The organism is Rubrivirga litoralis, from assembly GCF_031846415.1.
Lineage (GTDB): Bacteria > Bacteroidota > Rhodothermia > Rhodothermales > Rubricoccaceae > Rubrivirga > Rubrivirga litoralis.
Genome location: NZ_JAVRHT010000030.1, coordinates 1 through 41772 on the forward strand (window position 1 = coordinate 1; position 41772 = coordinate 41772).

A 41772-nucleotide genomic window follows, 5' to 3' on the forward strand; every position below is an offset into this window, starting at 1 on the left:
CTACTCCGCTACCTCGCCCTCGGCGGCCACCTCGGCGGGCTCGCCGCTGAGGAGCGCGTCGAGGTGGAACTCGTCGGGGACGAGCACTTCGCGGGCCTTCGAGCCCTCGAACGGGCCGACGATGCCGGCGTCTTCGAGCTGGTCCACGAGCCGCGCCGCGCGCGTGTAGCCGACCGACAGCTTCCGCTGCAAGAGCGACACCGAACCCTGCTGGCTGCGCACGATGACCTTGGCGGCGTCCTCGAACAGGTCATCCACGTCGTCGGAGATGTTGCCGGCCGCGCCGTCGGGGGCGTCGCCGGCCGGGTCCATCGGCGGGAGGAGGTAGGGGCCGGCGCCCTCCTGGCCCGAGATGAACCCGGACACGGCCTCGACCTCGTCGACCGATACGAACGGCCCCTGGAGGCGCGTCAGGCGCGACCCGTTCATGTACAGCAGGTCGCCGTTGCCGACCAGCTGCTGCGCCCCGCCCCCGTCGATGATCGTCCGGCTGTCGATCTTCGACGACGTCTGGTAGGCCATCCGCGACGGGAAGTTGGCCTTGATCAGTCCGGTGATGACGTCGACCGACGGGCGCTGCGTGGCGAGGACGAGGTGGATGCCGACGGCCCGGGCCATCTGCGCGAGCCGTGCAATCGGCGCCTCGACTTCCTTGGCGCTCGTCATCATGAGGTCGGCCAGCTCGTCGACGACCACGACGACGTAGGGGAGCCGCTTGTGCTTCGGGCCGAGGTCGGCCAGCTTGCCGGCCGCGTGCTTCTTGTTGTACTCCTCGATCCCGCGCACGCCGGCCTCGGCGAGCAGGTCGTAGCGGATCTCCATCTCGCGCTCGCACGACCGGAGCGCGGCGGCGGCTTGCGCGAAGTCGGTGATGATCGGGTCCTCGGCGTCCTCGGGCATGGCCGAAAAGTGCCGGAGGAGCTCGGCGTACCCGTTGAGCTCGATCTTCTTGGGGTCGACCATCACGAACTTGAGGTCGGCCGGGCGCTTGGCGTAGAGGAGCCCCACGATGAGCGCGTTGACGCCGACCGACTTGCCCGAGCCCGTGGCCCCGGCGACGAGCAGGTGCGGCATCTTGGCGAGGTCCTCGACGAACACCTTGCCCTCGATCGTCTTCCCGATGGGGACCGGGAGCGCCATCTTGCCGCCGCGCGCGGCGTCGACGAACTCCTTCCGCGTGAGGAGCTGCCGGAGGCGGACCATCTCGCGCGTCCGGTTCGGGATCTCGACGCCGATCGACGACTTGCCCGGGATGGGCGCGATGATGCGGATGCCGGGCGCGGCGAGCGCCATCGCGAGGTCGTCTTCGAGCGCCGTGATGCGGCTGATCTTGACGCCGGCCGCCGGCGTCAGCTCGTAGCGCGTGACGGTGGGGCCGACGACGGCCTCGATGGCGTCGATCTGGATGTTGTACGTCTCGAGCTTGTCGAGGAGCAGCTGCTTGTTCTCCTCGATCTCGTCGAGGTCCACCTCGGGGTCGCCCTCGGACTGCTCCAGGAGCTCGACCGACGGCATCTGGTACGGGAGGTCGGCCTCGTCGGGCACCGGCGCGCGCACGGCGTCGAGGTCGACGGCGGCCTCCTCGACCGGCGCGGTCACGTGGAAGGCCGGCGCCGCGCGCTCGGCGGCCACGATCTCGTCGAGCACCGGGTCGTCCGGGAGCCCGTCGCCCACGGCGGGCGGGGCGGCCGGGAGCGGCTCGGACGGCTCGGGGCGGGGCGGCTCCGGGCGGGGCGGGGCGGCCTCGACGGGCGGCGGGCTCGCGGGGAGCGGGGCGGGGGCCTCGTCCGGCGCCTTCTGGGGCGCCGCCTTTTTCGCGGGCGGGGCGGACGCCTTCTCGGTCTGCTTCGCCGCCTTCTGCTTCTCCTTCTCCGCGCGCCGCGCGTCGCGCTCGGCGGTTGCCTCGTTGCGCGCCTTCTCGCGGAGCACCTTCCGCTCGGTCGCCCCGGTCCGGTACGTCGCCCAGCGCTCGGTCACCGCCCCGCCCAGCGACGTCACAGCGCCCTCGGCCCGGTCCAGCGACGTCTGGATGTCGCGGTCCCACACCAGCAGGACCGTGACGACGACGGCGACGGCCAGCACGATGCCGGCGCCCACGACGCCGCCCAGGCTCACGAGCCACCCCGCCACGCCCAGCCCGAGCGCCCCGCTCCAGCGCGCGAGGTCGGCGTCGATGAGGCCGTCGAGCCAGCCGAAAAAGCAGGCCAGGAACAAGGCGCCCGCGAACGCGAGCCCGGTCAGGAGCGGGAGGAAGACGGGCGTCTTCTGGCGCAGCAGGAGCCAGCCCCACGCGAACAGGCAGGCCACGACGAGGAGCGTCGGGAAGCCGAGGAACTCGGCCACGAGCGCCTTGGCGATCAGCGCGCCGACCGGCCCGAGCAGGTTGTCGACCCGGTTGTCGCCGGGGTCGAAGAGCGCGTCGCGCTCGGCGCCGGCCAGGAGCACGTCGTCGGCCGGCGCGTGCGTCACGACGGCGAGCCCGACGAGCACGGCGAGCGCCATCAGGATGATGCCGAGCACCTCCTGCTTGCGCTGGCGCGAAAAGCCGCCGGCGGATGTCTTCTTTTTGGAGCGGCCCTTTTTGGACCGCGCCGAGCTGCGTGTGCTGCTCACCGGGGTGGGGGGACGGACGGTGGCGTGGGGTGAAGGTACACCGAAGCCGGTGGACCCGTGGGTCGGTGCCGGATCCGTAGGCCCGTGGGTCGGGCCGCCCCGCCCGTGCCGTGCGGGGGCGGGGCGACCCACGGGCGGGGCGGTCCGTTTTGTGGACGAGGCGCGGGCGCGGTGGGCTCGGCGTAGCGGCGTTGCATGCAACGCCGCTACAGGACGGCGCTGCGGTCGGGGCGGGGTGGAAGACCGGCGGGTGACGTGCCACCCCGCCCGGTTGCGCCGCACGGGCGGGGTGGGCGCCCCCGCCTACCGCTTGTCCAGGACGAAGCGGCTGTCGCGGAACACCGGCAGCCCGTCGCTCGCGTCGATCCGGGCCGCGAACGCGACGTCGTCGGCGTGGCCGAGCTCGATGAGCCGCTGCGTGTGGCGGGCGCCGAAGATCGTCCGGGCGAGTCGACTCTCGCTCCCCCGGTACAGGGCGGACGCGATCTGGACGCTGTCCGAGAGCCCGGCCGCCGCCTCGGCGCCCACGACGCGCGTGACCAGGAGCCCGGCGCAGAGCGTGTCTTCGAGCGAGACGCGGCCCTCGGACCCCGCGCACAGGACGGCGGCGGGGCGGCCGGCGTCGAGGGCTCGGCGGAGAAAGGCGGCCGCGGCGTCGGCGTTCGTGAACGCGCCGACGGCGAGGTCCGCCGCCGACCGCGCCCGCGCCATGGCCGCCGTCCCGTTCGTCGTCGTGAGCACGACGGTCCGCCCGGCGACGGCCTCGGGCGTGTACTCGAGCGGCGAGTTGCCAGCCTGGTAGCCCGGGATCCGCTCGCCGCCCCGCTCGCCGCCCAGGAGCGACACGTCGGCGTCGAGCGAGGCCGCGAGGCGTCCGGCCTCGCCCTTGTCGGCGACCGGGATGACGGCGCGCGCGCCGTTCTCGAGCGCCGTCACGATCGTCGTCGACGCCCGGAGCACGTCGACCACGACGACGGCCCGGCCGTAGAGCGCGTCTTCGTCCAGGACGGCCGGCGTGAGGAAGACGTCGAGGGCGGGCGCGCTCACGAGGCGCGGTGGAACGGCGGCTTGGTGACGGTCGCCGGGAGCACGCGGCCCCGCACCGAGACCCCGAGCCGCGTCCCGGGCGCCGTGTACGCCGGCTCGTTGGGGACGAACCCGAGCGCGACGCCGGCCCCCAGCGCCGGCGACTGGCTCCCGCTCGTGACCACGCCGACTTCGGCCCCGCCCTCGTCCACGATCGGGTAGCCCTCGCGCGGCAGGCCGCGGCCCTCGACGACCAGCCCGACGATCCGGCGCGGCACGCCGTCCGCCTTTTGCTGGACGAGCGCGTCGCGGCCCACGAAGTCGCCGGCGTCCGGCTTGACGACCCAGCCCAGGTTCGCCTCGTAGGGCGTCGTGTCGTCGGTGAGCTCGTGGCCGTAGAGGCTGAACCCGGCCTCCAGGCGGAGCGTGTCGCGGGCGCCGAGCCCAGCCGGGACGAGCCCGCGCTCGGCGCCGGCCTCCAGGAGCGCGTCCCACGCCCGCCCCGCCGCCTCGTTCTCGAGGTAGATCTCAAGCCCGGCCTCGCCCGTGTATCCGGTCGTCGAGACGACTGCGCGCTGGGCGCCGAACACGTCGCCGGGGGCGGGGCGGACAAAGCGGTACGAGCCGATGTCCGACACGTCGAGCCCGGTCGCGGCCTCGAAGATCTCGAACGCGCGCGGCCCCTGGAGCGCGAGCAGCGCCGTGTCGGCCGACTCGTCCGTCAGCTCGACGTCCAGCCCGGCCCGCTCGGCGACCGCCGTGACGTGCGCCCAGTCCTTCTCGATGTTCGACGCGTTGACGACGAGCATCACGTCGTCGTGGGCGAGCCGGTACACGAGGAGGTCGTCGACCGCCCCGCCCGCGTCGTGGCAGAGGACGGCGTAGAGGGCCTTCCCGTCGTCGAGCCGCGAGACGTCGTTGGTGACGAGCCGCTGGGCGAGCGCGAGCGCGTCCGGCCCCGTCAGCCTGAACTCGCCCATGTGGCTCACGTCGAACAGCCCGGCCGCCTCGCGGACCGCCCGGTGCTCGTCGAGGATGCCGGAGTACTGGATCGGCATCTCGAAGCCGGCGAACGGGGCCATCTTCGCGCCCGCGGCGAGGTGCCGGTCGTGGAGCGGGGTGGTGCGGAGGTCGGTCTCGGACACGGGGTGGGGCCGGGGTGGAGGAGGGGCCGGAAAGTAGCGCCGCCCCGCCCGCCGAATCCGCCCCGCCCGCTGGCGGCCGCCCCGCCCTAGCCGGCCTCGACCGCGGTCTCTTCGGTGGCGTACGTCTCGGCGTAGCGCTTGACGGCGTCGCGGATCACCTCGACGGCCCGCTCGCGGCCCTGGTAGCCCTGGACCTCGACCGTCTTGTTCTCGAGCATCTTGTAGTCGAGGAAGAACCGCTCGGTCTGGCGGAGCGTGTGCGGGCGGAGGTGGTCGAGGTCGTTGATCGTCGCCACGTCGGGGTCGTCGCAGCAGACGGCGATGATCTTCTCGTCGCCCCGGCCCTCGTCGCGCATCGGGAGCATGCCGATGGCGCGAGCGCGGACGATCGACAGCGGCTGCACGGCCTCGTTCATCAGCACGAGCACGTCGAGCGGGTCGCCGTCGTCGCCGAGCGTCTGGGGCAGGAACCCGTAGTTGGCCGGGTACAGCACGGCGCTGTAGAGGACACGGTCGAGGCGGAGCAGCCCGCTGTCCTTGTCGAGCTCGTACTTGAGCGTGCCCCCCTTGGGGACCTCAATGATGGTCTGGAAGCACCCAGCGGGGTCGCCGGTGGGGAGGTCGTGCCAGGGGTGCATGGATTCGCGGGGGGCGGGGCGGGGGGACACTCGGGTGGGGGGTAGGTTGGCGGGCTCCCAACCCGCCAAGCCCGTGCCTAAGATCCCGCCCGCTGCCGTCGCCGTTGCCCTCGCCGTCGGTTTTCTCGGAGGCTGCGCGGCCACGTCGTCCGATCTCCCCACGCTTGCCGCCGCCCCCACGCCCGCCGTGGCCGGCCCGGCGGCCCCCACCGGCGACGCCGCGCTGGACGCGTTCCTCGCCGACCTCGCCGCCGCCATCGGCCTCCACGACTGGGCGGCCGTGGCCGCCGCGCTGGACCCCGCCGCCACCGCCGAGCTCGGGGCGACGGGCCGCCCCGCCCCGCCCGACGAGGCCGCGCGCGCGCTCGTCGCCGAGGCGCTGGGCCTGAGCGTCCCGCTCGACGCCGTCCGCGTCGTCACGCTCCGCGCCGCCGAGCGCGGGCCGGGCGGGGCGGTGGCCGTCACCGGCGACGTCCGCCGCGACGACGGCGAGCACCGGCCGATCGCGTTCTCGGTGCGCCGCGGCGCGGGCGGGGCGTACTACGTCGAGGTGCCGGGCCGGTAGGGCAACCCCCAGGAGGAGCCAGGGCACCCCGCACCGATTCAGAGCGCGCTGCAGGGCGGGGCGGTGCAACCTTTCAGGACTCTCCCGAGTGGAACGCCCTCCCCTTCACCTGATCCCCCTCCTCCATGTTCGAGATCTTTATCGTGCTCGCGGTCGTCGCGCTCATCGCGGCGCTCCTCGGGTTCCGCGGCGTCGCCGGGCTCTCTGCGGACCTGGCCAAGTGGGCGCTGATCGCCGCCGTCGTGTTGGCCGTCATCGCGTTCCTGGTTTAGCGCTACGCTTCGGGTCTCCGCGGCGCCCGGGCTCGGCTCGGGCGCCGTCTTTCGTTGTCCCCACCCCGCCCCCATGCGCGCGCTCCGCCTCCACAAGACCGACGACGGCATCGACCCCCGCCTCGAAGACGTCCCCGAGGGCGATCTCCCCGACGGCGACGTCCTCCTCGACGTCACGCACTCGAGCCTGAACTACAAGGACGGGCTGGCCGTGAGCGGGCGGGGCAAGATCGTCCGCGGCGCGTTCCCGTTCGTCCCGGGCATCGACCTCGCCGGCACCGTCGTGGACGGCGGCGGGAGCGACTGGGCGCCCGGCGACCGCGTCATCCTTACAGGCTGGGGCACGGGCGAGAACCGCTGGGGCGGCTACGCCGAGCGCGCCCGCGCCGACGCCGACCACCTCGTCCGCCTGCCGGACGGGCTCTCGGCCGAGGACGCCATGTGGATCGGGACGGCCGGGCTCACGGCCATGCTCTCGGTGCTGGCGCTGGAGGACCACAGCGTCGACGCCGGCGACGGGCCGGTGGCCGTCACGGGCGCCTCGGGCGGCGTCGGCTCGACGGCCACGGCGCTCCTGGCCGACGCTGGCTACGCAGTCCACGCCGTGACGGGGACGGCGAGCGCGCACGGCTACCTCCGCGCGCTGGGCGCCGCCGAGGTCGTCGGCCGCGAGGCGCTCGCCACCCCGCCCGAGGCGCCGATGGGGCGGGGCACGTGGGCCGGCGCCGTCGACTCGGTCGGCGGCACGACGCTGGCCTCGCTGCTCGCCACGACGAAGCGCCACGGGTGCGTCGCCGCGTGCGGCCTCGCGGGCGGGGCGGCTCTTGAGACGACGGTCTTCCCGTTCATCCTGCGCGGCGTGACGCTGGCCGGGATCGACTCGAACACCGCCCCGCCCTCGCTCCGCGATGAAGCCTGGGCGCGGCTGGCCGACGCCGTCGGGCGGGGCGCGCTGGGCGCGGTCGAGCGGACGGTGATCTCGCTCGGCGACGTGCCGCCGTGGGCGGGGCGGATCGTCGACGGCGACACGGTCGGGCGCGTGGTCGTGGACGTGCGCGCGTGAGCGGGGCGGTGCTCCCTCGGCGGGCGGCGACGGGTATAATGGCGGGGTGGCCGCTCGTGGGCGGGGCGGCTGAAGCTCTGGTTATGCGCCTCTGCAAGATCTAGCCATGCCTACTAGAGGAATAGTAATCTGTCCTCCCTTCAAGTTTGACAAGGGGTCCGACGGCGGCGGAAGCTTTGCTTTCCAGCAGACAGATCCAGTTGACCTCCGTGAGTATGCCCTTTACTGGGACGTTATTGACCTCCCCAACCAGAATCTGGTGGGCATCACTCCGTCTCCAGAGGATGACTTTGCGCTACTCGAGCAGGAGGGAGTGTTCATCCGAAGCCACGTGGAACTCGGCGGCTTCAGCGGGAGCATTGCGTTAATGGGCGTGTCGTTCATTGTTGCTCAGACGATTGCTGCGGAGCGCCATAACGCTGAGGGAGGCGCTTGGGCCATCGGGCAGAACTCGGCTAACCTTGTGCTCCCCGCCGCGGTCTCACACGAGGCTCGTGTTGCGGAGGTGTCTCTCTACAAATCTGTTCCGGTACCATTGGCAGAGGTGCCAATAGAGCAGGTTCTTGAGTTTAAATCAAGGCGCCGTGACGAGCTGGATCAGTATAGGTTTGTGCTTGATTCTCTGTACCAAGACATAGCGTCATCGGGTGATGTGACGAGAGCTAAGTCCTACGCAGTAGATAAGATCCAGAACAGTATACTCGACCTGAATCGCGTAATGGGCGAGTCGGCGTTGAAGAGGAGACTCAGAAGCGTGAGGGTCGAGCTGAACCTGTCTGATCTTATCAAGGACGCAATTATAGGTGGGGCTGCATCCTTCGCCTTCGGTATTCCACCCGCGGTGGGCACGGGGGTCGCGCTCGCAGCGTCCGCTATTAATATCGGCGTTGGTGTGGCACCCAAGTTGAATTCGGTGCCGGATCATTTGAGGGACTATGCTTATGTCTTCGCAGCGCAAGAGGAGTTCGGCGCATAACCCGCCGCTGTTATTAAGTGAAAGTCAAGGGGTCGGCGTCGATTCCGGTCGGTGAGGGCGGGGTGGGCGTGAGGAGAGAGGCGGGGTGGTCGGCCGCGCTCCACGGGGCCGCCCCGTACGTCCACCCCGCCCGCTCGCCTCTGATCTCGTCCGCCACACGCTCGGAACAACCGGCTCCCCGTGGCTTCTCAAGCCCATGAACTGGCGCGAGCACATCACGGTCGATCCACAGGTTTGTCACGGAAAAGCGTGTGTCCGAGGCACCCGCGTTCCCGTTGCCGTCGTCCTCGATAATCTCGCCGCCGGGCTCTCTTCCGACGAGATTACCCGGAGCTACCCCGCTGTCTCGGCGGAGGCCATCCGGGCTGCACTCGCGTACGCAGCCGATCTCGCAGGAGAGCGCGTGGTTGCCGTCCCAGAGTGAGGTTCAAGCTCGACGAGAACCTCCCGGCCGAGGCGGCTGACGTCTTCCGTAGAGCGGAGCACGATGCGGCAACGGTACTGGAGCAGGAGATGGGCGGGGCGCCTGACCCGAACGTGGCGGCCGTGTGCCAGCGGGAGAGCCGAGCACTCGTCACGCTCGACACAGACTTTGCCGATATCCGCTCGTATCCGCCCAGCGACTACCCGGGCCTCGTTGTCCTCCGGCTCCGGCAGCAGGACAAGCCGCACGTGCTCGGCGTGCTGGAACGGATGCTCCCACTCTTGAACGTCGAGCCGCTGGACCGGCGGCTCTGGATCGTAGGCGAGGAGCGGGTCCGAGTCCGCAGCTAGCAGCCCGGTGTTGGCCGCCCCGTCCTCCGGTCCACTCAGCCACCCCGCTCCCGAGTAGCGGCGAGGGCGGGGTGATCGGCCGTGCCCTGCGAAGCCGCCCCGCCCGCTAGAGCCGGCCCGTGACTTCGTCCGCCACGCGGTAGGCGTTGGCCGCGATCGTCAGCGTCGGGTTCGAGGCGCCCGACGCCGGGAAGACGCTGGCATCGGCCAGGTACAGGTTCTCGACCTCGTGCGCCCGCCCCGCCCGGTCGACCACGCTCGCGGCCGGGTCGTCGCCCATGCGGCACGTCCCGCACTGGTGGTTCACGACCGAGAGCGGCATGGGCACGCGCAGAAAGCGGTCGAACCCGATGGCCTCCAGCTTCTCCTGGAGCACGTCCATCAGCTTGTCCTGGGCGGGGCGGTTCGTCGGCGTGTAGTGGACGCGGATGCCGCCGTCGGTGCCCAGCGTGACGCGGTTGTCCGGCAGCGGGAGGTCCTCGGTCTGGATCCACCAGTCGACCGAGTGGGCCGTAAAGGCCTCGGCCTCCTCGTGCGACAGGGCGCCCGGGGCGAGGTCGTCCAGGAGCTGCCGCGCCAGGTGCTTGCCCATGAGGTGCGCGTGCCCGAGCGGCGTGTGCTCCCACTCCGGGTCGCCCGCGACGCCGAAGTAGAAGTCGTTGATGGCCAGCGTCTTCTGGAACTTCGAGGGGTTGGGCACCGCGCTCGCCGAGGCGTAAAACTTGGACGTCGTGTGGCGCATAAAGTGGCGGCCGACGGCGCCCGACCCGTTCGCCAGCCCGTCCGGGTGCGCGTCCGACGCCGAGCGGAGCAGGAGCGCCGCCGACTGCACGGCCCCAGCGCACAGCACGAAGGTGCCGGCGCGGAACGTCGTCGCCACCCCGCCCACGGTCGCCTCGACGTGCGTCGCGCGGCGGCCGTCGCCGTCGGTCCCGATGCGCGTCACGGTCGCGTCCGTCACCAGGTCCACGTTCTCGTACTGCGTGGCCGGGAGGACCGACGCCGTCTCGGCGTCGCACTTGAGGTGGAGGAGGTCGGGGTAGCCGTCGAACGCCGGCCACCCCAGGAGGTCGAACGCCTCGCGGAGCACGAACGCCCCCGCCCCCGGGTCCTCGTGGCTGTACTTGACGCCCATCGGCAACTCGAACGCCTGGACGCCCTGCGCCCGCAGGCCTTCGGCCACCTCCTGCACGCGCGCCGAGTGAGCGAGGGCGGGGTGGGGGAACGGGCCGCTCGCCGGCGGCTCCGTCGGGTCCGCCCCGCGCCGGCCGTGGACGTGGTAGGCGCGCTCGGCGCGGTCGTAGTACGGGGCGAGGTCGTCGTACGCGATCGGCCACGCCGGCGAGAGGCCGTCGTAGGTGTCGAGCGGCCCAAAGTCGCGGGGGTGCAGGCGCAGCAGGGCCGACCCGTAGACCTTCGTGTTGCCGCCGAGCCAGTAGTACATGCCCGGGCGGAAGGGCTCGCCCGTGTCGCCGTCGGTCCACGTCTCGGGCGACTTGTACCGCTGCTCCGAGAACATGACCTCGGGGTCCCAGTTGCCGGCCTCGCGCGGCAGCGAGCCCTGGCGGTTTAGGAGGAGGATACGAGCGCCGGTCGGGGCGAGGGCGTGGGCCACCGCCCCGCCCCCGACGCCGGCGCCGATAATGCAGATGTCGTACACGAGCAAAGGGTGATGAGTAAAGGGTGACGGGCGGGGCGGAGGGCTCGTCACCCGTCACCCCTCGCTCGTCACCCGCGTTACCCGCTCCACGGCTCCTGGAAGTCGGCGTAGAGGGTGAGGCCGCCGTCGGCGAACAGGGTCTGGCCGGTAACGTAGGCGGCGTCGTCGGAGACCAGGAAGGCGGCGATCCGGGCCATCTCCTCGGGCTCCCCGATCCGCCGCATGGGGATGTGGCTGCGCACGACGTCCGTGGCCGCCTCGTCGTCCAGCCAGCTCTGGATGGGCGTGAGCGTCGCGCCCGGCGCGATGGCGTTTACGCGGACGCCGCGGTCGGCGTACTCCAGCGCCAGCGTCTGCGTCATCCCGTGCAGGCCGTACTTCGAGACCGCGTACGAGAGGTAGTGCGGGCGGGGGATCTTCTGGTGCACGCTCGACACGTTCACGATCACGCCGCGTGCCCCGCCCTCGCGCGGCTCGATGCCGAGGAAGCCGCGGATGGCCTCGCGCGAGCACAGGAACGCCCCGCGGAGGTTGACCGCGAGGACCTGGTCGAAGTGGGCCGCCGTCGTCTCGTGCGAGGCCGGCTCCTCGATCTGGATGCCCGCGTTGTTGACCAGCACGTCGACCGGCCCGCACGCCTCGGCGATCACCTCGAACATGGCCTCGACCTCGACCTCGCGCGACACGTCGGCGCGGACGAGCGTGCACACGGCGCCGTCGTCGGTCGCCACCCCACCCGCCCGGCTGTCGGGCGGGGCGGGGCGGTCGGCGAGCGCGTCCGCGCGGGCGGCCTCGGCGAGGCGGGCCGTCTCCTCGGCGTTGGCGCGCTCGCGCTCGTACGGGTAGTTGACGGCCACGCGCGCGCCGCGCCGGGCGAGCTCGACGGCGACCGCGCGGCCGATCCCGGTGGAGGCGCCGGTGACGAGGGCCGTGCGGCCGGAGAGGTCAGACATAGGGGAGCAGCGTAGGGGAGTCCACCAAACCGCCCTCATTTTCAGTCGTTCCTGAAAACCAGCGTGAAGCGTCCACGCTCAGGACGCTCCTGAGCCGCCCCGCCCGCTCGGCTCGTCGTCCGCCCCGCCCGGCGGCTCCACCGGCGGCGGCTCCCTGGGCGGCTCGTTCTGGGCGCCCCGGACGGCCGCCCCGTCCGGCCCCAGGAGCGGCGTGCCCTCGAACGCCTTCGCCTCGTCGATAAAGAGCTGGAGGTGCGGGAACGGGATCTCGATGTCGGCCGCGCGCAGCGCCTGGAACACGCGCTCGGTGTACTCGAAGCGGACGGGGATCTCGAGCTGCGGGTCGCGGAGGTAGAGCCGGAGCGCCATGTCGACCGACGACGCGCCGAGCCCGGTCACGGCCACGCTCGGGTCGTAGTCCGGGTGGAGCCGGCCGTCGCCGGCCGTCGTCGCGAGCGCCACGCGGCGGGCCTCCTCCGGGTCCTCCTTGTACGCGATCCCGAAGGCGACGACGACGCGGAGCGCCCGGAGCATCGAGTGGTTGATGACCTTGGCCGAGATGACGGTCGCGTTGGGGAGGATGGCCATCTCGTTGTTCAGCGTCCGCACGCGCGTCGTCCGCAGCGTGATCTCCTCGACGGTCCCGAAGGTGTCCTGGAGCTCGATGTTGTCGCCGACGGCGAACGGGCGGTCGAGGAGGATCGTGACGCCGGCGATCAGGTTCTGGACCGTGTCCTGGGCCGCGAACCCGAGCGCGATCCCCGCGATGCCGAGCCCGGCGATAAACGGGGCGATGGCGATGCCGAGCTCGTCGAGGACCGCGATCGTCGCGATGGCCAGGACCGTGAACCGCGTAAAACGGAGGATGAGCTGCTGGACCCCGGCGTCGACCCGGCGCGCGCGCTGGAGCGCCCGGCGGAGCAGCCCCTGCACCACGCGGTACACGACCCAGAACGCGAGCCCGACGAGAACGGCCGGGAGCAGGTTCTCGATGGCGAACCGGAGGACGGCCTGGAGCAGGATGTCCAGCGCCACGCCCACGTCGCCTTCGGCGAGCGCCTCGGTCGCCTGGCCCACGTTGCGGCCGAGCGCGCCGACGCCCTCGCTCGGGTCCACGAGGACCGAGTCGAGGGGCGTTACGGCCGAGTCGACGGCCACGGAGTCGACGGCGGCCGAGTCGGCCGCGACCGAGTCGGCGGGCGCGGCGCCGGCGGGGGGCGGGGCGGCCTGCACGCGGCTAGACCGCCGCGCGGCGCCGCGCGGCCTCGACCGTGTTGGCGAGGAGCATGGCGATCGTCATCGGCCCGACGCCGCCGGGGACGGGCGTGATGGCGCCGGCCACGTCGGCGACCGCGTCGAAGTCGACGTCGCCGACCAGCCGGTAGCCCCGCTCGCGCGAGGCGTCGTCGACCCGGTTGATGCCGACGTCGACGACGGCCGCGCCGGGCTTCACCATGTCGGCCGTCACGAACCCCGCGCGGCCGATCGCGGCGACGAGCACGTCGGCCTGGCGCGCGAGGGCGGGGAGGTCGCGGGTCCGGCTGTGGCAGACGGTGACCGTCGCGTCGAGGCCGCGCCGCAGCAGGAGGCTCGCGAGCGGCTTCCCGACGATGTTGCTCCGCCCGAGCACGACGGCGTGGGCGCCGGACGTCTCGACGCCCGTCCGCCGCAGGAGCTCGACGATGCCGGCCGGCGTGCACGGCTCGAGCGTGGGCTCGCCGAGCACGAGCCGGCCCACGTTCTCGGGGTGGAACCCGTCGACGTCTTTGGCCGGGTCGACGGCCCGGATCACGGCGCCTTCGTCGACGTGGTCCGGCAGCGGGAGCTGGACGAGGATGCCGTCGACGCCGTCGTCGGCGTTGAGGCGGGCGATGAGGGCGAGCAGGTCGCGCTCGCTCAGGTCGGCCGGGCGCGCGAGCGTCTCGGCGTCGATCCCGGCCTCGCCGGCCGCCCGCGCCTTGGCGCGGACGTACGACTGGCTCGCCGCGTGCTCGCCGACGAGCACCACGCGGAGGGCGGGGCGGCGGCCGTGCTCGCGCTGGAACGCGGCGGCGTCCTGGGCCACCTCGGCGCGCACGGCGGCGGCGACTGCGGTTCCGTCGATGATCTCGGCCATGCGGGGCGGGGTGGGGGCCGGCGGCCCGGTGGGCGGGGCGGCCAAGCTACCGAGCCGGGACGGGAGCGGAGGGGGGAGAAGAGGAGGGGAGGAGAAGAGGCGGCAGGCCACCCCGCCCAGGCGCCGCCGGCACCGCGGGCCGGGGGCGGGGCGGTCTTGGCAGGCGCCGCCCCGCCCTTGGCCCGTGCGATGGCCGCCCCGCTCGGCGCGGGCGGGGCGGTGGACCGCGGCCCCGTGCGGGCACCACGCGCGGTGTCCCTGCGGATCGGGGCCGGCGCGTTCCTGCGGGCGGGGCGGCCACGGGCGCCGCCACCCCGCCTGGGCGCCGCGGCTCGACGGCGTTGCATGCAACGCCGCTACGACGGCCGCCCCGCCCTCGCGTTCTGCGGGCGGGGTGGCGCATCTTCTGCCCGCTGCCCGCTGCCCGCTGCCCGCTGCCCGCTGCCCGCTGCCCGCTGCCCGCTGCCCGCTGCCCGCCCGGGTGCGAACTTGGCCGGCCCGCTCCGCCCGCTCCAGGACCGCCCCGCCCATGCCCACCCCGCCCGCCCCCACGCTCCGCGCCGCGATCCTCGGCGCCACCGGCGCCGTGGGGCAGACGTTCGTCCGGCTCCTCGCCGGCCACCCCCAGTTCGAGGTCGTCTCGCTCGTCGCCAGCGAGCGGTCGGCGGGGAAGCCGTACCGCGAGGCGGCCCGGTGGCTCCAGGCCGAGCCGCTCGACGAGCGCATCGGCGGGCTCGTGGTCGAGGGCGTCGACGCGGCGCCCGACGCCGACGTGGTGTTCTCGGGCCTCGACGCGAGCGTGGCCGGCGACGTCGAGGCCGACTGGGCGCGGCGCGGCTACGCCGTCGTCTCGAACGCGCGCAACTGGCGGCTCGACCCGGCGGTCCCGCTCCTCATCCCCGAGGTCAACCCGGACCACCTCGCGCTCGTCGACCGCCAGGACTGGGGCGGGGCGGCCGGTGGGTTCGTCGTCACCAACCCGAACTGCTCGACGGTCGGGCTGGCGCTCGCGCTCAAGCCGCTCCACGACGCGTTCGGCGTCGACGCCGTCCACGTCGTGACGATGCAGGCGCTGAGCGGGGCGGGGTACCCGGGCGTGCCGGCGCTCGACGCGCTGGGCAACGTGGTCCCGTTTATCGCGGGCGAGGAGGAGAAACTGGCCGTCGAGACGCGCAAGATCCTGGGCACGCTGGGCGCGGCGGGCGTGGCCGACGCCGAGATCACGGTCTCGGCCCAGTGCCACCGCGTGCCGGTCGTCGACGGCCACCTCGAAGCGGTCTCGGTCCGCCTGCGCGAGCCCGCGGGCGCGGCCGACGTGGCCGAGGCGCTGCGGTCGTGGCGCGGCCCGCTCGCCGGGCTCGGGCTGCCGACCGCCCCGCCCCGCCCGCTCGCCGTGTTCGACGACGACGCCTCGCCGCAGCCGCGGACGCACGTGAACCTGGGCGGCGGCATGACGGTGTCGGTCGGGCGCGTCCAGGACTGCCCGGTGCTCGGGGTCAAGTTCGTGGTCCTCAGCCACAACACGGTCCGCGGCGCCGCGGGCGGGGCGGTCCTCAACGCCGAGCTCCTCGCGCACGAGGGCCGCCTGGCCGGGGCGGTCGCGTGACGGTCCGCCCCGCCCGCCCGGCCGAGCGCGACGTGGCGGTCGCGCTGTGGACGGCTCTCCACCGCGAGCACGAGGCGCAGGACGCCCGCTACCGCCTCGCCGACGACGCCGTCCAGCGGTGGACGACCGACGTCCGCGACTGGCTGCGGAGCCCGCGCGACGCCGTCTGGCTGGGACTCGACGGCGGCACGCCGGTCGGCCTCCTCACGGCCCACCTCTACGAGACGACGCCGATGTACGCGCCGGTCTCGCTCGTCTACGTCGACGACCTCTACGTCCGCCCGGCGTCGCGGGGCCGGGGCCTCGCCTCGGCGCTCCTCGGCGCCGCCCGCGCCTGGGGCACGGAGCGCAGGGCGACGGAGCTCCGGGCGGGCGTGCTCGCCGCGAACGGGGCGGGGCGGGCGTTCTGGGCGCGCCAGGGCGCCGAGGACTTTTCCGTCACGGTGACGCTGCCGCTCAAGTAAAGGAAGAGAGGAGGTAAGGGCGGGGTGGAAGAGATCCTGTCAACCCGTTGTCGCCCAGCGATATGCGGGCGGGGTGGGCATCTTTCAGTCTCCAGTCCCCTCTACGCCGGCGCCAGCTTCCGGCGCTTCGGGGCGGGGCGGGGGGCGTACCGGCCGACGGCCACGGCGGCGACCGAGAGCGCGAGCGCCAGCCCGAGCGCCCAGCGCCCGAGCCAGTCCCCGTGGCGGACGTAGAACGTCTGGCCCCGGAACAGCGGCACGTCGACCGAGGCCACGTCGGGCTCCATCCACCCCGCCACCTCGGTCACCGCCCCGCCCGGCTGGATCACCGCCGAGCCCCCGCTGACCGTCGAGAGCACGACCGACCGCCGCGACTCGACGGCCCGGAGCCGCGTGAACAGGAGGTGCTGGTCGAGCCCGGCCGAGCGGCCCCAGAGGTCGTGGCGCGCGAGGACCACGACGAGGTCGGCGCCGTCGCGCGTAAACCGGCGGACGTGGTCGCCGAACACGGACTCGAACCCGACCGCCGCCGCGACGCGGGCGCCGCCGGTGTCGAGGAGCGCGCGGCGGTCGCCGGTCACGCCGGCCGCGTCGGCGAACGAGACCCGCCGCATCTGGAGGTACGTGGCCGCCGGGGCGCCGGGGCGGACGAGGACGGCTGCGCTCGCCGCCTCGCCGTCGTCGCCGGCCGGGAGCCGCGCGCCGGCCAGGAGCGACAGGTCCCGCCGCCCCGCCCACCGGTCGAGCGTCTCGAAGAGGGCCGCCGCCTCGGCCGCCGAGCCTGGGCGCGGGAGCGACGCCCGCGGCCACACGAGCAGGCCGTACCCGCTGGCGCGCAGCCCGTCGGGACGCACCGCGTCGGGGTCGGGCGGGGCGGGATCGGGCGGGGCGGCGCTGTCCGGGGCCGCGGCGTCGGCCCGCCACCGGGCGAGAAAGGCGTCGGAGGCGCGGGCCAGGAGCTCGACGCGGTCCTCGGCCGGCGCCTCCGCCCACGCCCGCGGCGACAGCCCGGGCTGCACGACGCCGACGCGCGTGTACCCCGTGGGCACGTCCGACTGCGCCGTCCGCACGGCGCCGTAGACCACGGGCACGGCGACGAGCGTGGCGAAGGCGGCGACCGCGACGCCACGCTCGCCGGCCCGCCCCGCCCGGGGGAGCGCGAGGAACGCGGCCCCGTTGAGGGCGAGCACCCACAGGCTGAGCAGCGAGACGCCGCCCAGGTCCGCGATCTGGATAAACTCGAGGCCCGCGACCTGCGTGTGACCGAGGAGCAGCCACGGGAGCGTGACCGACGTCTGGAGCAGGAGGAACTCGGCCGCGATCACGTACAGCGCGAGCGCCACGAGCCCGGCCCCGAGCCCGTGCCGGTGGCGGACGGCCCCCGACAGCACGAACGCCGCCGTGAGCGGGACGGGCACCAGGAACAGCGTCGCCCCGCCCAGGGCGGCCGTGCCCGGGTCGGGGTTGAACAGGACCCAGAACCCGACGCAGCAGCTCGCGGCCAGGAGCACGGCGTAGAGCTCGCGGGCGTAGGCCCACGACGGCCGCCGCGCGCTCCACCGGACGAGGAGCGGGACGAGGCCGACCCACGCGAGCGGATAGACCCCGAGCGGGGGCAGGCTGAGCGCGAGGGCGAGGGCGCCCGCGAGCGACCACCCGAGCGAGTTCAGCGGCAGGGCGGACGGACGGCGACGTCCCATGGGCAGCGGGGGCAAGGCCTGCGGCGTATCGGCGCGTGCGCGCCGCGGCTTAATACGGGGGCGGAGACTTCGCCCGCCTCGCCCTCGGCGCCCACCCCAACGCCCATCCCCCACCCCGCCCTTTGGGTCCGGCCCGCCCCCGGTGGGGGAGGGAGAACTCCAACCAAACGGTTTCTGAGTCTTGCTACTTGTGTAGCCGCCATAGGACTCGCCAGCCTTACCGTTCACCGAGAGCTGGGGAAGGCGAGGACGCCGGAGCAGCGGTCGAGGGCGGGGCGGCCGAGCCAACACCTCCACCCCGCCCTCCGGGTCTGCTCTGCGAGGACGACGAAGTAGGCAGCGCCGCCGCTAGAGGCGGGCGGGGCGGTGCCGCTCTGCCCTACGCCGCCCCGCCCGGCCCCGACCGTATGTTCGGGGCCTCACTGGCCCCCGGCTCACCCCGTGCCTGTCCTCACCGTCTGCAACCACAAGGGAGGGACTGGAAAGACGACCTCGTCGATCCACCTCGCCGCCGCGTTCGGCCACGCGGGCGGCCGCGTCCTGGTCATCGACTTCGACCCCCAGGGGTTCCTCACGCGCATGCTCGGGGCCAGCGAGCCGCCGCCGGAGCACTCGGCGCTCGGGCTCCTCGACGCCTCGGCCGACCTCGCCTCGTTCCCGGTCCAGACCGTGAGCGGGTTCGACCTGATCGGCTCGTCGATGGCGCTCACGAAGGCGCTCCGCAGGATGACCCGGCCGACCGACGTCCTGTGGCTGCGCGAGACGCTCCAGACGGCCCACGACTACGACATCGTCCTGATCGACACGGCCGCGGCGCTCTCGCCGTTCACCATGAACGCGCTCGTGGCGTCCGACCTCGTCGTGATCCCGGTGACGCCCGAGTACCAGCCGGTCGTGGGTGCCGAGCAGACGTGGCAGACGTGCGGGCTCGTCCAGGACAAGCTGAACCCGCGCCTCTCGGTCCCCCGGTTCCTGCTCACCCAGGTCGACGGCCGCCTCAACCGGCACGCGAAGTACGCTGAGTACCTCCGGGGCAAGTACGGCGAGGCCGTGCTCGAGACGCCGATCCGCACCAGCTCGTCGCTGGCCGCGGCCAGCCGCGACGGGCGGACCGTCTTCGACGCCGGCGTCACGACGCGCGGGGCCGTCGACTACCGGAACGCGGCCAAGGAGATCGCCCGGCACCTCTACGCCGCCGCCACCGCCCCGCCCGCGGACAGCGCGGCGGAGAGCGCCCCGGCCGCCCCGCCAGAGGCTCAGGACGTGCCCGCCCCGCCCCCGCCAACGGCGCAGGCGGCGCCGACCGCGCCGGCGTCCGGCTCGCCCGCCCCGCCCGCGGAGCGGGGGGGCGACGGCGCCCTGAACGGCCACCGAGTGTCCGGCGGCCTGCCCGCCGCGCCCGCCGCGCCCGACGGCGGCGAGGCGCCCCGGGGCGGGGCGGAGCGCCCGGGCGGGGTGGCGTCGGGCTCGGACGCGACGCCGTAAGAGCACCCTTCAGGTTGGTACGGGGTACCGGGTACGAGGTACGGCCCGATCTGGCCTCGGCGCGCGCGTACCTCGTACCGAGTACCCTGTACCCACCTGCACCTTCGTTCTAGCGCATGGCGACCCGTTCGGCCGACGCCCGCTTCTCGTCCCGGTGGACGCTCCTGCTGAGCGTGCTCGGCATCGCCGTCGGGACCGGCAACATCTGGCGGTTCCCGCGCATCGCGGCCAAGACGGGCGGGGAGGAGGGCGCGGGCGCGTTCCTCGTGGCCTGGCTCGTGTTCCTCGTCGCATGGAGCCTCCCGCTCATCGTCGCCGAGTACGCGCTCGGGCAGCGCGGGCGGAAGGGCGTCGTGGGCACGGTCGCGGCGCTCGCCGGGCCGCGCCTGGCGTGGATGGGCGCGTTCGTGGCCTTCGTCGCCGCGGCCATCATGTGCTACTACAGCGTGGTGGCGGGGTGGTGCCTGTACTACACGGGCGGGGCGCTCGTCTCCGGCCTCCCGCTCACGCTCGACGGCGCGCAGGCGTCGTGGGACGCCTTCCAGGCGTCGGGCCTGCCCGTCGCGCTCCATGCCGTCATGATGGGGACGGCGGCCGTGGTGTGCCTCCGCGGCGTGTCGTCGATCGAGCGGGTCAACCGCGTGCTCGTCCCCACGCTGCTCGCCATCGTCGTCGTGGCCGTGGTCCGGGCCGTCACGCTGCCGGGCGCGGGCGCGGGCGTGGCCTACCTCTTCACGCCGGACTGGTCGGTCCTCGCGAGCCCGGCCGTCTGGCTCGAAGCGCTCACGCAGAACGCGTGGGACACCGGGGCGGGGTGGGGGCTCATCCTGACGTACGCGGCCTACATGCGCCGCGAGGACGGCATCGTGCGGAACGCCGTGCTCACGGGCGTCGGCAACAACCTCGTGTCGCTGCTCGCGGCGACGATGGTGTTCGGGATCGTGTTCGCGGTCCTGGGCGCTCAGCGGGCGCCGGCCGAGGTCCTGGACGTCATGCGGACGTCGGGGCCGGCGGGCACGGGCATCACGTTTATCTGGATGCCGCAGCTGTTCGCGGCCATGCCGTTGGGGAAGCCGCTCGCCGTCGCCTTCTTCCTCGCGCTCACGTTCGCGGCGCTCTCGTCGCTCATCTCGATGGTCGAGCTGACGTCTCGCGTCGTCGTGGACTTCGGGGTCGCCCGGCGCCGCGCGGTCCCGGCCGTCGGCGTGGCCGCGTTCGCGGTCGGCGTGCCCAGCGCGGTCTGGGGCGGCGTGTTCGCCAACCAGGACTTCGTGTGGGGCGTGGCGCTCGTGATCTCGGGCGCCTTCGTGGCCTTTGCCGTCACGCGCTATGGGGCGGGGCGGCTGATGTCCGAGGTCTCGACGCCGTCGGACTGGCCGCTCCCGCGCGTCTGGGGCGCGTGGCTGAAGTGGGCGATCCCGGTCCAGGCCGCCGTGCTCCTCGGCTGGTGGCTCTGGCAGGCGACGACGGCCGACTTTACGGCGCGCTGGTGGGACCCGACCGAGCCGTTCAGCGCGGCGACGTGCCTGCTCCAGTGGGGCCTCGCGCTGGCCGTCTTCCTGACCTTCAACCGCTGGATGGCCCGGCGCACCGGCGCCCTGGAGCCGCCCCGCCCCGCCCCGCCCGGTGCGTAACGTGCCGCACGCACCGTCGGCCGCCCCTATTGGATGACCCATCCCGCCCCGCTCCTGTTCGTGCTCGCCGCCCTCGTGGGCGGGGCGGTCCTCGCCGGCTGCGCCGCCGCGGGCGGGGCGGCGACCGCCGACGCCACCGCCCCGCTCACGACGCGCGCCGAGCAAGCCGACTACCGCGAGACCTCGACCTACGCCGACGTCGCCGCTTTCCTCGGCGAGTTGGAGGAGCGGGGCGCAGACCGCCGGGGCGGGGTGGCGGTCTCGACGTTCGGGGAGACCGTCGAGGGGCGGGCGCTCCCGCTCGCCGTCTGGGGCGCGCCCTCGGCCGCCGCCGCGCGGGCCACGGGGAAGACCCGCGTGCTCGTGGTCGCCGACATCCACGGCGGCGAGGTGGCCGGCAAGGAGGCCGCCCTCGCCGTCCTCCGCGACCTCGCCGCCGGGCGCCACGACGACTGGGCGGACTCGCTCGTGGTCGCCGTCGCCCCGCTCTACAACGCGGACGGGAACGAGCGGATCGCCCACGACAACCGCCCGCTCCAGCTCGGGCCGGTCGGCGGGATGGGCGAGCGGACGAACGCGCAGGGGCTCGACCTCAACCGCGACTTTACCAAGCTGGCCTCGCCCGAGGCGCGCGCGCTCGTCGGCTTGATCCGCGACCTCGACCCCCACGTCGTCCTCGACCTCCACACGACGAACGGGACGCTCATGGGCTACGACCTCACGTACGCCCCGCCGCTCTCGCCCGCCACCCCGCCCGCGGTCGACCGCGAGCTGTGGGAGCGGTGGCTCCCGGCCGTGACCGCCGCGCTCCGGGCGCGCTACGACCTCGCGACGTACCACTACGGCAACGTGCCCGGCGCGTTCGGGGAGGCGGCGACGGCCCCGCGCGGGTGGTACTCGTTCAGCCCGCAGCCCCGGTTCTCGACGAACTACGTCGGGCTGCGGGGCCGGTTCGGGATCCTCGCCGAGGCCTACAGCTACGCCCCGTTCGCCGAGCGCGTGGCGGCGTCGAAGCGGTTTGTCGAGGAGGTTCTGGACTACGCTTCACGCCACGCGTCCCGGATCCGCGCGCTCGCGGACGAGGCCGACCGCGACCGCGTCGTGGGCGAGGAGGTCGCCGTTCGGGCGACGTTCGCGGCGCTCCCCGAGCCCGTCGAGGTCCTGCTCGGCGAGGCCGACACCGTGTCCCACCCGGTCACGGGCGCGCCGATGCTCCGGCGCCGCGACGTGCGGCGCCCCGAGACGATGCCGGCGTTCGTTCGCTTTGCCGCGTCCGAGACGACGACGGCGCCGGCCGTCTACGTCGTGACCGGCGAGCACAAGGACGCCGTCGTCCGCCTGCTCGACGCGCACGGGATCGCGTACCGCGAGGAGTACGTGTGGGGCGTCGCCCGCGAGGCGTTCCGCGTCGACAGCGTGGCCGTGGCCGAGCGGCCGTCGCAGGGTGTCCAGATGCAGGAGGTGTGGGGGCAGTGGGAGCCCGTCCCCGCCGAGACCGGGAGCCCGCCGCGCCTGGCCCCGTCGCTCGTGGTCCCCGTCGACCAGCCGCTCGGGCGCCTCGTGGTGGCCCTCCTCGATCCCCGCTCCGACGACGGCGTCGTGGCCTGGGGCGTCGTCCCCGCCGTGGCGTGGCGGCCGGGCCAGACCGGCCCCATCCAGCGTGTGCCGGGCGGGGTGGGGGAGTGACGGGGGAGAGGAGCCGCCCCGCCCGACGCGGCCGCCCCGCCCTTCCCCCGACGTCCGTGGGCGGGGTGGTCTTCGTCCGGCGCCCCGCCTGCCCCTCCGTTTCGTCTCCCTCCCCGCCCGGGGCACTCCGCCCCGCCCGCGCGCGTTGAGCGTGCAGCGCCCCCGATTCCGCCCATGAAGACCGCCGCCCCGCCCCTCGCCCTCCTCCTGGCCCTCGCGCTCGTCGCCGGCTGCCAGCCCGACGCCTCCGCCGGCACGGCCGGCGAGGGCGGGGCGGACGCCGCGACGGTCGACGACGACCAGCCCATCGTCGAGATCGCGAGCGCCAAGGCGCTCGTCGACGACCTCGACGGCGTCGACGCCGACTGGGTCGTCCTCAACTTCTGGGCAACGTGGTGCGGCCCGTGCCGCGTCGAGTTCCCCGACTTTACACGCTACGACGAGGAGATGGACGGCCAGGGCGTCGACGTCCGGTTCGTGTCGCTCGACGATCCCCGCGAGCTGGCCGCCGTCCGCGCGTTCCTCGCCGAGCACGAGGTCGAGGACCCGTCGTACCTCTACACCGGCCAGGGCGACGTGACGAGCGAGCTCAACCCGTTCGTCGGCGCGGCCCTCCCCATCACGATGGTCCTCGACGCCGACCGGATCGTGCAGCACACGCACGTCGGCCTGCTGCGGTACCCCGAGCTCAAGGAGACCGTCGCGACGATCCGCGCCGGCGGAACGCCGTCCGACTCCTGAGCGAAGGAGACGGAGCCGCCCCGCCCGCCCCGCCCACTGTGGCCTACCGACCCTCTACCGATCTCCTTGTGACTCGATTCTCCGCCGTTCTAGCGGCTCTCGTCGGGCTCTCCCTCGCCGCCGGCGCTGCGAGCGCCCAGACGGCCGACCCCACGCCGCTCCCGCTCACGGACCGCACGCTGCGCGCCGCCGACGGGTCGAGCCTGTCGTTCGGCTCGGCTGCCGGCCCCGAGGGGCTCGTCGTCGTGTTCTGGAGCACGGCCTGCCCCTGGGACGACCGCTACGCCCCGCGCCTGTCCGATCTCGTCGCGAGCTACGGGCCGGCCGGGGTTGGCTTCGTGCTCGTGACGTCCGAGGGGCCGGCCGCCGTCCCCACGGCCGCGCCCGCGCCGCGGCGGCGCCCGGCCTCGGCCGGCCTCGCGGCGCCCTACGTCGACGACGTCGACGGCTCGCTGGCGGCCGCGTTCGGCGCGCGGAGCACGCCCCACGTCTTCTTCTACGGACCCGACCGCACGCTCGTCTACGAGGGCGCCATCGACGACAGCCCGGTCGACGCCGACCGCGTCCGCACGCCGTACCTCCGCCAGGCCCTCGACCAGAGCATCGCCGGCCTCCCCGTCGAGGTCATGCGCACGCAGGCGTTCGGGTGCACGATCAAGGGGCGCTCGTGAGTGACGTCCCCCTGATCGACAGCACCTCCGGCCTGGAAGACGTCGTCGCACGCGCCCGCGACCTCGAAGCCGTCGCGCTCGACACCGAGTTCGTCTGGGAGCGGACCTACTACGCCGGCCTCGGGCTCGTGCAGGTTGGCCTGGGCGGCGAGGACATCGCGCTCCTCGACACGACGGCCATCCCCGACCTCGCCGCGCTCGGCGCGCTCCTCGAAGACGCCGGCGTGCAGAAGGTGCTCCACGACGCGGCTCAGGACCTCCAGATCCTCGCCCGCGCGACCCGCTCGCAGCCCGTCAACGCGTTCGACACGCAGCGGGCGGCCGGGCTCGTCGGGCTCTCGGCCACGCTCTCACTCCAGGACCTCGTCGAGTGGGCGGTCGGCGTGCGGCTGGAGAAAGGCGAGACGCGGTCGGACTGGCTCCGCCGGCCGCTGACCGACAGCCAACTGGGCTACGCCGCCGCCGATGTCCGCTACCTCCTCGACGCCCGCCGGAAGATCCTGGACGAGGCCGAGGCCCGGGATCGGGCGGGGTGGGTGGCGTCCGAGATGGAGCGGTACGACGACCCCGCGCTCTACGACGAGGCCGACCCCGACGACGCCGTCGACCGCGTCAAGGGGCGGGGGCTCGGGCGGATGTCGGGCCGCCAGCGCGCCGTGCTCCGCGCCGTCGCCGCGTGGCGCGAGCGCGAGGCCCGCGCGCTCGACCGGACGCGCCGGATGGTGCTCCCCGACGAGGCGCTCGTCGCCGTCGCCGAGCGCGGGCCGCAGTCAGGCGACGACCTCCGCCGCCTCAAGCTCACCGACCGCCAGATCGGCCGCTACGGTGACGGCCTGCTCGCCGCCGTCGAGGCCGGCGTCGACGCCGAGCCCGAGCACGTCGCGCGGCGCGGCCGCCCGGGGCCGGAGGACCAGCGCCGCGCCGCCCGCCTGCTCGTCGCCCAGGGGTTCCTGGCGGGGCGGTGCGAGCGCGAGGGCGTCGACTCCGTGCTCGTCGCCACCAAGTCCCAGCTGGCCGACCTCGTCGAGGCCGGGCCGGACGCCGTGGCCGACGCCTTCCCCGGGTGGCGCTACGACTTCGTCGGCCGCGACCTGGAGGCCCTCCTCCGCGGCGATCTCGCCGTCGGCCTGGAGGGGCCGGACGGCTGGCCCGTCGCCACCCCGCCCGCGGCGGGCCGGTAGCGGGCCGCTCGCGGTGAGCCGCCCCGCCCACCGCGGGCGGGGCGGTGGCACGGCGGGCGGCTTTGGTATCCGGGCGGGCGAGAGCCGACGCCCGCCCCGCCCACAATCCGCGGCCTCGCCTGATCTGGCCGCCCCGCCCGGGGCACCCCCCGTCCGCCCGCCCATCGCTGCGCTCAAGGGCGCTCGGACTGTCCCCTTTGAACAAGGGAGACAGCTCCCCAGCCTGGGAGCAGAGCGATCGCCGGGGAGCGGGGGGTGCTGGGGCGGGGCGGTCGAGAACGTCGTCCGCGGCCGGGACGCGGGCCGGGACCCGGTCGGTGCGGGCCGGCGGGGCGGACGAGTTCGGGCCTCCCGCGCAGGATTGGGGCGGGGCGGGGGCGCCACCCCGCCCGCTTGCCACCCCGCCCGCGGGAGGCGGGGCGGCCTACGCGGCCAGGTGCTCGGTCAGCACGCGCTCGACGCCCTCGGCCAGCAGGTCCCAGTCGGCGGCCGGGTGCTTCGTGATCGTCACGAAGTCGGGGACCATCATGATCGACTCGACGCCGCGGAGCGCGAACAGCTCGGCGGCCAGCGGGTGCGCGGCGGCCTCGCGGAGCGAGTGGAACGCGAGCAGGCCGGCGTCGATGACGGGGGCGCCCTCGACCTCGAACTTGAGGCTGTTCGGGTTCGGGGTCGGGCGGGTCTGGATCGTCACGGGTGCAGAGAGGGGAGGGTCAGAGAGCGGGGCGGAGGGACCCGAGCGGCCGTCGCCCGGTTCCGGCAACCTGGGCGGCGCCTCCGGTGTAGGCCCTGCCCCCTCCGTGCGCACCTCCCCTCTCCGTATGGCCGCCTCGCGCCTCCCCGACGACCCCGCCCCCGTCGAGCCGACGTCCCACCCCGCCCCGCCCGCCGTCGAGCCGCCTCGGGTGGCCCCGCCCGGAGTGGCCCCGCCCGCTGTCGCTCCGCCCGGGATGGCCCCGCCCCGCGTGCCGCCGCCGTCGCTCGGGGGCGCCCCCCGGGGTGTGCCCCCCGGGGGCGGGGCGGACGTGGTGCCGGAGTCCCGGCAGCTCCCGCCGCACCAGGGCAAGCTGGCCCGGATCGGCGACCACGTCTCGTCGCTCTCGACCGACCTCAAGGAGTGGGTCGAGCTCCGCATCGACCTGGCCAAGGCCGAGGTCCGCGAGGCGATCGACAAGCTCAAGGCGAGCCTCAAGCGGAAGGGGATCGCGATCGGGTACCTGGCTGCCGCCGGCGTCCTGGCCCTCTACGGGCTGGGCTTCCTGCTCGGCGCCCTCGCGTGGGGGCTCGCCGCCCTCTTCGAGTCCGTGTGGCTGGGCATGCTCGTGACGGCGCTGCTCCTGTTCGTCGTCGTCGGCGTGCTGGCGTGGATCGGGAAGCGGAAGCTGGACGAGGACCAGGCCATCGAGGCCCGCGCCCGCGTCTCCAAGATCACCGAGAGCGACCAGATCAACCCCGGCGCGCCGACCGTGCGGTCGGTCCAGGAGGCCGAGGCCGACAAGGCCCGCGCCGCCGCCGTCTAGCGGACCGTCCCGCGCCGCCCCGCCCGCCCCTCTCCCCCCGACCCATGCCCGAGATCCCCGACTCCACGCCGCCCGCCGGCGCCCTCCCCAGCCCGCCCGTCCGCGTCCCCGAGCGGATCGACCCCGACCACGACACGCGGCCGCTCCCGGCGGCCGAGATCCGCGCCCGCCTCGACGCCCGGAAGCGGGACATCGAGTACCACCTGGAGGCGCTCAAGCACGAGGTGACGACCGTCTCGGACGTCACCGTCGACGGGCAGCCGCTCCCGCAGGCCGTCCGCGACCACGCCGAGACGCTCGCGCTCGCCGCGGGCGGGGTGGCGGTCCTCGTCGGGTTCCTCCGCGGGCTCCGCAAGCGGTCCAAGCGGAAGGCCCGCTTCGACGCCGGCGCCGCGTTCGAGCGCGCCCGCCTCGACGCCGTCCTCGACGCGGCCGCGCGGCTCGTCGCCGGTCGCGGCAAGGACACCGACCGGGCGCTCCAGACCGTGCTCCGGTCGGTCCCCGCCGTGTACCCCGCCCCGAAGGCGGCCCGCTCCCGGCGCGCGGCCAGCGCGGAGAGCGGCGTGGGCACGGTCATCGTCCAGGCGGCGGCCGGCTTCGTGGCCAAGACGGCGCTCGACCTGCTCACGCAGCGGCTGACGGGCCACGAGGAGACGTTCTCGGCCGTCGCCGACGCGGCCGACGACGCCTAGCGCTCGGGCCGCCCCGCCCGCCGACCGCCCCGCCCGTCTCGCGCGGGCGGGGCGGGGATGGCAGCGCTCCGCCCCTCTATCTTCCTATCCCCACCTCTCCCTCCTGATGCGACTCGCGTTTTTCGGCCCGCCCGGCGCCGGCAAGGGCACGCAGGCCAAGCGCCTCGCCGCCCATCACGACTTTACCCACGTCTCGACTGGCGACCTCTTCCGCGAGGCGATCCACGACCAAACGGCGCTCGGCGAGCAGGTCGACGGTCTTCTTAAGGCGGGGCAGCTGGTGCCCGACGACGTGACGAACGCGGTCGTCGCCGAGAAGCTGGAGGCCCTGGGCTACGAGCGGTTCGTGCTCGATGGGTTCCCGCGGACCGTCGAGCAGGCCCGGTGGCTGCTCGCCCACCTCGCCGAGCACGACGCCCCGCTTGACGCGGTCATCAGCCTGCGCGTGCCGCACGAGGACCTCGTCGGCCGCCTCTCGCGGCGACGGACGGACCCCGAGACCGGGTCCATCTACCACCTCGACTTCAACCCGCCCCCGGCCGACGTGCCGGCCGAGCGGCTCGTCCACCGGCCCGACGACCAGCCCGACGCCGTCCGCCACCGGCTCGGCGTGTACGACGACGAGACGGCCCCGGTCGAGGCCGTGCTCCGCGCGCACGTCCGCTTTTTCGAGGTCGATGGGACGGGTCCGCTGGACGAGGTTCAGGAGCGGGTCGGCGAGGCCATCGCCGAGGACCGCGGGCTGAGCGGCATCTGAATGAGTGAAGAGTGACGGGCGATGAGTGACGGGAGTCCCGGGCTCGGACCGCCCCGCCCACCTCCCACGCCTCGCTCGTTTACGACGCCGTCGAATGCGTTCCTGCTCATCACCCATTACCCGTCACCCGTGACCCAGACGATGGCGTTCGCCGACATCGCGGAGACGGTCGACGACGCGCTCGGCGCGCTCGACCTCCCCGCCCAGCCGGCCGGCCTGTACGACCCGGTCCGCTACGTGCTGGGCGGCGGCGGCAAGCGGGTCCGCCCCGCCCTCGTCGTCCTCGCCGCCGAGGCGTGGGGCGGGGCGGAGGCGCGCGCGCGGGCGCTGCCGGCGGCGCTCGCCGTCGAGACGTTCCACAACTTCACGCTCGTCCACGACGACATCATGGACCACGCGGCGACCCGGCGTGGGCGGCCGACGGTCCACGAGCGGTGGGACGTGCCGACGGCGGTCCTCGCGGGCGACCTGATGATGGGGCTCTCGTACCAGCTCCTCGGCCAGACCGAGGGCGCCGATGTGGCCCGCCTGCTGGCGTCGTTCTCGCGCATGGTCGCCGCGCTCTGCGAGGGCCAGACGCTCGACCTCGCCTTCGAGACGCGCGCCGACGTGACGGTCGACGACTACCTCGACATGATCGACCGCAAAACGGGCGCGCTCCTGGAGCTCTCGCTCGAACTCGGCGGCCTCGTGGGCGGGGCGGACGCGCACGCCGTGGCCGAGCTCCGCCGGGCGGGGCGGCTCCTCGGGCGCGCGTTCCAGATCCAGGACGACCTCCTCGACCTCACGGCCGAGGGCGACGGCTGGGGCAAGACGATCGGGGGCGACCTCGTCGAAGGCAAAAAGGCCTACCTCGCGCTCCGCGCCGTCGAGCGCGCCGAGGGCGACGAGCGGGCGTGGCTCGCGCGCGCGCTCGACGGCGGCCTCCCCGCCGCGTCCGTCCCCGAGGCCCGCGACCGGATGTCCCGACTGGGCGTGCTCGACGACGCCGCCCGCGCCGTGGCCGACTACTCGGCGCGGGGCGGGGCGGCGCTCGACGTGCTCCCCGACGGCCCGGCGGCCGACGCGCTCCGGGCGCTCGCCGTCGGCCTGGCGACGCGGGCTGCCTAGCCGCCCCGCCCCACGCTTCGGCGGCGAGGGCGGGGCGGTCCTGAACCCCGCACCGCCCTCCGGGGTACCGCTGCGCGCCCCGTATCTTCGCCGCCCCGCCCGCGCCACCCCCGTCCCCATGCTCACTCGCGAGGTCACCGTCAGGAACCGGGCCGGCGTCCACACGCGGCCGGCGTCGATGATCGTCCGCGAGGCGTCGCGGTTCTCGTCCGAGTTCTTTATCAAGAAGGACGGCTACGAGATCAACGGGAAGAGCATCATCGGCGTGATGACGCTGGCCGCTGAGCAGGGGGCCACGCTGGAGCTCCTGTTCGACGGCCCCGACGAGGACGCCGCGGCCGACGCCCTAGCGGACCTGTTCGAGCGCGGCTTCGGCGAGGCCCTGTGACCGGCGCCGCCCCGCCCGACGGGCTGCCGACCGGCGGGCCGCCGCTCAGCGAGACGACGCCCGCCCCGCCCCGCCCGAGCGGGGCGGCGGACGCCGCTGGAGGCCCGATCTCGCCGAACGGGGCGGGGCGGGACGAGCTCCGCGTCGAGGGCATCGGCGTGGCGCCGGGCGTGACCGTCGGCGAGGCGTACCTCTACGCCGGCGGCGGCTACCAGGCCGAGCCCGAGCACCTCGACGCCGACGCCGTGGAGGCGGAGCTGGGCCGCTTCGAGCGGGCCGTCGCGCGGAGCGAGCGGGAGCTGAAAAAGGTCGGCCTCGTGGCCCGCCAGAAGCTGGGCGCGGGCTCGGCCGGCATCTTCGACGCCCAGGCCCTGATCCTCCGCGACCCCCAGTTTTACGACGCCGTCGCCGAGCGCATCCGCGACGGGCGGCAGGGGGCGGGGTGGGCCGTGCAGTCGGTGATGGAGGCGCTCCGGCGGCGGCTCGAGTCCAGCCCCAGCGCCGCGCTCCGCGAGCGGGCCGCCGACTTCCTGGACGTGCAGGACCGCGTGCTCCGCAACCTCCAGCAGGGCCGGGCCGTGTCCCGGATCGACCGCGACCGGGTCGTGGTCGCCGAGCGGCTCTCGGCCGCCGACGTGCTCTTGTTTAGCCGCCACGGCGTGCTCGCCGTCGTGATGGACTTTGGCGGGCCGACATCGCACGTGGCGATCATGGCCCGGGCGCTGGGCGTCCCCGCCGTCGTCAGCCTGCACGGGCTGGCCGGCCGCGTCGAGGCCGGCGACACGGTCGTCGTCGACGGGTTCTCGGGGACCGTGACGGTGCGGCCCACGGGCGAGACGCGGGCGGCGGCCGAGGCCAAGGCCGAGCGGTTCGCGCGGCTCTCCGAGGACCGCGCCGAGGTCGCGGCCGCGCCGTCAGAGACGCGCGACGGCCACGCGGTCGCGCTCCAGGCGAACGTCGAGTTCCGGGAGGAATTCCCGCTCCTCCACGAGTACGGCGCCGAGGGCATCGGCCTGTTCCGCACGGAGATGCTGTTCCTCACGCAGGGCCGTGCGCTCGACGAGGCCCAGCAGCACCGGGTCTACCGCGACGCCGTCGTGGCCGCGGCGCCGCACGCCGTCACGTTCCGGCTGCTGGACCTGGGCGGCGACAAGGTGCTCCCCATGTCGCGGCGCGAGGCGAACCCGGCGCTCGGGTGGCGCGGCCTCCGCATCCTGCTCGACAAGCCGGACCTCCTGCGCCCGCAGCTCCGCGCGCTCCTCCGCGCCGCCGTCGAGGCGCCCGACGCCGCCCCGCCCCGCGTCCTGCTCCCGATGGTGTCGGGGCTGGAGGAGGTCCGCCAGTTTCGGCGGGTGTACCAGGAGACGTGCGACGCGCTCGCGGCCGAGGGCGTGGCCCACCGGCCCGACCTCCCGCTCGGGATCATGGTCGAGGTCCCATCGGTGGCGCTGCTCGCCGCGACGTTCGCGCGCCACGTCGACTTTTTCTCGGTCGGCACCAACGACCTCACGCAGTTCGCGCTGGCCGTCGACCGCGGGAACGACCTCGTGGCCGGGCTCTACCACGAGCTCCACCCCGCCGTGCTGGGCCTCGTGCGCCAGACGGTCGAGGCGGCGGGCGGGGCGGGCATCCCGGTGTCCGTGTGCGGCGAGGTCGCGGCGGACCCGCGCGTGACGCCGCTCCTCGTGGGGCTCGGCGTCACGTCGCTGAGCGCGTCGCCGGCCTACCTCTCGCTCGTCAAGCGCGTGCTCCGCGCGTTCACGCTCGACGAGGCGCAGGACCTCGCGCGCCGGGCGCTCCGCCAGCCCGACGCGGCCTCGGTCGGCCGCCTGCTCGACTACTTCCTCGCCTGCCACAACCAAGACCTCGCCGCGCTGCTCGGCCTCGACGACGCCCGCCCCGCCCGCGGCTCGCTCGCGGACCGCGTGGCGGACCGGCTGGGTAAAGGGGGCGAGGCGTAGGGGCAGCTGCCGCCCCGCCCCGCCCGACCTCCTTTCTTCTCTTCCACTCTCTCTCCTCTCTCATGCCCCAGATCGCAGCCACCGCCCCCGACCCCGACGACATGCGCGCCGCCGTCCGCGCGCACCCCGACCACCTCCAGGAGGGGTGGGAGCGGGGCGGGGCGGTCGAGTCGTTCGACCTCGACGCGTCGTCGCTGAACGGCGTCGTCGTGTGCGGGATGGGCGGGTCGGCCATCGGCGGCGACCTCGTTCGCACGCTCGTCGAGCCGTCGTCGCCGCTCCCGTTCGTCGTCAACCGCGGGTACACGCTGCCCGGGTGGGTGAGCGAGAAGACGCTCGTCGTCGCGTCGAGCTACTCGGGCGGGACCGAGGAGACGCTGAGCGCCTTCGGCGAGGCGACGGAGCGGGGCGCCCAGATCGTCGCCGTCACGTCGGGCGGCACGCTGTCGGAGCGGGCCGACGCAGACCGGACCGTCACGATCCCGGGCGGCCTCCAGCCGCGCGCGGCCCTGGGCTACTCGCTGGGCGTCCTGCTCCGCCTCGCACGATCGATGAAGCTGACGGACCTCCCGGACGGCGTCGTGGACGACGCGCTCGCGGCCGCGCGCGACCGGGCGGGGCGGTACGACCAGGATGAGGACGGCAACGCGCCGCGTGACCTCTCGGCCGCGTTCGTCGGCGCGCTCCCGGTCGTCTACCGCGGCGTCGGGCTGCTGGAGGCGGTCGGCATGCGGTGGCAGACGCAGATCAACGAGAACGCAAAGCACCCGGCGGTCGGGAACGTCTTCCCCGAGCTCGACCACAACGAGATCATGGGGTTCGAGTCGGGTCCCGAGGATGTCCTCTCGACCATGCAGGTCGTCGTGCTCCGCGACCGCGACGACCACGCCCAGATCCAGAAGCGGTTCGACGCCACGCGTCGGCTCGTCGAGGGCTCCGTCGGCGGGTGGCACGAGGTCGAGACCGACGGCGACTCGCGGCTCAGCCGGATGCTCTCGCTCGTCCAGTACGGCGACTGGGCCAGCCTCTGGCTCGCGCTCCGCAAGAACGTCGACCCGACGCCGGTCGAGACGATCCAGCAGCTCAAGAAGACGCTGGCGTAGAGTCGGGTACGGGGTACTCGGTACAGGGTACGTGAGGGCGGGGCGGAAAACTCCATGGCGTCTCACCACCCCGCCCTCGCGCCGGCGGGCGGGGCGGCCGTCATCTTCCCGTACCCCGTACCCCGTACCCCGTACCCCGTACCCCGCCGGCCCCCGCCCCGCCCGTACCTTTCTCCACTCCACACCCCCCACCATGCTCAAGGAACAGCTTGCCCGCGACCTCAAAGACGCCATGCGCGCCAAGGAGATCGTGCGGATGAGCGCGATCCGCTCGATCCAGGCCGCCATCATCGAGCGCGAAAAGGCCGGCACGGGTCCGGCCTCGGCCGACGACCTCGTCCAGATCGTGGCGAAGCAGGCCAAGCAGCGGCGCGACTCGTACGCGCAGTTCACCGACGCCGGCCGCGACGACCTCGCCGAGCGCGAGGCCGAAGAGCTTGGCTACATCGAGCAGTACCTCCCCGCCCAGGCGACCGACGAGGACATCTACGCGGCCGTCCAGGCCATCGTGCAGCGGACCGGGGCGACGACGATGAAGGACATGGGCCGCGTGATGGGCGAGGCCATGAGCGACCTCCGCGGGCGGGCCGAGGGCTCGCGCGTGCAGGCCGTCGTCCGCGAGCTGCTCGGCGCCTAGCGCGTGGGCCGCCTCGACCTGATCCTCGGGCTCGTCCTCGCCGTCGGCGTGTGGCGCGGGCTGCGGACGGGCGCGCTCGCGCAGGTCGTCGGGACGGTCGGCTGGGTGTTCGCGTTCATCGCGGCGACCGCGCTCATGGAGCCGGTCGGCGCCGGCGTCGCGGCAGGGCTGGGTGTGAGCGAGCGGCTGGCGCCGGTGCTCGGGTTCGTGGCCGTCGTCGCCGCCGTCGTCGTCGCGCTGACCGTGGCGGCGCACGTGCTCCGCAAGGCGGCCGAGGCCGTCCGCCTGGGCGGCGTCGACCGGCTCGCGGGCGGGGCGGTCGGCGGGCTCCGCGCCGCGTTCGGACTCAGCGTCCTGCTGCTGGCGACGGGCTACGCGCCGATCCCCGGCGGCGGCCCGGTCATCGTGAGCGCCGAGACGCGGGAGGCGTCCGTGCTTTACGGGCCGGTCGAGGCGTTGGCGCCCGAGGTCTGGGGCGCCGTCCGCGCCGTGACGCCGGGGCTCCAGGCCGCGCTGGTCGACAAGTTCAACACGTGGCACGAGGGGGAGCCCGAGGCGGTGACGGGCGAGGAACGGCTGGAGTAGGGGGGGGAGTGGGAACTGGGAAATAGGAACTGGGAACGGGCAGAGGGCGGGGTGGGGGAGGGCGTTCGGACGGGCCGCCCCGCCCGCGGCAGACTGTCCGGGCGGGGTGGGGCAGGAGGGCGACCCGAGCGGCGGCCGTTCCCCTCCTGGACACCGCGCAGCGTCGGCGCAGCCAAGAGGGGCTAGGACCCAAAGGGCGGGGTGGTTGTCGGGCGGGCGAGGCGGTTCCGACCAGCACCGCCCCGCCCGGTGTCCGCCCCGCCCATTCGCCGCACCTGACGGCGTTGCATGCAACGCCGCTACGACCGCCGCCCCGCCCGCAAGGGCGACCACCGGTCGCCCCTACGGCGGCCGCCCCGCCCTCGCGCGCGGCGGGCGGGGTGGGGATCTTCCGCTCGCCGCTGACACGGGGCGGGCACCTCGCGGGCGTAGATTCACGCCTGTTATTGCAACCCAAAAAATGGTCCCGACACGGCTCCAGCTCCGCAACTTCCTCTCCTACGGCGAGAGCGCCCCGGCGCTCGACTTCGAGGGGCTCCACGTGGCCTGCCTCTCGGGCGGGAACGGGCAGGGCAAGAGCGCGCTGCTCGACGCCATGACGTGGGCGCTCTGGGGCGAGGCCCGCAAGTCGGCCGACCTGCGCAAGCCGGACGAGGAGCTGCTCCGCGTCGGCGCGCGCTCGATGGAGGTCGACTTCGCGTTCCGCGCGGGCGGGGCGGAGTACCGCGTCGTCCGCAGCTACGCGCAGTCGAAGAGCGGGAAGACGTCGAAGCCCGGGCTCGAACTGCAAGTCCGCGACGGCGACGGCTGGCAGGCCCTCACCGGCGGGTCGGTCAAGGAGACGCAGGCGCAGATCGACGAGCGCGTGGGGATCGACTACGAGACGTTCATCAACTCGACGTTCCTGCTCCAGGGGCGGTCCGACGAGTTCACCAAGAAGAAGCCGAGCGAGCGGAAGGAGATCCTCGCCAAAATCCTCGCGCTCGACCGCTACGACCGCATGGCGCAGCGGGCGGGGCGGCGGTGGAGCTCGCTCCGCGAGCGGTGCGCGGCGCTCGAAACCGAGGCCGAGCGGCTCGTCGCGGCCCTCGAACACGAGGCCGAGTGGACGGCGGACCGCGACGCGCTCGACGCGCACATCGGAGAGGTCGAGGCCGAGCACGCCGCCGCCGCCGCCGCCGAGGCGAAGGCGGCCGAGCGCCTGGCCGGCCTCGACGCCGCCGCCCGCGAGGCCGACGCCCTCCGCGCCGCGCTCGCGGACCTCGACGGCCGGACGGCCAAGGTGGACGCGGAGCGGGCCGACCTCGACCGCAAAACGGCCGAGGCCGACGCCCTGATCGCCCAGGCCGAGACGATCGAGGCGGACCACGCCCGCTACGAAGCGCTCCGCACCCAGCGGACGGCGCTCGACGAGAAGGCCGGGCTCTACCGCGGCGTCGAGGCGCAGCTCCACGCGCTCCGGCTCGACCTCCAAAAGCAGACGGCGGCCCTCGAAGCCGACATCACGCGCGCCGAGGCCGGGCTTCAGACGCTCACGCACGGGGTCCGCGAAGACGAGCGGAAGCTGGCGGGGCGGCCGCGCGCCGAGGCCGCGCTCGCTACGGCGCGGGCGGCGGTCGAGGAGGCGAAGGCGCTGGAGGCGGTCCGCCAGACGCGCGACGCGGCGCGGCGGCGGATCGACGCCATCGACAAGCAGCTCGCGGCCGACCGCGGCGCGCTCGTGGGCCAGCACGCGGCGATCGTGAACGAGGGGAAGCGGCTCAAGGCCGACCTCAACGGGGCCGCCCCGCCCGATCTCGCGGCGCTCGACGCGTCGGTCGCCGAGGGCGGGGCGGCGCGCACCAAGCTGGAGGCGACGCGCGAGCGGGGCGTCGAGCTCTCGGCGACGGTCCAGACGCTGGAGGCGCGGTTGGAGACGCTGGCCGCGGACCGGGCGACGCTCGCGGCCCGGCGCGAGCGGATCGCGACGTCCCAAGACGAGGCGTGCCCGACGTGCGGGACCCCGCTCACGGACGCCCACCGCGCCGACGTGGCGGCCGACTACGACCGCGAGATCGCCGCGCTCGACGCGCAGGCGGCCGAGGCGCGGGCGGGGCGGACGGCGGCGGCCGAGGCCCGCGACGCGCTCCGCGCCGACTTTGGCCAGTTCAAGGCGGCCGTCGAGGCGGGCGAGACGGCGGCGCGCGCGCGCGCCGCGGCGGCGGACCAAGCCGAGCGCCGGGCCGCGGGCGAGGCCCGGCTCGTCGAGCTCCGCGCCGAGGCGGTCCGCCTGGGCGGCGTGATCGAGGGCGGGGCGTTCGGGGCCGAGCTCCGCGCCGAGCGCGCGACGCACGCCGACGTGCTCGACGCGAGCCCGTTCGACGAGGCCCGCTACGACGCCGTCCGCCGCGACGCCGCGCTCGCGGACCACTGGGCGGCCGAGCTCCGCGACCTCGACCAGACGGCGGCCCACCTCCGCCAGACGCAGGCGGACCTCGCGGCCAAAGAAAAGGAGCTGGCCGTGCTCCGCGAGCGGCTGGACGCCGGCGCCCACACGCGGCCCACGCGTCAGAAGGTGGAGGCGCTGGAGGCGCAGGCCGCCGCGCTGGGCTACGACGCCGCCCTGCACGAGTCGGTCGGCCGCGACCTGGACCGCTTGGCCGAGGCGCCGCGCCGGCTCTCGGCGCTCCTCGAAGCCCGCCGCCGCCGCGCCGAGTGGGCCGAGCGCTCGGCCGCGCTCGCCGACGAGCGCCGCTCGATCGGCGCCGAGGCCGACGCCAAGCGGTCCGCCCTGGAGGCGCTCGCTGCGCGCCTCGCCGACCGCGCCGCGGCCGAGGCCGAGCGGGGCGGGGCGGCCGCCCGCCGCGAGCACGCCGCCCGCCGCCTGGCCGACGCCCGCACGCGGCGCGGTGCGCTGAGCGAGCGGCTCGACCGGGCCGCCCGCGACCGCGAGCGCCTGACGGCGACACGGAAGGAGCTCCGCGAGGCGAAGAAAGAGCGGGCGCTCTACGGCCACCTCAAGCGCGCCTTCGGCAAGCACGGCATCCCGTCGCTCATCATCGAGGAGACGCTGCCGGAGATCGAGGCGCGGGCCAACGACCTGCTCGAGCGCCTCAGCGGCGGGCGCACACGCGTGGCCCTCGAAACGCTCAAGGACAAAAAGACCGGCGGGGGCACCAAGGAGACCCTCGACATCAAGATCACCGACAGCCAGTCCGTCGCCCGGTCGTACGAGACGTTCTCGGGCGGCGAAGCCTTCCGGGTCAACTTCGCGCTCCGCATCGCGCTCAGCCAGATGCTCGCTGAGCGGGCCGGCACGCAGATCCGCACGCTCGTCATCGACGAGGGGTTCGGGACGCAGGACGCCGAGGGCCTGCAGAGCCTGATCGGCGCCATCCGCGAGATCCAGGACGACTTCGACACGATCCTCGTCATCACGCACCTGGACGAGATCAAGGCGGCGTTCCCGGTCCGCATCGAGGTGCGCAAGGAGCCGGTGACGGGCTCGACGTTCGACGTGGTGGGCGTGTAGTGCCGCCCCGCCCGCGCCGCGCCGCCCTGCCCCGGCGGCTCCGTCGGGCGGGGTGGTGGGGGCGGGGGCCTGGGCTGCCCCGCCCGGAGCGCCCCTCATCCCGGCTGCGCTGGCACTGCGAGGGAGCCTCGTAGCACGGGCCTCCGGGGTTCGTCAGCAGTGGCCGCGCGTCAGCTGCGCTCTCCACAGGCTCTGCGGCCCGGCGGCGGGGCGGGAGAGAGTCGGCCGCCCCGCCCTCGGCCACGACCGCCCCGTCCGGTGGCGGACGGCCGTTCTCGCGGGGCGGGGCGGGAGCAGCATCCCGCCGCTAGTGCTTCTCCACAGCTTGTCTGACGGGTTGGTGCTCGGCTCGACAACCACCCCTGTCCCCTCCTGACCAGGAGGGGGACTCCTCCCGGACCGCCCCGCCCGAGCCGAGCCCGTCAGACTCCTTGCGACGCGTCGCTAGCCGCCGGCCGGCTCGTAGCGCGGGGCGCGGACGTCGACGTAGACCCTGCGGCGGAGGTCGTCGACCCACTCCTGCTGTGCACGCAGCCGCTTGTCCTGGAGCGCGTACTGGCTCAGCAGCGCGTAGTCGTCGGCGACCGAGAGCGTGTGGGCCGGCGTCCGCTTTTGGAGCAGGACGACGTGGTAGGCGTCGGTCTGGTCGAGGAGCTTGACCGGCGCGGGCTCGCTGATCTCGCCGACGTCGAGCGAGTCGATCGTCGCCTTCCACTGCGCCCCGAGCCCGTCCACGTTGAGGTCGCGCTGGCCCGACTCCGGGTCCGACACGAACCCGCCGCGCTGGGCGCTGTACGGGTCCTCGGAGTTCCGCCGCGCGACGCCCTCGAAGGGGACGCCGGCGAGGACCGAGTCGCGGAGCACGAGGAGCGTCTCGCGCGCTTGCTCGGCCTCGCGCGCGCCCGACGGGATGTCGAGCAGGATGTGGTTGAACGAGACGCGGTCACCCTCGAGCTCGTTGAGCCGGATAAGGTGGTACCCGAACGGCGTCTCGATGACCTGCGAGTACTCGCCGGGCTCGAGCGCCGCCGTCGCCGCGCGGAACCGGGCCTCGACTTCGCTCAGGCGGAGGTCGGTGTAGAGCCCGCCGTTTTTGGTCCCGTCGCGGCCCGTGTTGCCGGGGTCCGTCGAGTAGCGGTTGGCGAGCTCCTCGATCGTCGCCTGGCCGGACACGACCGAGTCGCGGAGGGACTGGAGGAGCGCCCGCCGCTCGGCCTTGGCCGTCTCGTCGGGGGCCGGGACCTGGACGATGTGGGCCACTCGGACCAGCTCGGGGACCTCGGGCCGGTCGGCCTGCGGGATCTGGGAGAACCACGACTGGACCTCGCCCGGCGTGACGGTCACGCCCTGCATCCGCCGCTGCTGGAGCGTCTGGAGCAGGATCTCGTCGCGGACGTCGTCGCGGAGCGACGTCTCGATCTCGCCCAGCGTCCGGCCGTAGGCGGCCTCGAGCTGGGCCTCCCCGCCCGCCTGCTGCGCGAGCCGGGCCACCTGCTCCTGGGCCGCCCGCGTCACGCGCGCCTCGGTGACCGAGATCGTCGTGTCCTGGCGGGCCTGGGAGATCACGACGCGCTGGCCGACGAGCCGGTCGAGCGCTCGGCTCCACAGGTCGTCCGTGACCGGCTCGCCCTGCGCGAGCTGCGGGGCGAGCGCGTCGACCTCGGAGTACAGGACGACCTGGTCGCCGACGACGGCGGCGATCCCGTCGAGCCGCGTGCCGGGCGGCACGGGCTGCGCGGCGGCGGCGAGCGCCGGGAGGGCAACGAGGGCGGCGAGGACGAGAGAGCGCATGGTGGAGCGGAGCACGGGGGCGGGGTGGTCAGCGGGCTCGGAACGGGGGCGCCCTCCTCCCGCGCGTTCGGGGCTGTTCGGGCGGCGTGGAGGAGGCGTGCTCGTCCGGGGTCCGGTCGCCGCCGCGGTATGGCGGCGGGGGCGGGGCGGTGTCGGGGAGCGGGCGGAGACACGGTCTGCCCCGCCCTTTATTGCCGGTCCGCGCCGGATGGCCCCGCCCCGCCCGCGGGCGGGGCGGTGACGCGGTCGGGGTAGGTGCGGGCGTCGTAGCGCGCCCGGAGCCGGGCTTCCCAGGCATCCTCGACCTCGTCCTGGTAGCGGCCCACGAGGTCGGCGCGGGCCTCGTCGAACGTCTTGGGGCGGGGCGGCTCGATCCCGTCGAGCACGTAGACCGCCCGCGTCCGCGCCTCGCCGACCACGCCGGTCCGCCCGCCGACGGCGAGGCCGAGCGCGGCGTCGAGCGTGGAGCCTGTCGAGTCGGCCACGAACACGGTGTCGACGCGGACGCCGCCCACCTGGGCCGCGGCCTCGGCCGGCGCCGTGCCCGCGTCGACGAGCGCGCCGGCCGCGCGGAGGAGCGAGTCCTGCGGCGCGCGGAGCGCGAGGACCCGGCGGCGCTCGGGGAACCGGAACTGGCCGGATCGGGCGTCGAACACTGCTCGGAGCCCGGCCTCGTCGTCGCGGGCCGGCGTCCACACGCTGTCTTCGGCGACACGGAAAAGGAGGACGCCGTCGGCGTAGCTGCGGAGGACGCGGGCGAACTCGGGGTCGCGCCGCTCGAGCTCGGCCACGGCCTGGTCGACGGCCCGGTCGTCGAGCCACAGCCGGGCTACGTCGAGCATCTCGCGCTCCGGCGCCTCCCCGAACCGGACCGACCTGTAGACGGGCGCGAGCCGGCCCACGCGGTACGTCGAGTCGGCGAGCGTGGCGAACACGCGCTCGGCCTGGGCCGGCGGGAAGCCACCCTCGCGGATGGCCTCGACGAGCGAGTCGGCCGGGAGCGCCGCGATGGCCTCGCGGAGCACGGTCTCGTCGTACGTGCCGCCGTTCTCGCGGAAAAACTCGCGGCCCAACTCGCGGCGCTTGATGGCCGTCCGCGGGAGCCGCTCGGCGAGCCCGCGGAGCTCGTCGTAGGCCTCGTCGTAAGTCGGCCGCTCGGGGAGCTCGGTAAGCTGGATCAGGTGCCACCCGAACTGGGTCTCGACCGGCTCCGACACGTCGCCGACGGCCTGGAGCCCGAACGCGGCCTGCTCGAACGGGGCCACCATCCGCCCGCGCCCGAACGTGCCCAGGTCGCCGCCCCGCCCGCCCGAGCCGGTGTCGTCGGAGTACTCGCGGGCGAGCGCGGCAAAGTCCTCTCCGGCCAGGACGCGCTCGCGGAGCGAGGCGACGAGGGCGCGGGCGGAGTCGGGCGAGACGAGGCTATCGGGCGAGATCAGGATGTGCCGGGCGGCGATGTCGGGCCGGCGCGCCTGGCGGTCGGTCACGCGCACGAGGTGGACCCCGAACGGCGTCCGCACCGGCCCGCCGATCTGGCCCACCGGCGTGTCGTAGGCGACGTCCTCGAACGGGAGGATCGTGCGGCCACCGGTGAGGTAGCCGAGCGCGCCCCGGTTTTGCCGCACCGACGGGTCGACGGAGTAGCGGGTGGCGGCGGCGGCGAACGGGATCAGCCCGGCCTCGATGGAGTCGCGGAGCGCCGCGGCCCGCGCGAACGCGGCGGCCGAGTCGGCGGCCGAGGCCGTCCGGTCGAGGGGGAGCAGGATGTGGCTTACCTCGACCTCCTCGGCCTGCTTGTCGTACAGGTCGCGGACGACGGCGTCGAGCACGCGGCGGTCGGTGAAGTACGGGCCAGCCAGCTGGTCGCGGTAGTCGGCCACCTCGGCGACGTAGGCCGAGTCGCGGTCGTAGCCGGCCTCCCGCGCCGCGAGCACCTTGAGCCGGAAGTCGACGTAGCGGTCGAGAAAGTCGCGGCGGCGCTCGGTGGGCGTCTGTCCCGAGTCGCCGACGGCCTCGCCGGCGTCGGCGTAGAGCGTGTCGAGCTCGGCGAGCGAGAGCGTGTCGGCGGTCCACGTCGCCACGACGGGCGTGCCGTCGGCGGCGAGGGCGGGGCGGTCGCCGCCGGGGCGGTCGGCGTCCGGGGCGGGGCGGCTCCCGGAGCACCCGGCGGCGACGGCGACCAGGGCGAGGGCGGCGATCCCGGTCAGGGACGACGGGGTCAGAGCGGGGCGGCTGGCGGTCATACCCGGGGGCGGGGTGGGGGAACGGCGCGGGACCTCATGGGGGCCAACCGAAGCTAGTGGCAGGGTAGAATAGATTGGCGATCCTGCGCGAATCTGCACCTTAGCAGCCACCTTCCGGGGTGGCTGAGGATTGAGACGTGGCGATCCGGGCGAGCGCCACGCGGGCATGGTGGGACGATGCTCTAGAGTACGTCCGGCGGAGAGCGAGGGACAACACGGGAGCGGGGGCGTGTCAGGCGAAGGCGGCGTCCTCGGGCTCGGGCTCGGCGATGGGGTCGGGGCCGGCGAGGCGGCAGAGGGTGACGAGGACAGCGGTGGCCGTCGCGCCACCGGCGGCGGCGGCGAGGAGGGCGGCGAGGACGAGCATGGGCGGGGCCAATTGAGGTTGTTGTGACGGTCGGGGCGACGGACGAGGCTGGGTAGCACATGGCCCGGAGGAGGTCCAAGCGCCAGCAGGCCCTTCGGTCGAGGGCGCGGCGGCGGGTGGTCAACTAGTACTCCCCTT

At 74.5% G+C, this 41772-nt stretch carries 36 protein-coding genes and 1 pseudogene; 24 read left to right on the forward strand and 13 right to left on the reverse strand.

The genetic code is table 11. From position 1 onward, the window contains the following. The 4 genes from RM540_RS12170 to RM540_RS12185 form a co-directional block, all read right to left on the reverse strand. Positions 1 to 2613, reverse strand: coding sequence for an FtsK/SpoIIIE family DNA translocase (locus tag RM540_RS12170; RefSeq protein WP_311664450.1), 2613 nt, complete (start codon positions 2611 to 2613; stop codon positions 1 to 3). Between the two features lie 303 nt (positions 2614 to 2916). Beyond that, a complete protein-coding gene (locus RM540_RS12175) occupies positions 2917 to 3660 on the reverse strand; it encodes a 2-phosphosulfolactate phosphatase (RefSeq protein ID WP_311664452.1) in 744 nt (247 codons plus the stop codon). Then, the gene (gene gcvT / locus RM540_RS12180; protein ID WP_311664454.1) at positions 3657 to 4784 is read right to left on the reverse strand and encodes a glycine cleavage system aminomethyltransferase GcvT; all 1128 of its coding nucleotides are present in this window, start codon (positions 4782 to 4784) and stop codon (positions 3657 to 3659) included. Before gcvT ends, RM540_RS12175 begins: the two co-directional genes overlap by 4 nt. A gap of 86 nt (positions 4785 to 4870) precedes the next feature. After that, a complete protein-coding gene (locus RM540_RS12185) occupies positions 4871 to 5422 on the reverse strand; it encodes an inorganic diphosphatase (RefSeq protein WP_311664456.1) in 552 nt (183 codons plus the stop codon). 73 nt (positions 5423 to 5495) lie between these two features. On the opposite strand from RM540_RS12185, the gene RM540_RS12190 reads away from it, so the two are divergent. The 6 genes from RM540_RS12190 (at position 5496) to RM540_RS12210 (ending at position 9072) form a co-directional block, all read left to right on the forward strand. Continuing rightward, positions 5496 to 5987, forward strand: a complete 492-nt coding sequence (locus RM540_RS12190) for a hypothetical protein (protein WP_311664458.1) — start codon at positions 5496 to 5498, stop codon at positions 5985 to 5987. 125 nt (positions 5988 to 6112) lie between these two features. Next, the gene (locus RM540_RS12195; protein WP_311664460.1) at positions 6113 to 6259 is read left to right on the forward strand and encodes a DUF1328 domain-containing protein; all 147 of its coding nucleotides are present in this window, start codon (positions 6113 to 6115) and stop codon (positions 6257 to 6259) included. A 73-nt stretch (positions 6260 to 6332) separates the two neighbouring features. Continuing rightward, positions 6333 to 7322 (forward strand): MDR family oxidoreductase, encoded by a 990-nt coding sequence (locus RM540_RS12200; RefSeq protein ID WP_311664462.1) that lies wholly within the window; start codon positions 6333 to 6335, stop codon positions 7320 to 7322. Positions 7323 to 7428: 106 nt separating this feature from the next. Further along, positions 7429 to 8298 (forward strand): DUF6236 family protein, encoded by an 870-nt coding sequence (locus RM540_RS12205; protein ID WP_311664464.1) that lies wholly within the window; start codon positions 7429 to 7431, stop codon positions 8296 to 8298. 196 nt (positions 8299 to 8494) lie between these two features. Further along, on the forward strand, positions 8495 to 8722 hold the full coding sequence (locus RM540_RS16420) for a DUF433 domain-containing protein (RefSeq protein ID WP_349256326.1): 228 nt from the start codon (positions 8495 to 8497) through the stop codon (positions 8720 to 8722). Next, positions 8719 to 9072: a DUF5615 family PIN-like protein gene (locus tag RM540_RS12210; RefSeq protein WP_311664466.1), complete on the forward strand. Its 354-nt coding sequence runs from the start codon at positions 8719 to 8721 to the stop codon at positions 9070 to 9072. Before RM540_RS16420 ends, RM540_RS12210 begins: the two co-directional genes overlap by 4 nt. 106 nt (positions 9073 to 9178) lie before the next feature. Here RM540_RS12210 and RM540_RS12215 read toward each other — a convergent pair whose 3' ends face one another. The 4 genes from RM540_RS12215 to folD form a co-directional block, all read right to left on the reverse strand. After that, positions 9179 to 10732 carry a GMC oxidoreductase gene (locus RM540_RS12215; RefSeq protein WP_311664521.1) on the reverse strand — a complete coding sequence of 518 codons (1554 nt, stop codon included), beginning with the start codon at positions 10730 to 10732 and terminating at the stop codon, positions 9179 to 9181. Between the two features lie 77 nt (positions 10733 to 10809). Next, positions 10810 to 11685: an SDR family oxidoreductase gene (locus RM540_RS12220; RefSeq protein ID WP_311664468.1), complete on the reverse strand. Its 876-nt coding sequence runs from the start codon at positions 11683 to 11685 to the stop codon at positions 10810 to 10812. A 78-nt stretch (positions 11686 to 11763) separates the two neighbouring features. After that, entirely contained in the window at positions 11764 to 12918 is a 1155-nt protein-coding gene (locus RM540_RS12225; protein WP_311664470.1) for a mechanosensitive ion channel family protein, read from the reverse strand. A 4-nt stretch (positions 12919 to 12922) separates the two neighbouring features. Continuing rightward, positions 12923 to 13801 (reverse strand): bifunctional methylenetetrahydrofolate dehydrogenase/methenyltetrahydrofolate cyclohydrolase FolD, encoded by an 879-nt coding sequence (gene folD / locus RM540_RS12230; protein WP_311664472.1) that lies wholly within the window; start codon positions 13799 to 13801, stop codon positions 12923 to 12925. Positions 13802 to 14330: 529 nt separating this feature from the next. Here folD and asd point away from each other — a divergent pair. Both asd and RM540_RS12240 read left to right on the forward strand, forming a co-directional pair. Then, a complete protein-coding gene (asd, locus tag RM540_RS12235; protein WP_311664474.1) occupies positions 14331 to 15407 on the forward strand; it encodes an aspartate-semialdehyde dehydrogenase in 1077 nt (358 codons plus the stop codon). Then, positions 15404 to 15871 carry a GNAT family N-acetyltransferase gene (locus RM540_RS12240; RefSeq protein WP_311664476.1) on the forward strand — a complete coding sequence of 156 codons (468 nt, stop codon included), beginning with the start codon at positions 15404 to 15406 and terminating at the stop codon, positions 15869 to 15871. The genes asd and RM540_RS12240 overlap by 4 nt, the downstream gene beginning before the upstream one ends. A 101-nt stretch (positions 15872 to 15972) precedes the next feature. On the opposite strand, the gene RM540_RS12245 is transcribed toward RM540_RS12240, so the two are convergent. Continuing rightward, complete coding sequence (locus RM540_RS12245; protein ID WP_311664478.1) at positions 15973 to 17571, reverse strand: apolipoprotein N-acyltransferase; 1599 nt, start codon at positions 17569 to 17571, stop codon at positions 15973 to 15975. Positions 17572 to 18012: 441 nt separating this feature from the next. On the opposite strand from RM540_RS12245, the gene RM540_RS12250 reads away from it, so the two are divergent. From RM540_RS12250 to RM540_RS12275, 6 genes are all read left to right on the forward strand, one after another. Beyond that, positions 18013 to 19056: a ParA family protein gene (locus RM540_RS12250; protein ID WP_311664480.1), complete on the forward strand. Its 1044-nt coding sequence runs from the start codon at positions 18013 to 18015 to the stop codon at positions 19054 to 19056. 116 nt (positions 19057 to 19172) lie between these two features. Continuing rightward, positions 19173 to 20690: a sodium-dependent transporter gene (locus RM540_RS12255; RefSeq protein WP_311664483.1), complete on the forward strand. Its 1518-nt coding sequence runs from the start codon at positions 19173 to 19175 to the stop codon at positions 20688 to 20690. Between the two features lie 33 nt (positions 20691 to 20723). Then, a complete protein-coding gene (locus RM540_RS12260) occupies positions 20724 to 22376 on the forward strand; it encodes a M14 family metallopeptidase (RefSeq protein ID WP_311664485.1) in 1653 nt (550 codons plus the stop codon). 174 nt (positions 22377 to 22550) lie between these two features. Then, positions 22551 to 23117: a TlpA family protein disulfide reductase gene (locus RM540_RS12265; RefSeq protein WP_311664487.1), complete on the forward strand. Its 567-nt coding sequence runs from the start codon at positions 22551 to 22553 to the stop codon at positions 23115 to 23117. Between the two features lie 68 nt (positions 23118 to 23185). Then, entirely contained in the window at positions 23186 to 23788 is a 603-nt protein-coding gene (locus RM540_RS12270; RefSeq protein ID WP_311664489.1) for a redoxin domain-containing protein, read from the forward strand. Next, the gene (locus RM540_RS12275; RefSeq protein WP_311664491.1) at positions 23785 to 24969 is read left to right on the forward strand and encodes a ribonuclease D; all 1185 of its coding nucleotides are present in this window, start codon (positions 23785 to 23787) and stop codon (positions 24967 to 24969) included. The genes RM540_RS12270 and RM540_RS12275 overlap by 4 nt, the downstream gene beginning before the upstream one ends. Before the next feature lie 424 nt (positions 24970 to 25393). Here RM540_RS12275 and RM540_RS12280 read toward each other — a convergent pair whose 3' ends face one another. Then, positions 25394 to 25663 carry a NifU N-terminal domain-containing protein gene (locus tag RM540_RS12280; RefSeq protein ID WP_311664493.1) on the reverse strand — a complete coding sequence of 90 codons (270 nt, stop codon included), beginning with the start codon at positions 25661 to 25663 and terminating at the stop codon, positions 25394 to 25396. Positions 25664 to 25790: 127 nt separating this feature from the next. Between RM540_RS12280 and RM540_RS12285 the strand changes: the two genes are divergently transcribed. From RM540_RS12285 to RM540_RS12330, 10 genes and pseudogenes are all read left to right on the forward strand, one after another. Then, positions 25791 to 26489, forward strand: a complete 699-nt coding sequence (locus tag RM540_RS12285) for a phage holin family protein (RefSeq protein ID WP_311664495.1) — start codon at positions 25791 to 25793, stop codon at positions 26487 to 26489. Positions 26490 to 26533: 44 nt separating this feature from the next. Next, complete coding sequence (locus RM540_RS12290; RefSeq protein ID WP_311664497.1) at positions 26534 to 27181, forward strand: hypothetical protein; 648 nt, start codon at positions 26534 to 26536, stop codon at positions 27179 to 27181. Positions 27182 to 27287: 106 nt separating this feature from the next. Continuing rightward, positions 27288 to 27938 carry an adenylate kinase gene (locus RM540_RS12295; RefSeq protein ID WP_311664499.1) on the forward strand — a complete coding sequence of 217 codons (651 nt, stop codon included), beginning with the start codon at positions 27288 to 27290 and terminating at the stop codon, positions 27936 to 27938. 129 nt (positions 27939 to 28067) lie between these two features. Beyond that, positions 28068 to 29048: a polyprenyl synthetase family protein gene (locus RM540_RS12300; RefSeq protein ID WP_311664501.1), complete on the forward strand. Its 981-nt coding sequence runs from the start codon at positions 28068 to 28070 to the stop codon at positions 29046 to 29048. Between the two features lie 118 nt (positions 29049 to 29166). Further along, complete coding sequence (locus RM540_RS12305; protein WP_311664503.1) at positions 29167 to 29436, forward strand: HPr family phosphocarrier protein; 270 nt, start codon at positions 29167 to 29169, stop codon at positions 29434 to 29436. Continuing rightward, the gene (gene ptsP, locus RM540_RS12310) at positions 29433 to 31397 is read left to right on the forward strand and encodes a phosphoenolpyruvate--protein phosphotransferase (protein WP_311664505.1); all 1965 of its coding nucleotides are present in this window, start codon (positions 29433 to 29435) and stop codon (positions 31395 to 31397) included. The genes RM540_RS12305 and ptsP overlap by 4 nt, the downstream gene beginning before the upstream one ends. Positions 31398 to 31459: 62 nt before the next feature. After that, positions 31460 to 32500, forward strand: coding sequence for a bifunctional phosphoglucose/phosphomannose isomerase (locus RM540_RS12315; protein ID WP_311664507.1), 1041 nt, complete (start codon positions 31460 to 31462; stop codon positions 32498 to 32500). Between the two features lie 193 nt (positions 32501 to 32693). Further along, positions 32694 to 33137 carry a GatB/YqeY domain-containing protein gene (locus RM540_RS12320; RefSeq protein WP_311664509.1) on the forward strand — a complete coding sequence of 148 codons (444 nt, stop codon included), beginning with the start codon at positions 32694 to 32696 and terminating at the stop codon, positions 33135 to 33137. 3 nt (positions 33138 to 33140) lie between these two features. Continuing rightward, positions 33141 to 33722 (forward strand): CvpA family protein, encoded by a 582-nt coding sequence (locus RM540_RS12325; protein ID WP_311664511.1) that lies wholly within the window; start codon positions 33141 to 33143, stop codon positions 33720 to 33722. Between the two features lie 460 nt (positions 33723 to 34182). Further along, positions 34183 to 37089, forward strand: a pseudogene (locus RM540_RS12330) (AAA family ATPase); the annotation flags it as partial. 588 nt (positions 37090 to 37677) lie between these two features. Here RM540_RS12330 and RM540_RS12335 read toward each other — a convergent pair. The 3 genes from RM540_RS12335 to RM540_RS12345 all read right to left on the reverse strand — a co-directional run bounded on the left by RM540_RS12335 (position 37678) and on the right by RM540_RS12345 (position 41634). Continuing rightward, positions 37678 to 39024 (reverse strand): peptidylprolyl isomerase, encoded by a 1347-nt coding sequence (locus tag RM540_RS12335; RefSeq protein ID WP_311664515.1) that lies wholly within the window; start codon positions 39022 to 39024, stop codon positions 37678 to 37680. Positions 39025 to 39212: 188 nt separating this feature from the next. After that, positions 39213 to 41267: a peptidylprolyl isomerase gene (locus RM540_RS12340; protein ID WP_311664517.1), complete on the reverse strand. Its 2055-nt coding sequence runs from the start codon at positions 41265 to 41267 to the stop codon at positions 39213 to 39215. A 232-nt stretch (positions 41268 to 41499) separates the two neighbouring features. Then, positions 41500 to 41634, reverse strand: coding sequence for a hypothetical protein (locus tag RM540_RS12345; protein WP_311664519.1), 135 nt, complete (start codon positions 41632 to 41634; stop codon positions 41500 to 41502). Positions 41635 to 41772 lie beyond the last annotated feature (138 nt).

Excerpts from the sequence above, each read along its gene's own strand:
- folD (WP_311664472.1), bottom strand. The coding sequence starts at position 13,801 with ATGGCCGAGATCATCGACGGAACCGCAGTCGCCGCCGCCGTGCGCGCC.
- RM540_RS12260 (WP_311664485.1), top strand. The coding sequence starts at position 20,724 with ATGACCCATCCCGCCCCGCTCCTGTTCGTGCTCGCCGCCCTCGTGGGC.
- RM540_RS12220 (WP_311664468.1), bottom strand. The coding sequence starts at position 11,685 with ATGTCTGACCTCTCCGGCCGCACGGCCCTCGTCACCGGCGCCTCCACC.
- RM540_RS12255 (WP_311664483.1), top strand. The coding sequence starts at position 19,173 with ATGGCGACCCGTTCGGCCGACGCCCGCTTCTCGTCCCGGTGGACGCTC.
- RM540_RS12185 (WP_311664456.1), bottom strand. The coding sequence starts at position 5,422 with ATGCACCCCTGGCACGACCTCCCCACCGGCGACCCCGCTGGGTGCTTC.
- RM540_RS12340 (WP_311664517.1), bottom strand. The coding sequence starts at position 41,267 with ATGACCGCCAGCCGCCCCGCTCTGACCCCGTCGTCCCTGACCGGGATC.
- RM540_RS12245 (WP_311664478.1), bottom strand. The coding sequence starts at position 17,571 with ATGGGACGTCGCCGTCCGTCCGCCCTGCCGCTGAACTCGCTCGGGTGG.
- RM540_RS12195 (WP_311664460.1), top strand. The coding sequence starts at position 6,113 with ATGTTCGAGATCTTTATCGTGCTCGCGGTCGTCGCGCTCATCGCGGCG.
- RM540_RS12205 (WP_311664464.1), top strand. The coding sequence starts at position 7,429 with ATGCCTACTAGAGGAATAGTAATCTGTCCTCCCTTCAAGTTTGACAAG.
- RM540_RS12345 (WP_311664519.1), bottom strand. The coding sequence starts at position 41,634 with ATGCTCGTCCTCGCCGCCCTCCTCGCCGCCGCCGCCGGTGGCGCGACG.
- RM540_RS12285 (WP_311664495.1), top strand. The coding sequence starts at position 25,791 with ATGGCCGCCTCGCGCCTCCCCGACGACCCCGCCCCCGTCGAGCCGACG.
- RM540_RS16420 (WP_349256326.1), top strand. The coding sequence starts at position 8,495 with ATGAACTGGCGCGAGCACATCACGGTCGATCCACAGGTTTGTCACGGA.
- RM540_RS12335 (WP_311664515.1), bottom strand. The coding sequence starts at position 39,024 with ATGCGCTCTCTCGTCCTCGCCGCCCTCGTTGCCCTCCCGGCGCTCGCC.
- RM540_RS12315 (WP_311664507.1), top strand. The coding sequence starts at position 31,460 with ATGCCCCAGATCGCAGCCACCGCCCCCGACCCCGACGACATGCGCGCC.
- RM540_RS12200 (WP_311664462.1), top strand. The coding sequence starts at position 6,333 with ATGCGCGCGCTCCGCCTCCACAAGACCGACGACGGCATCGACCCCCGC.
- RM540_RS12290 (WP_311664497.1), top strand. The coding sequence starts at position 26,534 with ATGCCCGAGATCCCCGACTCCACGCCGCCCGCCGGCGCCCTCCCCAGC.
- asd (WP_311664474.1), top strand. The coding sequence starts at position 14,331 with ATGCCCACCCCGCCCGCCCCCACGCTCCGCGCCGCGATCCTCGGCGCC.
- RM540_RS12295 (WP_311664499.1), top strand. The coding sequence starts at position 27,288 with ATGCGACTCGCGTTTTTCGGCCCGCCCGGCGCCGGCAAGGGCACGCAG.
- RM540_RS12305 (WP_311664503.1), top strand. The coding sequence starts at position 29,167 with ATGCTCACTCGCGAGGTCACCGTCAGGAACCGGGCCGGCGTCCACACG.
- RM540_RS12320 (WP_311664509.1), top strand. The coding sequence starts at position 32,694 with ATGCTCAAGGAACAGCTTGCCCGCGACCTCAAAGACGCCATGCGCGCC.
- RM540_RS12265 (WP_311664487.1), top strand. The coding sequence starts at position 22,551 with ATGAAGACCGCCGCCCCGCCCCTCGCCCTCCTCCTGGCCCTCGCGCTC.